Here is a 57550-nt window from a genome sequence, read left to right as displayed (position 1 = left end):
TATGCGCGGGCACGGGCAGCGGCTGCGCCGCGCCGGTCTCGTTTGCGCAGCAGCTCGGCGCAACCTCCCTTGAGAGAAACGATGGAAGCGCCGTCATTCCGCAGGGAGACTACAACCTTTCGCTTGCGGCTATGGCGTCCGGTACAGACACGCTTCTCTTCGCCGGCACGGTAGACCTCTACCGATGCTCGCTGGCCTCCGGCTGCGCCACGATGCGCAACACCACCAACGTGCTGAACGGCTGCGGCGCTCCGGCCAGGGTGGCTCCGGCGCAGCACGCTCTGGCGGCGCAGGCCACCTCCGGGTCTCCCTTTCTATTGGTCGGCAACGATGGCGGCCTGTGGCGCTCGATAGACGGCGTGAACCAGCAGGCGCAGCCGTGCTCCCCGGACGACGCCGTTCACTTTGAGAATCTCAACGGCGGCCTGGGCTCACTGGCTGAGGTGGAGAGCCTGGCCCAGCATCCCACCGACCCGGCAACACTGCTCGCCGGTTTGGGAGCCAATGGCACGGCCTCCACGACCGCGGCTTCGACCGCCGGAACCGGCGTATGGGCGCAGCTTGCCGCCAGCGAAGGAGGCACCGTTGCGATCGATCCGGAGAATCCGGATCTCTGGTACATCTCCACCGCCGCCGGCGTCAGCATCGGCCGCTGCGACAAAGGTGGCGGTTGCGCTGCCCCGGACTTTACCGGCCAGCCCACGATCGGGCCTTCGCAGACGGCCAGCGACAGCTCGCTGATCAACACGCCGTGGCTGCTTGACCCCGCGCTCTCCTCCAACCTGATCGTTGGAACCTGCCGCGTCTGGCGCGGTCCGGCAGCGGATGCTTCGGTCTGGCCTGGCGACAATGCGATCAGCAGGCTGCTGGCGGGTCCGCAAAGCCCCACCTGCGCGTCGGCGAATGCCATGGTGCGCTCGCTCGCGGCGGGAGGACCGGCCTTCAGCGCGGCCGAGGCGCAAAGCTCCGGGTCGCAGGTGATCTATGCCGGAATTGCCGGAAGCGCCGACGGCGGAGCAACCGCGGGCGGGCACCTCTTTGTCACCCAGGCGGCGCAGACCGGGACAAACGCCAGTGCGTGGAGCGATGTCAGCGTGTCGCCGGTGACGAACGGGGCGATTACGACCTTCAACCCGAACCACTTTGACATCTCTTCGATCGCGGTCGATCCGCACGATGCCACGGGCCGGACCGTCTATGCGACCGTGCAGGGATTTCATGTGGCCCATGTCTATCGCTCGACCGATGCAGGAGCGCACTGGACCAACATCTCCCGCAACCTGCCCGATGTTCCAGCCAACAGCGTTCTGGTCGACCCGGACGACGCCAACACGATCTATGTCGCGATGGACAGCGGGGTGTTTGCGACGACGCAGGTGACGACGTGCACGACGAGCAATTGCTGGAGCGTCTTGGGCGCGGGATTGCCGAACGCTCCGGCTATGCAGCTGAGGGCTGCTCCCGCGATGAGCACCGGAGACGGCCATACCGGCGAGCTTCGCGTTGCGACCTACGGGCGCGGTATCTGGCAGATTCCACTGCTGACCGCCGCTCTTCCCGCCCAGCCAGCGATCACACTCGATCCGTCTTCCCTCAACTTTGCGGACCAGGCCATCGGCACACCCAGCGCGGCACAGAGCGTCACGGTGACCAATACCGGCAATGCGCCGCTGACTATCAGCCGTGTGGACATCTCGCTGGCGCAGCTTCCTCTCGGTCCGCAGGCGGAGTTCTTCGAGACGGACGACTGCGTGGGCGGTTCTGTCGCTGCCGGTCAGAGCTGCACGCTTCACGTGAGCTTCGCTCCGGCAGCAACCGGAAACCGCAGCGCGACCATGACAATCTTCGGCAATGTCTCCGGCGGACAGGCGACGGTGGCGCTGAGTGGCAGGGGAACTCCGGGAGGCTCAGTCGTTCTTACACCGTTGTTCGTCAGCTTTGGCGCGGTCGACGTGAACGCGCCGAGCCAGGCGCAAAACATCACGGTCTCGAACACGTCCGGTGCCCAGGCTGCGCTGGGCACTGCTGCTGTCAGCGGCGACTTCCGCATCTCCGCGAACACCTGCGGAAGCAGCCTGAAGGCCAGCACCGGGTGCACGATCGGGGTCGTGTTTACGCCGACGATCTCGGGAGCGCGCGCGGGCAGCTTGACCATCTCCGCCGACGGAAACGCTCTGACGGCCTCGCTGAATGGAACCGGTGTTCTGCCCGCGACCGATTCCCTGGCTCCAGCGGCGCTCTCCTTTGCCGCGCAGCCGCTGGGCTCATCGAGCGCGCTCGAGCGTGTGATCCTGACGAACGCGGGCGACAAGGCACTGACGCTGATTGCGGCCAAAACGACCGGCGATTTCATCGCAGTGAACTCTTGCGGCAACTCGCTGACGGGGCACTCGACGTGCACGGTCGGCGTGATCTTTCAGCCGACGGCGCTGGGCGCAGCGACGGGAACCCTTACGGTCTCCGACCAGTACCGGTCGCAGAATGTGACGCTGAGTGGAACCGGCGTAGCTCCGCCGGGCGTTTCGCTGTCGCCGCTGTTCGGGATGAGCTTCCCGCTGACCGGCGTTGGCCTGAGCTCGGCGCCGCAGAGCGTAACTCTCACGAACAACGGCGGTCTCCCGCTTTCTATCGGGACGATTGCGGTGAATGGAGACTTCGCCATCGCGCCCGGCACAAACACCTGCACGGATCCGCTGGCCGTGGGCTCGGCCTGCACGATGCAACTGGTCTTCCAACCCACGGCGGGAGGAACGCGCAAGGGTACGCTGACAATCAGCGACAGCGCAGACAACTCACCGCAGACACTTCCGCTGACAGGTTCGGCGGTCGAGTTTGCGCTGGCGGCGAACGGGCCGCAGTCGGTGACGACCTCGAGTGGGCAGAATGCGGTGTTTCCGTTGCTCTTTACCTCGGGACCGGCGGTACAGGGCGCGACGGTAAGCCTTGCCTGCTCGGGGGCTCCGGCGAACTCTACCTGCACGATTACACCCTCGACGGTGCCGCTGGACGGCAGAGCGACGACGGTCTCGGTGACGATTCTTACGGGTGTTCCGAGTCTCTCGAGGCTGCGCCTGGAGCACCTGGAGGACCGATTCCTCTGGGCGGCGCTTCTGCTTCCTGCGGGATTCTTCACGATACGGCGGAGGCGTCTCGCCTCGACCGCCCTGCTGTGCGTGCTGCTGGTTGCGGCCGGCTGCGGCGGGGGGCGCCTGATTCCTTCCAACGGCGGGCCGGGCTCAGGCGGCGGAAGCACCAACGGGGTGACGGCTCCGGGAACCTACAACATTGTGGTGACGGGCTCGAGCGCGGGGCTTAGCCACACCGTAAGCCTTACGCTGGTGGTCCAGTAGGCATCCCCCTTACTCTTTTTAGATAAGTCTTCTATTTTGTGCTAGTTGCGCAATTTGCACAGCGCAAAATATTCATAATGCATGGGTTAACCCAAAAAATATTGATCCCTAAGGACTTATCTGAACCCTAACTTACCGAGCCGATCGAACGGGAACGAATCCAGTGGGAGGTTGTTTCTTCTCCAAAGATTGGAGAATCGGCCCATTTCGGAGTGATCTTCTTCCACTGCTTCTATTGTAGGGAAGCGAGGATATCTAATCGGCACTTTTATGAGTCTTGTTTTCTGTGATTTGGATCGATTTCGGGTTGACAGGAATTATGCGGCGCGTCCGGCGCTGGCGCCGGAGGCCCAAGCCCACTGGAAGTTGTAGCCGCCGAGCCAGCCGGTGACATCGACGACTTCTCCGATGAAATACAGGCCGGGAACCTTTCGGCTCTCCATGGTGCGGGCGTCGAGCTCGGCGGTGTCGACGCCTCCGGCGGTGACCTCGGCCTTGTCGTAGCCTTCGGAGCCGGCGGGTGTGATGCGCCAGGCGTGCAGATCGCGCTCGAACGCTTCGAGCGTGGCGTTGGTCCACCCCGAGGGTGGATAGACCGCGAGCCAGCGTTCGGCGAGGCGCGCAGGCCAGAGGGTGCGAAGGGCGGCGACGGCCGAGGCGGTGTCGCGGCGTGCGTTGCGGGCGAAGAGCGGAGAGAGGAGCTGGGCTTCGGGGGCGAGGTCGAGCTCGACGGGCTGGCCGGGTTGCCAGTACGAGGAGGCCTGCAGGATGGACGGGCCGCTGAGACCGCGATGGGTGATGAGCATCTTTTCGCGGAAGCGTACGGGGCGCTTTGTGGTGGCCACCGCGACGACCTCGGTGGAGAGGCCGGAGAGATCGCACCAGCGGTCGCGATCTTCGGGGTTGAAGACGAGGGGAACGAGCGCGGGACGGCAGGGGACGAGGGCGAGGCCGAATTGCTGGGCGAGCTGGTAGCCGAGGCTGGTGGCTCCCATTTTAGGGATGGAGAGGCCGCCGGTGGCGACGACGACGGAGCTGGCGCGAAAGGCGCCGGAGGAGGTTTCGACGGTGAAGCGCGGGCTGGCCGGTGCCGAGGGATTCGCGGACTGTGTGAGGCACTCGATCCTGGTTGCGGTGAGGATGCGGACGTTGGCGTCTTTGCACTCGCGCTCGAGCAGGGTGACGATGTCGTGCGCGGAGCGGTCGCAGAAGAGCTGGCCGAGGGTCTTCTCGTGATAGCGGATGCCGTGCTTTTCGACGAGCGCGAGGATGTCGGCGGGGGTGAAGCGGGCGAGCGCGGATTTGGCGAAGTGGGGGTTGGAGGAGAGGAAGCTCTCGGGCCGGCAGTGGAGGTTGGTGAAGTTGCAGCGGCCTCCGCCGGAGATGAGGATCTTCTTGCCGATGCGCTCGGCGTGATCGAGGACGAAGACGCTGCGTCCGCGGCGGCCTGCTTCGATGGCGCACATCAGGCCGGCCGCGCCTGCTCCTAAAACAACGACATCTACGGTTTGCACAGAGTCCTCAGGATTAAGGATATCAATGCGGGTTTGGATGAAGGGTGGAGGCGGGTGTTCTTATAAGTGGGCACTTCGACGAGTGCATTGGCGATTTGTCGTCAACTGACGCAGCGTAAAGACACCGCTATTGTTGCAGAGGTGGGTCTACCTTAGGACTTGGATGTCCCCCAGGTTTACAGCAGCCTTGAGAACGGCGAAGTGTCGTCAGGGAGTGTTGTCTGTCGTGCCACGGGTTGGCGAAGACTCGGGTGCAAGGCGCAGCTTTCTGTTAATGCTCGGCCAGTACTGGCGTAGCAGATTCCCGCCAAATCTCCATCCCAGGTCGGAAGCATAGCGGGTGAAGGTGCTGCCGACAGTGCGGTTTTCGTCGGGGTAGTAGGCATTGGCGAGCCCTTCGCCCATCAACGGGCCTATCAGGCCCGAATAATTGACTACCCTCTCTCCGGAGTCACTTCGCGTGATGAACACCCTGACAGCGGCATACTCCAAAGATTGCTTAAACGACAGATTTTTTTTCACATAAAACCGCGGGTCCTGATGCAAAGCAGACGCCAATAGAAAGGTCCCGAACATGTTGTCTGATGCGGCACGGGCCATTTCTGCCCCGAAGCGCTTCCCGTACCCTTCCGCGCCCTGGTGATACCCCGAGGGACTATCGATCGCCTGGCCGTACGCTGCGCCGATCGCCGCTGCCCCGATCGTTGACATCGCCACGCTGTTGTTTGCCGCCAGCTTGAACTTTTGCCTGTTGCTCAACGCCCCCCCGGTGGTGGCGAGGTCGGGAAATACAAGGGATTTCTCCTGCAGCAGCTTAAAAATCTCTACGCCGCCCTGTATTGGATTGGCCGTCTGTGGTGTTGTCGGTGGTTTTTGGGTTTGAGACGGCGCATCCGGCAGGGATTCAGATCGCAACTGTTGCGCGATCCCGCCAGTGCACATCAGGAAACATGGGGCGGCCGCAAGGATCAAGCGAAGCAGGATGTGTCTCCGCGTAAGCATCAGGTTCTCAGGACCGAAGATACGGAGGAGCAAGCTATTGCGGGCAGAAACGGGACGACGATATCAATTCCAATTGCTGTCCACCTGGTTGGCATGATGGCACTATATTAGATGAGCGATATTTATGGTAGGTCGTTCCGACACGACCTGACGGTTACAACGCACCTGCTCCAGCCGGATCGACCCACAACCCCCTTTGATGTTTCAGGATGTTCGCACCGGTTGCGGGTAAAGAGCACGTTCGGTTGGGGTCGATCGACTTTTCCACGTACTGAGATCGAAAAGATGCGAGATAGTACCGGACCTGCGTCGACTGCAAATCTGGTCAGTATCGTTTTTCAAGACTTTCGAAACGTGCATTGGCGATGATGCGCTCACCGAGAACCGGAGAAGGCTGGGTTATGCGAAGCTCGTCACGAATCTGTCCGTCGTGTCTCTGCCTGCTGCGCAAATCGAAGGAGTTGATATCGCGCAAGGCTGGAATCGGAAATTGTGTTGCTTTTCTCTCTTGACGAAACCATAACCATACGGTTATGGTTTCGTGTGTGAAGCCGGCCAATGCCAATCACGTGTTCCGTGCTCTTGCCGATCCGACGCGCAGGGCCATCTTCGAGGAGCTGACCCGGCAGGGCGAACAGACCGTCCACGCATTGACTCGCTATGCGGGCGTGTCCCAGCCTGCTGTCTCCAAGCACCTGACGGTGCTGAAGAGGGCAAAGCTGGTACGGCATCGCCGCGAGGGACGCGAGACTCACTATCGCGCACAGCCCGATGCGCTGGCGCCGATGGTGGCCTGGCTGCGTGACTACGGTGCATTCTGGCGCGACCGGTTTGACCAGCTTGAAGCACTTCTGGAAAGGATGGAGCCATGAGCACCATGAGCAATGCAGCAGAGAAGAGCAATCCAGCAGAGGGTACCCGTACCGTTGTTATCGAGAGGGTATTCCCGCACCCGCCAGAAAAGCTGTGGCGCGCGCTCACCGAGAGCCCGCTCGTCGCGCAGTGGCTGCTGAAAAACGACTTCGAACCCGTGGTTGGGCGGAGGTTCCAGTTCCGGTCCGAACCCATGCCGCAATGGGATGGAGTGATCGACTGCGAGGTGCTCGTCGTCGATCCCTTAAAACAGCTCTCCTATAGCTGGAGTTCTTTGGGGCTTGACTCCGTTGTGCTCTTCACGTTGACTCCAGCGGACGGCGGCACCCACGTTCGCATGGAGCAGTCCGGCTTCCGTCCCGATCAGCAGCAAGCTTATGGGGGCGCAAAATACGGCTGGCAGAAGTTCTTCGACGGTCTGGAGCGAGTGCTCGGCGGAGGTGCGGCATGAACGCCTCCACAAGCACGATGACGTCCAACAAGACAAAGGCCTCCAAGGGACTGGTCGCCGGCTTCTGGATCTCGACGGCGCTCCTGGCGCTGCAGATGGGCTTCACCGCCTACGCCCAGCTGCGGCTCCCGCAGGTGGCCGGGACCTTCGCCCACCTCGGCTTCCCCGCCTATTTCCGCATCGAGCTCTCGTGGGCCAAGCTGGCGGGCGTGGCGGCACTGCTCGTCCCCATGGTTCCGGCCCGGGGCGATTTTCTTTACCTGCTCAAGGAGTGGGCCTACGCCGGCTTCGCCATCACGCTCGTCTCGGCGCTGATCGCGCACCTCGCTGTCGGCGATGGGGTCGAGGCGTGGAGCTGGTCGGTGGGGACCGGGGTTCTCTGGGGCGTGTCATACTTCTTCTGGCGCCGAGTGCAGGCCGGCTGTTCCTGAAGTTTGGCCTTGTTGGTACTGAGAAATGGGATGAGCAGGTCTTTCGGAACGGAGAGAGACTATTCCCATGAAAAGCCCGTCGGCCACCGGAGCCGACGCTTTAGTCCACGCTGCACTTCTAAGGAATGTTCCCCACAGCTGAAGCCTCCAGGTATGCCCGGACCATCACGGTCAGCTCTTTCTCCATTGTCGCCATGGTGCCTCGCGTCACTCCCATTTCCAGCATCGCTCGGCTCACCCCTGCCATCGCGCTCAACAGAGTTGCTGCCACTATGTCAGGCTTCGTAATTGTTTTCTCACGCGCTGTCTGAAACACGGCCGTCATTGCCTTCGTCGCACGCGCATGCATTCCACGCGCAATGCGCGTGCCTTCGACGTCGTCGCTTACCGCATAGAGCGCAACACTGGCGTCGATGTTGCGAAACTTAGCCCGCACAAAGGCGGAAGTGATCGCCTCGGCCATCCTCGCAAGAGACGCTCCCTGTACGGCTTCGCACGTGATTTCCAGTTCGAGAGCTACGTGGTCCAGATGTTCCTTCAAGAGCGCCTGCAGCAGGGAACGCTTGTTCGGAAAGTACTGATACAGTGTTCCAACAGAAACACCCGCGCGCTCGGCTATACGTGTTGTTGTCAACTTCGCTTTGCCGTCTTTCAGCAAAACCTGAATAGTTGCCTGCATGATGGCTTCGACGCTCGCTGACGAACGCGCCTGAACTGGCGTCTTTCTTGGCTCGAACCGTACGGCGGCGGCTTTGCTCAAATGCGAACTCCAAACCTGAAGCTTCCTTCATCTAATCACTACGAAGTGTATAGGAGAGATGGATATGAACACGCAGAACAACCTCGGTGGCGCATTCACGTTTCCCGGAACCTCAATCACAGTTAAGCGGATGGGTTATGGGGCGATGCAAGTTGCTGGACCTCATGTTTTCGGCCCCCCGAAAGATGTCAACGCTGCTCTGGCGGTCCTTCGGGAGGCCGTCGAGAGCGGCGTAAATCACATCGACACAAGCGATTTCTATGGACCACACATAACGAACCAGATCATCAAACAAGCTCTGCACCCGTATGGAAAGGACTTGACGATCGTCACAAAGGTAGGCGCTCGCCGCGGAGACGATAGTTCGTGGATCATGGACACCTCTCCCGAGTTCCTGAGACAGTCCGTAGAGGACAATCTGCGCAATCTCAGCCTCGACGTGTTGCCGATTGTCAATCTGCGAGTCGGTGGCGTCTCTGCGCCAAGCGAAGCATCGATCACGGAGCCCCTCACGGTGCTGGCTGAGTTGCAACAGCAAGGGCTGATTCAGCACATCGGCCTCAGCAACGTGTCACAGAAGCAGTTCGATGAAGCTCGCCCAATAACGAAGATCGTGTGCGTGCAGAATTACTACAATGTCGCGCATCGAGAAGACGACGGCTTCCTGGATCGCCTCAACGCCGAGGGCGTGGCGTACGTTCCTTTCTTCCCGCTTGGTGGCTTTACGCCGCTACAGTCGTCGACCCTGGACGATGCGGCCTCTGCATTGCGCACGACACCGATGGTCGTGGCTCTGGCGTGGCTCCTGCAACGCTCATCCAACATGCTGCTGATTCCTGGCACATCCTCTGTGGCTCACCTGCGCGAGAACATCTCGGCTGCGTCGCTGCAGCTGTCCCAGGATATTTCGGACAAGCTGAACGAGATGGGCCATGTTTCCGTGATTTGAAGTGCGTGGATAAAGGGCGGTAGTCAATGACTGCCGCCCGATGTGGCTACAATCACCCCTGGAGCACGTTCGCATTTGGGGCAGGAACTGGAGCACGAGGTGATCGTGGCTAACGTGCGTGAGCTGCGAGCTATATCCCATAGCGATCACCAGAGCGATCAGGTAGATGCGGAGAAGCTGGCCCGCTACGCACATTCCCTGCCATTTCCGCATCGAGCTCTCGAGGGCCAAGCTGGCGGGCGTGGCCGCACTGCTCGTCCCCATGGTCCCCGCGCGGCTGAAGGAGTGGGCCTACGCGGGCTTCGCCATCACGCTCGTCTCGGCGCTGATAGCCACCTCGCCGTTGGCGATGGGGTCGAGGCGTCGGAGCTGGTCGGTGAGGGACCGGGGTTCTGTAGGGCGTGTCGTACCTCTTCTGGCGCCGCCTGCAGGCCACGCTGACGAGCGCCCGACCGCAGATCGTAGGAGTGCGAGGCGGCGACGACGTTGGGTAGTGGGTCATATTGAACTCCGGGACGACCAAAGTTACCTATAACCCTCTTTTGCGGGACGTTGGCCCGTAAGCCACGCATGATTCGAGGGCTCAAGCCTGAAGGTCGTTTACCCTTAACGCGACAATGATGTTGTCAACGTTCGTGTCGCCGCAGAAGCGCAAACTGATATACCGCTGGAGGGAAGTGGCAGATCATGAAGATAATCCGTCGCACCGATGGTTTGCTGATTCTTGGAGTGTTGGCAGCTCTGATTATTGGATGCGAATACTTCCCGGAGTCATCATTCACACTAGCTAGTGAATCCAGACTGCCAAGATGGAATACACCCCCGCCAGGACTAACACGCGGAGACGTTTCGCTTACGATGAGCTATTTCAGTATGCCTTGGGGCGGCAGTGCACGATTCAGATTGCAAGACAAAAATAAGGAAATAATAGAAAAGAAAAATGGCAGGGTGAGATGTGGAGGTGCTTTCCAACTAAAAAATCCCCCACAAGGATTTCCCCCTGGTTATCCGGCCTACGAAGCGATCACTGTCGATGGCATAACTGAAATCATCGAGCATAGGAAGATGGAGCCGATATTTTTATAACGGATGACCCAGCTGTTCGGAAACAGTACGCGGAGATTGGCTGCGGTTAGCACAGGTGAGGCGCGTAAGTAGCGCACGGTAGGCGACTCCTGAAAAGTCTCGTTTGAGCAAGTTCGCAACCGTGCAGCCGAGCCTGAATCGAAGTTGCCGATAACCCCGTTTTCCGCGAACTGGCCATCCGCACGGTTGCCGATCACTTCCGCTAAGCTGACTTTGCGGTATTGAACTGACTTGATCCTGCTATCTTGCTGGCTCTACGATGACACGCATGCGCTTCAATCTTCTAATTTGTTACATAGTTTGGGCCCTGACTTATGGCGCCGTGCTCCCGGCGCAGGCACCGAACAAAGAGGTTAGCAGCCCCACCATCCCAAAGAACACGAGCGCGAACCCGGAACTATTACGGTTAGTCATCGCTGATCAGTGGGATCGTGGTAACGACATGTTCGGCAAAGGGCAGGTAAGGGCCTCGTCCGATTTGGATTGGAAGGCGACAACAAAGCACGACGTTGAGCGTCACGAAGCCGTTCGCTCACTCCTGGCAGATGGGAAATTGAAAACCAAGGAAGATTTCAGCTACGCTTCGATCATTTTCCAGCATTCATCTGATCCTGCCGATCTGATGCTGGCGCATGTCCTGAGTTCGACCGCATATGGGATGGGCGGGGCTGACCGGTGGATGATGGCCGCTACGATGGACCGATACCTCCAGTCCATCAAACAGCCTCAGATCTTCGGGACTCAGTTCCGAACAAACGACGGTGGTCATACCTGGACCATGGAACCCTACAACAGGAATACTGTGACGGACGCGGAACGTGCCCTGTGGTGTGTTATCCCTCTCGAGCAGCAGGAAAAGGTCCTTCAGCAATATCAGAAAGGGAATCCTAGAAGCTCTACGGAAATCGAGGGTTGTAAGTGATTCATGGAGGCTCGTCTCAGTAACGAGAAACGCTCCTCTGTTTACTGATCTCTTTTTGCGCTGGCTCCCGGGAACCAAGTCCGGTTTTCGGCAACTTCAGTTATTCACTCCGAGCTGACCCACTACTCGACGTTGGCGGAAGTGCAGATTACGTTGAGCGCAGCTAAATTAGGTGCGAGAGTTGGGGTTGTAATGAAAAGGACCGTCCCGGTGGAATCTGCATCTGCATTCATCGACGCGAAGATCAACGAACTTGGGGACTGGCGGGGGAAGATGCTCGCGAAGGTGCGCGCAATCATCCACGAAGCTGACCCTGAGATCGTCGAAGAGTGGAAGTGGATGGGGACTCCCGTCTTCTCCCACGGCGGCATCGTCTGCACGGGAGAGTCGTACAAGAACGTCGTCAAGATGACCTTTGCCAAGGGAGCTGCGTTGGAGGACCCTTCCGGTTTGTTCAACTCCAGCCTCGACGGGAATGTCCGCCGCGCCATCGACATCCACGAAGGCGACAAGGTCGATGAGGCGGCCTTGAAGGGGCTCATCCGCGCTGCCGTGGCGCTCAATCTCGATCTCAAAGCCAAGAGCAAGCCGAAGCCTCCACGGGCGAGCAGCAAGCGGGCCGACTAGCTTCATCGCAGGTCTCGGCTATACCTCCTCCCAGAGGGAAGAGCGTTAGCCGCGATCAAGCCGCGCGAAGATGGGGCACCCGTGCTCGAAAGAGCCCACTCATGCGATAAGACCGCATGAATGGGGCACCCGTTTGTGGTGGTCTTATCGGTGTGTTCCGTTGTGGTGGGTCTCGATTCCGTCGGGAGCTGCGCGTGGGGAGTGCGGGCCGAGGCTAAACGGTGTCGCCGGGTTTGGGTTTCGGTATGGCCGGATCGGGGCGGATGGGATAGGGTGGCCCCTTTTGCAGCACCTGCTGCATCTTGTCGTCGTAGCCGTAGATGTCGTCGAAGAAGTGGACGTGACCGTCTTCCTCGACCTCGGCGGTGACGTAGAAGAGGACGATGGGGACGGGTGTCTTGAGGTTGACCTGATGGTTGTCGGGTCCGGAGTTCAGAGCCTCGCGGACCTTGTCGAGGTTCCAGTCCTGTCCGTCTTTGTCCTTCTGGCCTTCGAGAAGCCAGGCGGCCAGCTCGTCGGGCTTCTGCACGCGGACACAGCCGTGGCTGAAGTCGCGGCGGGTGCGGTTGAAGAGCTCCGTCGCAGGCGTGGAGTGCAGGTAGATGTCGTACTGGTTGGGGAACATGAACTTGATGAGGCCGAGCGAGTTCTTCGGGCCGGGCTTCTCGCGCACCATTAGGCCTCCCTGAGCCACCTGCTTCACGGTGTAGGCGGGAATGACCTGGCCCTTGGTATTGATGACTTCGAAGTTGTGGCTATCAAGATAGCTGCGGTTCGCGGACATCTTCGGAACGAGCTCTTTGCGGGCGATGTCGGTGGGGACGTTCCAGTAGGGCCGGAAGACCAGGTAGCGCATCATGTGGGCGAAGACAGGGGTCTGGTGCTCGTCGACAACCTTTCCAACGACGACCTTCATGGTGAAGTCGAGCTTGTGGTCGGGGCTGTAGCCGCGGAGAACGAACTCGGGCAGATTCACCATGAGGCGCGGATTGAGATAGGGCTCGGGCAGCCAGCGCCAGCGCTCGAGCGCGTCCTGGAGTTGCTGGACGCGCCGGGACATAGGTACGTTGAGGCTCTTTACCGTCTCGGGCGTAAGGCGTCCGTCGACGGTGAGGCCGTGGCGCTCCTGGTAGGCCTTGAGGCCCTCGGTGGCGGCTTTGGTGACGATCTGTTTGGGGTCTTCGTTCTGGTCGGCGGCGGTGACGTGACCATCCTCTTCGAAGACGAGCCGCTGCTCGAGCTCGTTGCCGGCAGGATAGGGGTCGCCTGTTTTGAGGGGCTTGGTCACCATGGGGAGCGGGTTGGCGGCGGCGCTGGTGGGCTGGAGCCGTGCAAGCTCGATGTAGTGAGCCAAGGCCTGCTCGGTGCGCCGGTAGAGGTCGGAGTCGGGCTCGACGGTTGAGAGCAGCTGCGGCACGTCGGTGACATCGACGGCGTGGTCGGAGACGAACTCGGCGAGGTTGTACTTCTTGTTGGCCACGTCGATGCCGAAGTTGAAGTGCTGGGGGTTGATGCGCCCGATACGGAGATCGGAGATGAAACGCATGACGGAGACGGTCATGGCGACATCGAACTGGGTGATGCTGTCTTCCTTGCTGGAAGACAGGGCCTGGATGCGCGAGGACCAGCGGGAGCTATCGTAATCTTCGGGGCTGAGGCCTTTGCTGGCCGCGTCGGCGAAGGCCTGGATGAAGCCACGGGCCGCGGGAGTCGGTTTGCCGTCGCGGGTCCAGGCGATCTCGTTGTTGCGATCGTCGTAGAAGGATTTGATCAGGGGCTGGTAGTCGGAGACGTTGGGCCAGCGAAGGAAGGAGAGCTTGCGGGAGGCGACCAGCGTCTCGATGTTGTCGGAGTAGTCCGTGCTGTTGGGCGCAGAGGTGGTCTTGCGGTGACGGTGGCAACCGGAGAGGCAGAGCAAGAGGGTAAGTGCACACACGGTGCCTGCAGAACGAAGCGTGACCTTCATCAAGACTGGACCATCCTGAAAGATTGAGACTATTTTCAGACCTGTAGGCGCCCGGCTGGTGCGAACTCTCGTTAGAGGTTGGAGACGCGTGGCAGACGGGTCAGGACTGGTGAGCAATCGTCGTTAAGAGTGTGATGCACAGACCGGCCTGGGTGACGAGGATGAGGCCGGTGAGCACAAGAAAAAGCTTGCGGTAGCGTGTTTCCAGAATATCCGCGAAGACTCCGCCGAGAAAGGTAAAGAGGAACGGGAGAGCCCAGAGCCAGGGCCGGGAGACGGCCTGCGTCGTCACCAGCGGAAAGAGGACAAGCGCCAGGATGAGCGGTATGGTGTTTCCGAAGTAGCGGCAGCGGCGGATTCCGAGCCAGAGGATGGCCGCGACCGCCGTGGCGACGGAGATGGCCGCATTGGCAGGAGAGGCGAAGAAGCCTCGCGCGGCGTCGAGGGAGAACCAGAATCGCGCACTGCCGCCGGTGAAGACGTAGGTAAAGGCAGGCAGGCGAAAGGTATAGGACGCGAATAAGACGGCCATGGCGCCGAGGGCCGAGAAGATGAGGATCTGCATGACGTGGCTGCGGCGGCGCTCCGCCAGATACATCATGAGAATCGCCGCGGCGAGGAGGCCGATCATGGCGGCAAGAAGGTGGGCCGCGGCGGTGAGGCCGAGCGCTACGATCAGAAGGGCGATGCGGGGACGCCACTTGCGCCGTGGCCCCTGCATGGCGTGGGCGACGCCGATGGCGGTGTAGACGAGCCCGTAGAGTCCCCACATGGCGAGGACGTCGTTGTTGGGAACTACGGAATAACGAACGATGTCGGGGCAAAAACAGTAGAGGCCGAGCGCGAAGAAGCCGCCCTCGTTTCCGAAGAGCCGGCGGGCTACCCACCATAGCCCGGCGCCAAGCCAGACGGCGAAGAAGACGAACGGAAGATGAAGGAGATATTTGACGCTCGAGAGCTCGTGGCGCGCCTCCCAAGTGGAACCGCTCAGGGCGCTGGAGGCATAGAGGCGGTTTTCCGGGCTGCGCATCTTGTCGATGGCAAGGAGAGCGAGCCGCTGGGCGGAGAGGGGGAGACCGGCGACGCGGTATCCGAAGGTTCCGTCGCCGTTGAGGTTGCCGCAGGAGGTGAAGTATCCGGCCAGGGGCGAGGGGCGCTCCCACATCTCGCGGCCGCAGCGGGCGAAGCGGTAATCGTCGGTAGAGAGCTGCTGGCGGGAGATGACCCAGAGACACTGCGACAGAAAAAGCACGAGCAGTAACGCGGCCAGCCGCTGGGGCCAGCCAATTTTAAATGCAGGAAGGTTCAAACGGCGTCCGCCTTCTTCATCGTCGAGCCATTGCCATGGGGCATCGCTTCTATCGTATCGTGAGAGGTATGCAGTCGCTTACTTTTACCCCCGGACTCGCCTTTCTCTCCTCCGACTCTCCGACGGCGCCACCATGGACGGTGGTCTTTGAGGACGAGGGAATTGCAGGCTACTTCTACGCCTGCGACCGGTCGCAGACGACCCACGAGGAGAGCATTCTGGACGCGATGCTGATCTACAACGTGGACGCGCTGGCGAAGAGCGACGCCCAGCTCGAGCGGCCCGAGGCGGAACGGATTGCGGCGGTGGAGTGGTCGCGCGACGGATTGCGGGCGGTGCTGTACCTGGATGGAACTCCGCAGGGGCTGTACGACTTCAGGGAACGAGCGGGCTACTGCCGCATGAACTTTCCCAACTTCCTCGAGGAGAAGGGCGATACCTGGAGGAAATCGTCGCATGCGTGGTCGGAGGCGGCGATCCAGCGATTTGAGAGCGAGCTTTACGGTATGGCCGGATCGTCTGACGCGAACGGATAAGGTTTCCGCGCAGGGATTCAACCGTTTTCTTATGCAAGTCCTGCAATTTCTGGAGGATTGGTTCGGGAAGCGTGGGTCCGTTTCGCAGTCCTGTCACAGCGGCTGGGGTAAGATGATTCTACGGTTGCACGAACAGTGTTTGCGAGCTTCTCCCCTCCGCAATGTGAACCTTTCCGGCATGGCGGTTTTAGCAGCGTCATCATCGCGATGATGGAAGAGACCGAAATCTACTTACCCCTCTCCGATCAGTGGCAGGTCGCCAGCATGAGCCATTGCGGATTGCCCGGAGCGCAAATTTGAAGGCCCAAACTCCCCACAAACATTACAACGCTCTGGATGGTCTTCGCGGTTTGGCGATTCTGCTGGTGTTTGCCCGCCATGCACTTCTGACCACTCATCTCCATTCGCTTGCCGCGCAGGTGACCGGATGGCTGGGCAGCGGCGGGTGGCTCGGAGTCGATCTGTTCTTCGTGCTCTCCGGCTTCCTGATTACTGGAATTCTTATCGACGCCCTCGATACGAACCGGTACTTCAAGAATTTTTATATTCGAAGATCGCTGAGGATCTTTCCGCTCTTTTACGGTGTGCTGCTGGTTTGCTTCCTGCTTACCCCGGTGCTTCATCTCCAGTGGCGGCTGGGACATCTTTCGTTTCTGCTTTACTGCCAGAACATTGCGATGAATCTCAATCCATCGTTGAAAGGCGTGCTCCCGGCTCTGAATCTCGAGCACTTCTGGTCGCTGGCGGTGGAAGAACAGTTCTACATGCTCTGGCCGCTCACGATCTTCCTGTTGCGGGAGCCGAAGAAGATCATGCGGTTTTCTCTGTCGATGATCGGGGCCGCACTTGTTTTGCGATGCGTCCTGCTCTGGGTGTTTCCTTCCGAAACCACGATGGAGTGGATCTATTATGAGCTGCCGACCCATGCTGACGGCCTCTTTATGGGAGCGTTCCTGGCGGCGGGTCTCCGTACGTGGAAGATCGAGGGGCTCTCCTCGCGGCTTCGCTGGCCTGTCTATGTCTCCGGGGTGGGAGCGATTGCCGTGGTCGCGATCTCGCGCAGGCTGGATTTCCACACCTTCCTCATGTCCTCGGTGGGATATACGATCTCGGCGGTTCTGTTCTCGGGACTGCTGGTGAAGTGCCTTCTACCAACCAGTCTGGCCTTCCGCGTGTTCAGCTCGCGAACGCTCAGGTTCTTCGGCAAGTACAGCTACGGCATCTACGTGTACCACCTGCTCTTTGCCCCGATCATGACGGGGGTCTTGTATTGGCTGCAGGCTCGTACGCATTCACGGATGACGGGCGCGATGCTTTACCTGGTGTTCTGGTTTGTGGCGTCCATCGTCGTTGCGATGTTGAGCTACAAGTACTTCGAGTCCCCCCTGCTGAGGTTGAAGGATCGATTCGCTCCGCCTGAAGCGAAAGGCTCCACTTCGGCTGCAGCAGCGGGAACGAATCTCATCCCCGAGTCGGCGGTGCAGTAGAGCCCACGGCAGCTTCAAGTTCAAGCGCGTGGGCTCCTGCCTGTCGTTGGGGTCTTTGCGTACCCGCGCGCACGCGCTAGAAGCGCAGCTCCATGAAGACGTCGGCGCGCGCGTAGGGCGAGTGCTTGGGCGGAAGGTGTCGGAAGCCGAGCGATTCATACAGGTGAATGGCGTTGGCGAGCCTTCTGTTGGTCTCGAGGTAGAGAGAATCGGCGCCGAGGGAACGCCCCTGTTCGATGGTGTAGGCCAGGACGCGTCGACCGATTCCGCGGCCCTGCCATGACTCGGCGACTGCCATCTTGGCCACCTCGTAGATGCCGGGGGCAACAGGAACGAGGGCGCAGCATCCGATCGGGATTCCGTCCGCAACGGCGAAGAAGATATGTCCTCCTTTGGCGAGGACGTATCCTTCGGGATCGCCAAGTATCTTGTTGTCCTGTTCCTCGAGCCCGAAGAACTTTTCGATCCATGCCTCGTTGAGGCAGCGGAAGGCCTCGGCGTCACCGGGCTGAAAGGGTCGCAATTGAACGGAGGCTGTGGACATCGAATTCTCATTCGAGGGTATATCGGCGAGACAGAGGGTCGAAGACATGACGAACTCCTTATGAATGTCAGGCTAGAAGCGGCCATGCCATACGTCCAATATATTGTTCGTTCGGATTAGGATGTTTCAGATATGAATGATCGTGATCTGGAACTGCGCCATCTTCGCTATTTCGTGGCCGTCGCGGAGGAGCTTCACTTCGGCCGGGCCGCTGAGCGGCTGCACCTGGCACAGCCGCCTCTCTCGCAACAGATACGCAGGCTCGAGGAGATCCTTGGCTATCCGCTGTTCCTGCGTACCTCGAGAGCGGTCCGGTTGACGGTCGCGGGCGAGGTCTTTCTGGATCGCGCGCGGCGCACACTGCGCAATGTTCGCGAGGATATGGAGGAGGCCCGCAGCATCGGTCGCGGCGACGAAGGTTTTTTGAGGGTAGGCTTCATCGGCTCGGGCATGCTGACGCCCTTGCCTGCGATGCTGGGGCGCTATCGGAGCCTGTATCCGCGGGTGCAGCTGCAACTGTCGGAGTCGTACACGTCGGGAGTCGCGCAGTCGCTAAACCGGGGCATGCTGGATGCAGGGTTTCTGCGCGACGCCGGACCGACGGAGGGCCTGCATGTGGAGGCTCTTTTCTCAGAGCCATATGTTGCCGTGCTGCCCGCGACGCATCGGCTTGCAGGACGCAGCGTCATCTCGGCCGGCGACCTGCGCGAGGAGCCGTTCGTCTTCTTTGCGCCGATGGCGGGCGCACGTGCCTATGAGAAACCGATCTCGCTGTGCGAAGCGCATGGATTCCGACCGCGCGTGGTGCAGGAGGCGCCGCAGTGGCTGACGATTCTTCGCCTGATCGGCGCCGGGCTGGGAGTGTCGATCGGACCGGCCTGCGTTCGGCAGATATCGGGACCTCACGTCTCCTGCCCGGCGCTGCGCGGCGCGAGGGTGATGAGCGATATTGAGCTGGCCTATCGTGCGGGTGAGGATCGAGCGGTGGTAAGCGCGTTTGCCAGCGTGGCCCGGGAGAGCTTCCGGAATCCGTCCCGCAGGCGCATCGATGCGGCGGCTTCCGCTACCCCAGAAAAAGCTTCTCGACGTCGAGCCAGTCGTTGACGCGGCGAAATCCCTTAACCGCGATGTTGTGCGGCGAGGTGAAGAGAATGCCTTCGCCTTTGAATCGCCGCAGCTGGCGCGGGTTGTCGTCGATAAGGAAGTCCGCGTTGAGAATTCCTTTGTCGCCGCAGTAGACGATGTGCGAAGGGGAGATGAAGGGGAAGTGGCGCTCGAGCCACCGGAACTTCTGGTGAAAGGAGGTGGGAACCTCCATGGCGGCGGTCGCGATGAAGACCTCGTACTTCTGCTGCAGAAGGCGCATGACGCGCTGCGATTCGGGCATGACGGCAAGGCCCTCGAAGAAGTCTTCGGAGCGGAGATAGCTTTCGAGGGCGTTATGACGGTCGATGGAGACGACCTCCCAGAGCGCCTTGCCGTGCAGATCGTCGAGGGTGAGCTCTTCGTCGTGATCGCGGTTATAGCGCAGCAGATGCTCCCCCAGAGCGTCTGCCATCACCTCATCCATGTCGACACAGATTCTCTTCACAGAGCTCTCACGATCGACGCAGCGATGCTTTCGTTCTTTACCGGCTTCTTCTGCGGAGCGTCGCGAGCGGGGTCCCAGTAGAGCAGCCGTCCACAGGTCTCGCAGGTGAACATGGCTTCGTCGTTGCTGCGCTCACGCAGATCGTTCCAGCGCTGCGGCCGCACCATCATCTGGCAGGCGGAGCACTTCTGATCGACCCCCTCGGCCAGGGCGGTGCCGCGAGATTTTGCCACGCGATCGTACGTGGAGAGGGAGCTCTCGCCGATCTGGGGACGAAGCTCGTTGCGTTTTGCGTGGACCTCGGCAAGCAGCGCGCGGTCGCGCTCGAGAGCCTCGGCGGCGCGGGCGCTTTCGGCGGCATGCTCCTGGGCGAGGTTGGCGACGGTCTCTTCGGCCGTGAGCTTTGCGGCCTCAAGCTGCTCGGTACGCTCCATGCTTTCGAGCTCTGCATCCTCCAGCCGGGTGATCTCGCCTTCGGCGAAGGTGATCTCGTGTTCGAGAGCGGAGGCCTGCGCGGTGGTGGTTACGACATCCATCTGCTTGCGGAGACGAGCTGCCTTCTGCTGGTGGTCCTTGATGTCCAGCTCCTGCCGCCGGCGAAGGACCTCCTCTTTCGCAAGATCTTCCGTGACGGATCGAAGCTGACGCTTCGCCTCCTCGTGCTGGGCGGCGAGACGGGCCATCCGCTTGGGCAGCTCAGCCATCTCCTCGGTCAGGCGACGGACCTCGAGGTCGAAGCCCTGGAGCACAATCATCATTTCCAGATCCGGATGCATGGGTACCTTCCCCTTTTCCGGATCGCAACTGGGAACCTTTTTTGCAATAGCCGGAAAAATCGCAGTCTAGCATGGCCCGCCGGCGCGAACCAATTGAGGCACATGCAAAGCTCTGCGGCGTTGAGAAGGCCTGGACATTGGGGGATAATGGGAGCACTACGAACCGTCGCCCTCCCGTGTGTAAGTTCCGGCAAAGCGGCGGACGATGTTTTATTTGCCCCGTGGGCACTCTTCCTGCACACATCCCCTCAGGACTGGTCTGTATATGCAACTCTGGAATGAATACGAAGGTCAAACGATCGCTGAAGCCTATCCGTTGAAAAAGCTGATCCGCCCAGAGGGGCGAAGCGCCTTCTTCCTGACCACCAACGGCACGGGAACCCCCGCGTTGGTGCGCCTGATCGAGGCACACTTCGACGAACCCGAGATTCTGGAGCGGTGGCGCATGGTCTCGGAGATCAAGCAGGAAAACCTGGTGGCGATGCGGAAGTACGGGGAAGCCATGCTGGACGGAACTCCCTTGGTATATGCCGTGATGGAACCCACCGAGATGAGCCTGGCGGAGCTGCTACAGAACCGCACACTGACGGTGGACGAGACCAGGCAACTGGCGGCGAGCCTTCTGGGAGCGCTTGGCGCGCTGCACGCACGCGACCTGGTGCATGAGCACATCGAACCTTCGAATGTTCTCGCAGCGGGCGAGACGGTGAAGCTGCGCAGCGACTGCGTGAGAGAGGCAGCGTCGCCGGACGGGGACGAGAGCGAGGTTGCTCGAAAAAAAGCGGCAGACGTGCATGACCTGGCCATCGTCCTGCTGCAGGCGATGACGGGAAGACGGACCCTGCAGGGTTCGGCTACGTTGCTGCCTTCGCCCTTCGACGGCATTATTCGCAATGGCCTCAGTGGAAAGTGGGGTCTGGGCGAGATGGCGGCCGCACTAGGTCCGGTTTCGCCGGTACAGGTGGCAGCTGCGGCTCAGCGCCCTGCCGCACAGGCCGCGCAAGGTGCGCAGAAGGAACCGGCGGGGGAGAGGGCCGCGAAGCCACCAGTCACCGCCGGGCCAATCACCATGGAGCCGGGCCAATCTAGCACGAAGGCCTCAGCCAACTTATTCGATGGCATAGAAGAGGCGAAGACTGCGGAGAAGGCGAAGCAGGCCCAGACGAGACCTGGGATACCGCTCAGGCCTGAGAGGCCGGTGCGACCGGCGATTCCGTCGCAGACTCCTGATGTAAGACACCGCATCGTAAAGCCGGTGCAAGATGACCCCCGGCGTATGCGGCTGTGGATCGTGGCGGCGGTGGCGATTGTGCTGATCCTGTTCTTCGTCTGGCGGCTGACAAGGAGCGGAGCCACAGCCGGGGCCAGCGCGGATGCGCGGCCGACGACAGCGCAGCCAGCCGAGGCAGCTTCGCCTTCTTCGGTACCGCACCCCACGCCGGTAACCCCGCCGCCCGCCGCGACAGATACAGCCGCGGCTTCGACGCCGTCCACAGCGTCCACGGCACGGACGCAATGGCACGTTGTGGCCTACACCTACAACCACGAGGCGCAGGCACAACAGAAGGCCGAGGAATTAAAAAAACAACATTCGTCGCTAAATCCAGAGGTCTTTTCTCCCAACGGGCGGGCACCCTATCTGGTGACCGTGGGGGGTGCGATGACCCGCGAAGAGGCAGCCGCATTTAAGCGAAAGGCTCGCGGCGCCGGTCTTCCGCGCGACCTGTACACCCAGAACTACGCTCGCTGAGGAGCGGATGCGGAAGGGGATTGCCCCATCAGCGGGGCAATCTTAAAAATTCGGGCGATAATTGAATCTCTCCCGCCTGCCGGGAATCGAAAACTCACCCATGGCATCGAGCACAATAGAGCTACCCGGCTCCCCGCTATCGGAGCGCACCCAGGAACAAACGGTTGGTCATGCTCCTGCCAACGTCTGGCGGCCAAGGATCAATCCGTGGATCGTCGCCATGACGGTAACACTGGCGACGTTCATGGAGGTGCTGGACAGTTCGATCGCGAACGTCGCGCTGCCGCATATTGCCGGTGGGCTGGGCGCAAGCCAGGACGAGGCGACATGGGTGCTGACGGCATACCTGGTCGCGAACGCCGTGATTCTACCGGCGGGCGCGTACATGACGACCTTTATCGGACGTAAGAAGTTCTACATGATCTGCGTGGTGCTGTTCGGCATCAGCTCGGCGCTGTGCGGGTTGGCACCCTCGCTTCCGCTGCTGGTTTTCTTTCGCATCCTGCAGGGTATCGGCGGTGGCGGACTGGCTCCTTCCGAGCAGGCGATTCTGGCCGACACCTTTCCACCGGAGAAGCGCGGACAGGCCTTCGCGATGTACGGTCTCGCCGTTGTGGTCGCGCCGGCGATCGGTCCTACGCTGGGCGGATGGATTACGGACAACTACGACTGGCGCTGGATCTTCTTCCTGAACGTTCCGATTTGTCTATTGTCTCTGTTTCTGACGTCGCGGATTGTCGAGGATCCACCGTGGGTGGAGGAGCAGGTGAAGCAGTCAAAGAAGGGCGGCATTAAGCTCGACTTTCTCGGTTTTGCGCTGCTGGGGTTGACCTTCGGCTCGCTGGAATTTGTGTTGGACAAGGGCCAGGAGGACGACTGGTTCGCCTCGAAGCTGATCACGTTGTTCGTCATCACGATGATTGTTGCGTTCGTCACGATGATCTGGTGGGAGCTGCGTCAACTGCGTATAGGGAATCGCCCCATCGTGAACCTGACGCTGTTCAGGCGGCGCAATTTCTCAATCGGCTTCATCCTGATGTTCGTGCTTGGCTTCTCGCTGTATGGCACGACCGTCCTGATTCCGCAGTTTGTGCAGACGCTGCTGGGGTACACGGCTGAGCTTGCGGGCCTGGTGCTTTCGCCTGCGGGCCTGATGATGATGGCGATGATGCCGGTGGTGGGCTTTCTCTCAAGCAAGGTCGATCCGCGAAAGCTGATGGGCTACGGCTTCCTCATGCTAACGGTGTCGCTGATCACGATGCACACGATGGACCTGGGGATCAGCTACGGTCGGCTGGTCTTCCTGCGTATCTTCCAGGCTTCGGGACTCGCCTTCCTCTTTATTCCGATCAACATGATCGCGTACATCGGCGTGAAGCAGTCGGAGAGCAATGACGTCTCTGGCCTGACGAACCTTGCGCGTAACATCGGCGGATCGTGCGGAACCGCGTTTGTGGCCACGATGCTTACGCGACTGACGGCGGCGCATGAGACCCAGATGGTCCGCAACCTCACTCCGGGGAACCCGGGCTTCGTCGACCAGGTGAAGAAGCTGAAGGGAATGTTCGGCGGACACGCAGGGGGCGACCCGATGGTCGGGCAGGGAGCCCACACCGCGCAGGCTTATATCTACAACCAACTGCATCGTCAGGCAGGAATGCTCGCCTACCTGGACATCATCCAGTACCTCAGCATCTTCTGCGCGTGCATGCTTCCGCTGCTGTTCTTCATCCCGCGGCCACCGAAGAACGCCAGCCCGTCGGCAGGCCACTAAAGCCCGGCCCAAGGTCTGCGTTGATCTGGTCCGATCGTTCTGGAGATTTCCGGCGCGTCATGAGTGTTTGTGTTAGTGTTGTGCGTGTCACGGGCCCCGTGAGGTGCGCAAATGGCGATCACACCGCCTCGGGCACTGCATGTCCCCTGTTCAAATTGTTTCAATCGACTGCCCCCTCTTGGCTTGACGGGTACTCCGACTGCCGACAATACCTCCCTGACCTGCACGGCCTTTGAGGGACAGGTAGTCACTTTCACCGGGAATTTCATCAACGCCACCTTCACCGGGACATACAGCATCCACGGTGGATGCGCCGCTGGTGATCAGGGAAGCGTCTCGGACATCAACATTCCTTATATCGCTAACCTTTTGAACGGAACCTTCCATTCCACACAAGGGAACTTCAACGTGGGCAGGTGGCATCGGTCAGAGCGGCAGCGCCAGCTCTGAGGGTAGCTTTGAAATCACCGGAACTGCCACTTTCGATACGCACTGCTTCAGTGCGGAGATGATTTAGGCCGGGATCATTTCCTTCCGGCAGTTTCATTGTTGGCATGTCGGTAGCTCTCGAATTTGAGACTAGCAACGGGCGTCGTCACTTTTGTCGGGACCCTGAACCAGCATAGAAGTGAAATTAGCGGGAACTACACCGTCTCTGGTGGCAGCTGTACTGATAACAGTACGCAGTCCTGCGTGTTTCGAGCCCATGGGATTATTGAGGCGCCCGGACACGCGCTTCGGTACGGGCACCATGCCCTCTACCGCAAGAATGCAGGTCACACTGCCCGAAGGCAGTGAGAATTGGGAGGAAGCACAATGAAGAGGATGCAAGGTGGCGCAACGAAGAGGACTTTTGGCCTATGCCTATTGATGGCGACTCTACTGGTCGGGCCTGCTGTCGCAAAGACAGATGCCGTCCTGGACTGGAACGTAATTGCGATCAACATCACGAGCGGCCAGAACCCGTTCGTCCAGGCGCGATATGCAGCGATTGTGCAACTCGCTGTCTTTGAAGCCGTCAACTCCATCACTGGCGACTATCGACCGTATCTTGGGAACATCGTCGCGCCCCATGGCGCCTCGGCCGACGCAGCAGCCATCCAGGCTGCCTATCGAGTGCTCAGTACCTATTTCCCGGCCAGCTTGACGGTGCTTGATGCTGCTCGTGCGAATTCGCTGGGTTTGATACCGGACGGTCCAGCCAAGAGTAAAGGCATAGCGACGGGCGACGCCGCAGCGTATGCGATGATCGCTCTTCGAGCCAACGACGGCTCGTCGCCGCCGCAATTCAAGATACCCGCCCCGCCTGTTCCAGGTGAATGGCAGGCCACACCGAGTTGTCCAATCGTGAATGGAACCGCGGTCGGAGTCTTCTTTCAATGGCAGAACGTAAAGCCGTTCGGCATCCCGAGTGCGAGTGAGTTTCTCCTCAATCCGCCGCCAGCGCTCAAGAGTCGCGAATACGCGAAAGCGTACAACGAGGTGATGTCGGTAGGGAGCCTCAACAGCACAGAGCGGCCACAAGATCGGGCTGATGTCGTGGTCTTCTACGCGGCCTCCTCGCCAACCCTGATATTCAATCAGGCCGCAAGGCAGGTCGCGCAACAACAGTGGCGTTCGCTGTCCGAGAACGCCCGAGCCCTGGCCCTCATCAACATGGCGATCAACGACGGCGCGATCGCTTCATTCTTCAACAAGTACCACTACAACTTCTGGCGTCCCGAAACCGCGATCCGTGCAGGTGACACGGACGGCAACCGGAAGACCGACCCCGATCCGAACTACCTGCCATTCATCCTGACCCCATGTTTCCCGGGCTATCCCTCAAACCACGGCAGCTTATCCAATGCGGGAGCCGAGGTCCTGAGACGCCTTTACGGCGAAGCTGGACATTCGATTACATTGTCAAACCCGGCAGTACCCGACATCGTGTTGCAATACGGATCATTCATGCAGATTACAGACGACATCTCCGACGCTCGCGTTTACGGCGGGATACATTTTCGATTCGACCAGACGGCAGGAGCTCGCCTGGGCCGGGCTGTCGGCAGAGCAGTCTACAAGAAGAACTTGCGTGCCATGTACGGTTACGACCGGGATGATGACTAAATGGTGAGCAGAAGGTCGATGGTGTCCTAACCGCACCGACAGTTGCTGTTCACGGGTGGCCTGCGTCTGTGCCCAGCGCAGGCTTGTCCAGGCCGCGTACCGCGCGCCCCATCTTTCCTTCGAGGTCAAACACGATCACCTCATTTTCTCCCTTCTGCAGCCACGGCGCCGGCGTATAGAGGGTCTTCTGTGGGCCTGCGTTCCAGACTCTTCCGAGAGCATGGTCGTTGAGCCATAGCTGACCCTTGGTGAAGTCCGTGGTGTCGAGGAACGTGTCCGCTGTTTGCGTGAGACTGAAAGTGCCGCGATAGAAACATGGACCCTCACAGACCTTCTTCGCAAAGGGAAGTTTCTCGGTGTGGGTCATGGTCAGGGGATAGATCTCCCAGCCGAGAAGCGGCTTCCCTGCAAGCGTAACCTCTCGCGTGATTCCAGCGCGCTCGCTGTTGATGGTTTTGCCGAAGTTCACACGTCCGGTATTTTCGACCAGGATATCGAGCTGAGCACCCACGGTTGCGTACAGCGTGATGCGATCCTGTCTCAAGCGGCGGTCGATCGTTCCCGCCAGCTTTTTATTTACGTAGACCTTCGCATAGCTATGGAGCGCATCGAGCACCAGCTCGCCTGCGACATCAGCCTTGAGGTGCGTTCGATAGAGGATGTACCCGTAGGCCTGGCCGATCTGCTCCATACTTTCAACGGTGTCGGAGCGGATCGCGATGGGAAGGTTATCCCAGAGCGAGGCTGTCTCGAGCAGCGCGACGGCGGGCACGGTCATGGGAGCGGCGACCTTTGGGACGGGTGTCGGTGTAATCCCGGTGGCTTTGGCGATGGTGTCGCGCATGGCGAAGTACTTCGGCGTGGGTCGTCCGCTCTCATCGAGTGCCGAGTCGTAGTCGTAGCTGGTTACGTCGGGTTCGTAACTTCCCTTGCCGTCGGTGTTGGCTCCGTTCATCCAGCCGAAGCTGGTGCCTCCGTGGAACATGTAGATGCTGACGGAGTAACCCTGCTCGAGCATCCACTTGAAGTTGGCCACCTGTGCGTCGGCATTGGTGTGCGCGTGCTTTCCTCCCCAGTGATCGAACCAGCCTGCCCAGTACTCGCTGTTGATGAAGGGGCCGTTGGGACGGACCTTCTTGAGCGTGGCGAAGGCCTTCTCGGCATCTCCAACTTTTTCGCCGCCGAAGTTGATGCCGACGGGCAGGTCGGGCAGCGAGCCGTCGGGAACCTGCTCGGGGCCGTCGGCAGTGTAGAGCTGTGACTTCGTGAAGCCGGCGTCGACGAGGAGCTTGTGGATCTGCTGCATGTAGGCGTGATCGTTGCCGAAGGAGCCGTACTCGTTCTCGACCTGTGTGAGGATGATGGGGCCGCCGTTGCCGATCTGCAAGGGCGCGAGCTCCTGGCCGAGGCGCTTGATCCATCGTGCGGCGGGCTGCATGAACTTCGGGTCGGTGGTGCGCACGACGATGCCCTTGTCCTTGAGCAGCCATGCGGGATAGCCGCCCCACTCCCACTCGGCGCAGACATAGGGGCCGGGCCGAAGGATGACGTAGAGGCCCTCCTGCTGGGCCTCGCGGATGAACTCGGCGATGTCGTTGTTGCCGGTGAAGTCGTAGACGCCGGGCTGCGGCTCGTGGACGTTCCAGAAGACGTAGGTGGTGATGGTGTTCAGGCCCATCGCCTTTGCCATACGGAAGCGCTCGCGCCAGTAGGCACGCGGGATGCGCGGGTAGTGCATCTCGCCGGAGATGACGCGGAAGGGTTTGCCGTCGAGGGTAAACTGCCCGTCGGCTACGGCAAAGGTATGTGCCTTCAGGAAAGAAGAAGCTGCAAGACAAAGCCCCAGGAACGATGTCAAAACGATGTAATTTCTTCGCACTTCACTCCTCAAAACGGTCGAGCGTCGCAGGGACGGATCGCTGTAAATTACAGCACACTATGCGTTTCCACGCTGCGGCCGTCGCGCACGGCGGCGAAGAATCCTTTGCGGGAGGCGCTCATCCAAATGACGACGGGTCGTGAACGGTCACGATCAGGAAACTGATGACAGAAGTCCATTCCATTCAACAGAATTCCGCCTTGTCTTCAGGCAAAGTACTGGGACCCTATGTGCAGATTGCGGAGATCGAGGTGCCACCAGGGGTGTGGGAGATTCCTGCATCCTCCGAGGTCAGTCTCGGTTTGGCGCTTAGCGACCTCTCGGCGACCTGGTTCGAATCGGCGACGTTGCGAAACGGCACAGTCGCAGCGGGAAACACCAGCATCTGCCGCGTGGAAGAGTTTCGCAAATTCGAGATGAAGTCTGATGCGAAGTTTGCACTCTTCTCCCTTCAGCCGGAGGCATTTACACAAGGCGAAGGCAACAGCAGCCTAGGTATTCAGCCGTCCGATCTTCTCGAAGACAGTTCGCTTCGCGCACTGCTCAGCGTGCTGCTCTCCGAGCAACAAAGCCGTTTTGAGAGCGGTCTGCTGTTTCTCGATAGTATGACAATCACGCTGGCCGAGTATCTGAAGAGCAGATATTCCAGCATGGCGTTGCAGGCAAGGTCTCACAAAGGCGGCCTGGCACGATCCGCTCTTCGCCGCTGCATCGATTACGTCGATGCTCATATCGACCATGATCTCCGGTTGGAAGATCTTGTTCGAGAGAGCGGTGTTAGCGCGTCGCACCTCATCCGCAGCTTTCGCACGAGCACGGGCAAGACACCGTATCAATTTGTTCTCGAACGACGCGTCGACCGGGCGAAGGGATTGATGCGCGATTCCCGGCTTGGCTTGACTGAGATAGCGCTTGCTACCGGCTTTGCCAATCAACATCATCTCTCTCGCGTCTTCCGCAAGACGGCTGGCATTACGCCAAGTCAATTTCGCCTTGCACTGGGCTAAAGCTAGTCTCAAAAGAATCGCGCCTCGACCACAACGTATTTCGAAGGTCGAGGCGCAACAGGTTAGATTCCTATCACCGTCGTACGATCCTTTAGCTCTTGCAGGACCTCGCGGCCATTGCTCAAGCTCGCCTGCGGGAAGTACATATCCTGCTTCAGCGCCTCCTGCATCAAGTGGATGTATTCCTGCGGATCGGCGCCGGTGGTGACGGTCTGCGGCGAATCCACGTCGACCTCCTGTGCCAGCCGGTCGAAGAGGACCTGGTGATAGTAGACCGAAAAGCTGAGAAAGCGGCTCGGCTTTTCGGTACGATTGTGAAATGCATGCAGGCGATTGATCGGGACGATCACTGTCTCTCCCGCTGCGCACCGCACCCACTCCTCCTCTCCCTGGTCGTTAACTGTGACAAAGTCCGTCCGTCCTTGCAGGACGTAGAACACCTCGGAATACGGATGGCTATGCAGCGGGATGCCATTCTCCGGAAGCAGATCCATCTCATAGAGGCTCGTCGTGTATCCGGTATCTTCTCCGGTGGCCTTCCATGTAAGGCGAGCATTGCCGATCTGAACCGTCTTTCCTTCTCTGTGTCCAAGCTTGCGTACAGGTTTGCTGGGAGCAATTGATTGCATCTTCATCTGTTTTTCCTCACATTCCAGGCCCATGATTGTGCCTGTTGTGAGTACACCAGCGATGGTCCTGCGCGTTGTATCTGTTGTTCTCGAACCGTATCCGGAATTGCCGCGAAGCTGGGGACACGCGCCCCAAATAGAAAAGCAGCCATCCCAGGCGAGAGGATGGCTGCTGAAACGTTCAAAAAAATCCGGGTTACCTTTGCCTCCGTTGTTTTGGAACTTAATGCCGTTAGAACTTGTAGATCATGTCGACACCGAAGAAGAACTGGTTCCTCGCCGTGCCGTTGTTGTAGCCCGGACGGTCCCAGGAGTGATCGAAGCGGATCTCAGGCCGTACCAGGATCGTAGACCCGAAGTACTTCGTCGCATACAGCGTGTTCTCCGTGTACTTGCCGGGGATACCCGTGCGCTGGCCCTTCTTGTCGTTGAGCAGGTCCGAGCGGAAGCCGACGAAGAGATGCGGGTTGAACTCGCGGTTCACGTAGTTGACGACCGCATACTCTGGCGCCGTGCAGGTGAGCTGGCCGGGGGCGCAGTACGCTCCGTTTGCTCCGATCTCTGTGGGAACCGGGTTCTCGACATTGCCGGCGACGTTCGGAACCTCGCGCTGGTACATGTACCAGGCCTCGGTCGCCATGTGCCATTTCGCATTGAACTTGTGGTACCAGGTGGCGTCGTAGTGCTGCAGGTTGTTGTACGCATACTTGCCGTCGTTGATGCCGTTCGCGCAGGCGTAGAAGTTATCGTGATTCGTCTTCGTCGAGTAGTTCAGACAGGCGATGGCCGAAGGCTTGGCATCGTCGGACCATGGTGCTACATCGTGTCCCGCCGAGATGCCGAGCTGCACCATCCACTGCTTCGTCAGCTTCAGGGTCGCAATCGCACCGGTGTCGGTAAAGGGGTCGATCGTGTAGAGCAGCGAGTGCGACATGTTGTAGTTGTTCGGTGCAAGCTGCGCCTCGATGCCGGGCACGGAGAGGAAGCGGCCGATGCGAATGTTGAGACCTTCCTTCACGGGGAAGTAGAGGTCGAGGTACTCGAGCACCGGATCGAATCCGTAGCGGCGATTCTTCTGCAGCAGCTGCTGGCTGAAGTAGTCCTTGGCCGTCGTGAAACGATAATCGTTGCCGAAGAACGCCGTCAGGTGATAGCCCCAGTCGAAGTGCTCCTTCTGCACGGTATTGGGCAGGCGCTCGAGGTAGATCACCGCCTGGTTCAGTACCACGGAGTTGGGATAGACGTCGTAGGAGAGGGGGTAGTTGCTCTTCGACGATGTACTCCCATTGACGCTTGCGGCGATCCATCCATAGATCTTCGTCCGGCTGTTCTGTTTGCCCAGTGCCGTCATCAGCGGATAGACATTTCCATCCGGCACGCCGATGGCTGGCGAGCCGCCGTATCCCCAGTCGGAGCTGGGAAACGGAGGCGAATCGAGCGGAGCATCGAGCATCCGGCGCGGGGATGAAGAGGACGGAAGTTTTCCTGTCCAGTCGGCCTTGTAGTAGCCGCCAAGCCGCTGAAAGAAATTTCCTGAGGGGGTTGTGTGATTTGCGGCGTCGCTTTGTGCATCGCCAGCGAGAGAATCTGACATTCCGGGTACTTTGTACAGGATCCCTGCCGAACGGTTTTCGGTCGAAGCAATCTGAATGGCCTCAGAAGAACCACTTTGCGCGAGCGCAGCAGTCGCGCTGCACGCAAGAAAAAAGCTCAGGCACGCAGTTCGCGTCGAGCCAGATTTATTACTAGTCTTCATTACCTCTCCTGCCGGTGGCTTGTTTACGATGAACTCGTCGTGGAGATCTCATCGCCAGCCACTAGACGGCATGACTGAGCATACGCAGCGCGGCGTAAAAAAGCCGTAGGAAGTCAGTTAAGGATTTGTAAGTGACCTTTGAAATGAAGGCTTTGAGACAAGTAAGGTCTTGAGAAAAAGGGCCACGGACGATCGCCGCGGCCCTTTTCTCTTTGTGCATTTTTTCTCTCTGCTCGTAGGTTTTACACCGGCAGAGGATTGCGCTCTCCGAACTGCGCCTGATGCCAGTAGGGATAAGCGCGCTCGACCTCACTGGCCTCGTGAAGCTTCTTGACGTGCTCGGGGTCGAGCTTCCAGCCCACCGAGGCGAGGTTTGCCTTCAACTGTTCTTCGTTGCGAGCACCGATAATCAACGTAGAGACCGTGGGCCTTCCCAGCAGCCAGTTGAGCGCAATCTGCGGAATCGTCTTTCCGGTCGCCTTCGCAACTTCATCCAACGCGTCGACTACTTTGTAGACCAGCTCGTCATCGGGTCGAGGGCCGTTGTCGACGACAACCTTTGTCTGCAGGCGGCTGTCCTTGGGCAGCGGCTGGCCGCGGCGGATCTTGCCGGTGAGGCGTCCCCAGCCGAGCGGCGACCACACGAGCGCGCCGACACCCTGGTCGAGCGCGAGCGGCATCAACTCCCATTCGTAGTCGCGGCCGACGAGCGAGTAGTAGACCTGGTGGCCGACATAGCGCGCCCAGCCGTAGCGCTCACTGACGCTCAACGACTTCATCAGGTGCCAGCCGGAGAAGTTCGAGCAGGCAATGTAGCGCACCTTGCCGTCGCGGATGAACTGATCGAGCGTGTTCATTACCTCGTCGATTGGAGTCAACGCGTCGAAGCCGTGCATGTGATAGACATCGACGTAGTCGGTGCCGAGGCGCTTCAGGCTTCCGTTCAACTGCTGAATCATGTGATAGCGGCTCGAGCCTGTGTTGTTGGGACCCTCGCCGAAGCGGAAGGTTGTCTTCGTCGAGATCAGGACGTCCTCGCGCTTGTAGGCCTTGAGCGACTTGCCGAGGGCCTCTTCGCTCGAGCCGTTGGAGTAGACGTCGGCGGTGTCGAAGAAGTTCAGCCCCGCGTCCATACAAATGCCGACGATGCGGTCGGCCTCCTGCTGCGTCGTCTCCGACCACGCCTTGAAGAACTCGTTGTTCGCACCAAACGTGCCTGCACCGAAGCAGAGCTCCGGCACCTTCAATCCCGATCGTCCAAGCTGTCTGTATTCCATAAGCTATGGATGCTCCTCACCTTGATTTTGTTTCGAGGATAGCCCCATGAGTGAGAAAAAACTGTGAACGAGTGCATGCGCTGCACCTCGGACTGGGCTTATCCGCTCGCGGCCTCGCATGCCGGGTTCCTGACCCAGAGGATCGGTCTGTTGTGTCAGGCAGCGGCGGAGTACGCTCCAACACCCGCAAGGCATGCGCATCTTTTCGGAAGCTTTGGTCTAATCCTCGCTGGCTGTCTCGACCTCGACTGGCTTGTCGACCTGTGATTGATAGATCTCTTCCACGCGCTCGACCGTGTCGATCTCGGTGACGGGCTTGTCATCACGGATCCGCACGATGCGCGGAAAGCGCAGGGCGAATCCGCTGGCATGCCGGTCGCTGCGCATGATGTTGTTGAAGGCGACCTCCAGAACCCTGAGCGGCTCGACCGTGCGGAAGAAGCCGCGATCCTCGAGGGTGTGGTCCATCATCCATGCGCTCAGCTCCGCGATCTCGGCATCGGTGAGGCCGGAGTACGCCTTGCCCACATTCAGCAACTCGCCGGTCGTCTCATAGTCGGGGCCGCGCACGGCGAAGGTGTAATCGCTGAGGATTCCGGCTCGCTTGCCGTGACCGAACTCGGCTCCCGTGACCACGACATCGAGCGTTGCCAGCTCGCGCTTGAGCTTCAGCCATGCCAGTCCACGACGGCCGGGCTGATATACCGATTCTGCTGCCTTCAGCATGACACCTTCGTTGGCGCGTGCGCGTGCATCGGCGTAGGCGCGTTCGATGTCTTCGACGGACTCCACCAGCCGCGATGGCGCCAGCATCAACCGCTCGATGGAATCCCCGTCGGGCTCCGCGAACATGACACCCTGCGGCAGCTTGCGGCGTTCATCCACGGCGAGAGGAGAGCGTGCGGTCTCGACGAGACGCTCGACCACTGCTTCCAGCCGATTGCGTCTCTCGCGCAGGGGAAGGTTCAGCAGAAGCTCTCCGTCGGCGAAGATCAGGTCGAACACCATAAAGACGACGGGAACCTGCTCGCGCCACGCATTCGAGACGCGCTTGCGGCCGATGCGCTGGCCCAGCACGGCGAAGGGCAGGGCACGGCCTTCCTTGAGATCCCAGCCCAGGATCTCGCCGTCGAAGATGAGTGGCCCCGTGGCCGCGCTGCTGGCCGTCGCAAATGCCTCCTCGAGCTCGGGATAGCTTTCGGTCACATCTTCTTTATTGCGGGAGTAGATAGCGACGCGGTCCGGCTGGCTCGGATCGCCGCAATGCAACTGTGCCCGCATGCCGTCGTACTTGTCTTCGAGGAAAGCGGCGATGATGCGTTGCCCGGGCGCGATAGGAGACTCGGAGAGAGTGGCTTCGGGAGAAGCAGCGTCTGTCTCCTTATCTGTGTCGTCCCCCCTGGTCTTTTTCTTTTTCGCCTTCTTCGCAACAGCCGCAATCTCCGGCTTCTGCTCGAAACGCTCCACTGCTTCTTCCGGAGTTTCGACGGGCGAGGCGAGCATGAAGCCGAGCGGATGAAAGAGCCGCATGCGCGCTTCGCTTAAGGTTCGTTCGAAGGCACGCCGAACGGCAAAGCCGAGATCGGCCTCGAGCATAACGGCGTGGCGCACCTCGGCAACCGAGCTCGACGAAGCTGCCGCGATGGCCTCTTCCACCAGGCTCTGCTTCACGCCGATGCGCATGTCTCCGATCATCAGCTTCAACAGATACTTTGCTTCAATGGGTGTGGCCCGGCGCAGCAAGCCCTCAACCAGGCCGGCGCGCACCGCCGTCGTTCGCGCCACGGCCATGGCAGCGAATGCCTCGGCCACTTCGGCGAGGGATAATCGGCTGTCCCCGGCATCCTTCGTGCTGAGCAGATCGAACCCCGCGGCCCCAAGATCGCCGTGCTTTCGATAGGCAGCGGTCAACGCGACCTGCGTCGCCCCGCTTACCTCCAGAAGAGCCTTCGACAACAGCGCCCCTCCCGCGTTCAGCTTGCGCGGATCTGCCTCGGCGAAGGGGGTTCCGGCGATGGAAAGCGCGAATCTTCCCGCGTCTTCGCTCTCGGGAGCAGCTTCATGCACCGTGCGAATCGCCTCCGCAATGGCAGCCCGCTTCTTCAGCCGGCTTGCCTCGCCGGCCAGCATCTCCGCAAGATTTGCCACATCCCGAAACAGAGCCATCCAGAAATGACCTCATATTTACATCTTGAATGGATGCCGAAACCGGCTGCTCCATCTAGAATTTCCATCAGACATCCGTGGGCCACGTACGGCAAATCTGAGTGCCAGGAGCAACAAGTGGGAAAACGATACGCCAACATCCTTGAAACCGTCGGCAATACGCCTGTCGTAAAGATCAATCGGCTGGCTCCCCCGGATGTAAACCTGTTTGTTAAGGTGGAAGCCTTCAATCCGCTGGGTTCGGTCAAAGACCGGCTTGCCCTTGGCGTGATCGAGGATGCCGAGCGCACCGGAACACTGAAGCCGGGGCAGACGGTTGTAGAAGCGACGAGTGGCAATACCGGCATCGGCCTCGCCATGGTCTGCGCCCAGAAGGGATACCCGCTCGTGCTTTGCATGGCCGAGACCTTCTCGGTCGAACGCCGCAAGCTGATGCGGTTCCTAGGGGCCAAGGTGATCCTTACCCCCGGGCCCGCCCGCGGTACCGGCATGGCGGCCAAGGCGAAGGAGCTCGCCGACGCCCACGGATGGTTCCTTGCGCGCCAGTTCTCCAACGAGGCCAACGCCGACTTTCATTCCAAGACGACCGCTGTCGAGATTCTCGAAGACTTCCGTGGCCAGAAGCTCGATTACTGGGTGACCGGCTTCGGCACGGGCGGAACGCTGAAGGGCGTCGCGCGTGTTCTGGCGAAAGAGAGTCCCGACACGAAGGTTGTTCTCTGCGAGCCCTCGGATGCTCCGATGGTCGCGAGCGGCATTCCTCAGCCGCGCAATCCCGACGGCGAGCCCTCCGGTAGCCACCCCTCCTGGAAGCCGCATCCGCAGCAGGGCTGGAGCCCGGACTTTATCGCCAAGCTTGCCGAGGACGCGGTCAATGCCTACAAGATCGATCAGGTGCTCGCCATCGAGAACGCCGAGGCTATGAAGTGGAGCAGGGAACTCGCACGCAAGGAGGGCATCTTCGTGGGGATCACCTCAGGAGCCACCTTCGCCGGAGCGATCCGCATCGCCGAAAGCGCTCCCAAGGGCTCCACCATTCTCTGCATGCTGCCCGATACCGGCGAGCGCTACCTTTCGACGCCTCTCTTCGGCGACATTGGCGTCGATATGAGCGAGGAAGAGATCGCGATCATGCAGTCGACCCCGAGTGCCTGGCTGCAGCCGACACCCGCGTAGCGATGAAACTGATCTTTCTGCACGGACCGGCGGCGTCAGGAAAGCTCACCGTGGGCAAAGCTTTGCATGAGCTGACTGGCTTTCGCCTGTTTCACAACCACCTTGTCGTGGACGCCCTGCTGTCCGTCTTTCCATTCGGAACGCCATCGTTCGTTCGGCTGCGCGAACAGATATGGCTCTCTGTCTTTGAGGCAGCCGCGAAGGACGATGTCTCCACTATCTTCACCTTCGCACCCGAATCCACCGTCAATCCCGGCTTCATCGAGGCCGCTGTTGCCGCTGTGCAGCGAGGCGCCGGCGAGATCTGCTTCGTCGAGCTGACCTGCCCGGTCGATGTGCTCGAGCAGCGGATGGAGAACCCCTCGCGAGCCCAGTTCCTCAAGCTGCGGTCCGTGGAGGTCTTCCGCGAGCTCCGCCAGAAGGGAGGCGACCGCTTCCCGGAGCTTCCTTCGTCAGGGTTATCGATCGACACCAGCACTGTGGAACCCGCTGACGCGGCCCGCAGAATCTGCGAGTACTTTCAGCTCCGCATCCTGTCAGCCACTCCTGTCATCCAGAATCCCGGGACGTGAGGGGAGCCAAAAACTCTTAGCTTGAGTGTATTTCGTCTCATGAACCCACTCCTACGGGAGTAACATCTAATAAGAGATGCGAATTGCAGCCGAAATCCCGGTGTTTCTTCCCGGCGTGGCCCCCAGCCGCCACGATTTCGCCTAGCTGCGCCCAACTCGCTCTTTCCCGCTTCAATCCCCTTTGTACATAAAGATTTAGGAGTTCCTATGTTCGACCGCCTTGACCAGATGGAAGCGCGCTACGAAGAGTTGGGCCAGCAGCTTGCCGACCCCGCGCTCGTCACCGACCAGAAGAAGTTCTCCGCCACCGCCAAGGCGCACCGCGACCTCGAGCCCATCGTTGAGAAGTTCCGCGGGTACCGCAGTGTGAAGCAGGGCGTCGCCGACGCGAAGACCATGCTTGCCGAGGACGACGCCGACATCAAGGAGATGGCCGAGGCCGAGCTTCTCACGCTGGAGCCGCGCCTCGCCGAGATGGAAGAAGAGCTGAAGGTCATGCTGCTTCCCAAGGACCCCAACGACGACAAGAACATCATCATCGAGCTGCGCGCCGGAACCGGCGGCGACGAGGCCGCCATCTTTGTCTCCGAGATGTTCCGCACCTACCTGCGCTTCGCCGAGCAGCATAAGTGGAAGGTGCAGGTGCTCTCGACGTCGGAGACGGGCATCGGCGGCGGCATGAAGGAAGTTACCGCGATCTTTGAAGGCGACAAGGTCTACTCGCAGATGAAGTACGAGTCCGGCGTGCACCGCGTGCAGCGCGTTCCCGCCACCGAGACCCAGGGGCGCGTGCACACGTCTGCAATCACGGTGGCGGTCCTGCCCGAGGCCGAAGAGGTCGATATCAAGATCGAAGCCAAAGACCTCCGCGTCGATACCTTCTGCTCCTCAGGCCCCGGAGGACAGTCGGTCAACACCACATACTCCGCCATCCGCATCACTCACATTCCGACGAACACCGTCGTCAGCTGCCAGGACGAGAAGTCGCAGATCAAGAACCGCGAAAAGGCCATGCGTGTTCTACGCGCCCGCCTCTACGAGGTCGAGGAAGAGCGCATCCACCAGCTGCAGGCGAAGGACCGCAAGCAGCAGGTCGGCACCGGCGACCGCTCGGAGAAGATTCGTACCTACAACTTCCCGCAGAACCGCCTGACCGACCACCGCATCGGCCTCACCACGCACCAGCTCAACATGGTGATGGAAGGCATGCTGCAGCCCACCATCGATGCACTCATCGCGCACGACATCGCCGAGAAGATGAAGGCCGAGACCACAGCGGCGTAAGGCTGCTGCTGCCGTTATAGCGCGTCGTCTTTCGCCAGCCGGATATCCATCTGGTAGAACCGGAAGGTCTTCTCGTCGCCGGCGACTACGCTGTAGCGGTCGAGCACGTCGCGGATGAATTCCGGCTTCGCCTCCTCGGGAAGCCGGCGCGTCCACTCGATGAAGGTCACGGAGCCGAACGCGAAGAAGCCTGCGCGCGATCCGAAGTTCCACGACTTGTCCTTCACGTCCATGCTCACTACGTGCAGGCCATTCCCCTCGGCAAGCTCCGCGTACTCTGCCGCGGTCAGCTGCAAATAGGGGTCTTGATAGCCGTCGTAGTAGCTGGCCCATCTCTGGGACTTCCGTGTCTCTTCCAGCACATCTTCAAGGCTCTTGCGCTCACCCTTCGGCACCAGACGAAGCTGCGCCGACGCTCCGGTCTTCATGGCACCGCGAATCGCACGCAACGCTTTGGCCTGTTCCGGAATCCAGTGCAGTGCGTTGAACGAGACAATGAGGTCAAACTCGTCTTCGTAGCCGATCCTGCGTATGTCCGAGACGGCAAAGCGGAGGTTGGGGTGAGTGGCTGGGCCGAAGTGGTCTGTCGCAAAGGCGATCATGTCGGCGGAGGCGTCCACACCGACGATCCGGCCCTCGGGGAGGCGCGCGGCGATCTCTGCCGTTACCTTGCCGTTGCCGCAGCCAAGGTCCAGGACGCTCTTCGCATCTCCCAGGTCGAGCAGGGACAACACCTCCGCCGCCATCGCCTGTTGCAACGCCGAGATCCTCGCATACTCAGGCGCATTCCACTCCGTCATCGCGGATTCCCCGTCTTCGGTCCGATCCTACCGCAAGCCCTTGGCATAACCCCGCTTCTTCGGCGACAATTCTGCGCACAGTAACTCTGGAGTCTCCGTTGCGTTTTTGTTTGCCTGCAGGCCACGTTCTCCGGGTCGTCCTTCTGACCAGCTTCCTTCCGCCCATGGCGGCCGCGCAGTCACTCGTCGCGCCTGACACGCCTGCTCCCCAGCCCTCGCTGCCGGATATTCTCTTGCGTCTGCAGGAGAATATGTGGGATTACCTGTCCAGCGTTCCCAACTTCTTCTGCGACGAGCGTGTGGTCTCTACCATGAAGCAACCCGACACACGCGAAACGAAAACGACCAGCGAATCTGTCTTTCGTCTCGTGCGATCGAAGACGATTGGAGAGGCGCCATCCTTCTCCGAGACTCGCGAGGTCAGGACCGTCAACAGGCACGCCGCAAAGGGCGACGAGATTCATGGCCCGGCTATCTTCAGCGGAGCGTTCAGCACCGCCTCCGGCGTCGTCTCGCTCGAAATGGCGCGTTGCTTCAATTACATCCTTGAGCCGATGGGGCAACTCAACAAAGCCCCCGCTATTGTGATCGACTACACCATCAATCCTGACGTGCTCCATGACAACTCTTGCCCCGGCCCGGAGAAACAGTCCGGACGTGCCTGGATCGATCCCACCAGCTTTCGCCCGCTGCGTGTCGAGATGGTCATTCCCAATCACATCGACAATAACGGCAGGCCCACCCTGTGGACGTGGGCCGTAGACTACGCGCCGGTTGTCTTCGACTCAAAACAGTTCTGGATGCCTAGGACCATCACCTCGAACGCGGTGAGCAACGACGCCTTCGCCGAGTGGTCGTTTACGGCAAGCTACAGCAACTACCACAAGCTCACCGTAAGCTCGCACATCATCACCGATATTGATGACAAGAAATAGGTAGGAATGACAAAAATCTCACCGCTGACCAAATCAGAAAAACTCTTCGAATTATTTCTGCACGCTAATGATCTTCGGTTCATACGGATAGTTGTCGAAAGCGATCCGCGACCAGACTATCAAGTCTCATTCGATGGCTTCGATCTGATTTTTGAGATAACCCAGATTGACAAAGACAAAAACTTTGGCAAGATCTCGTCTCGAACTCCGGGTAGCCATATACGTTCCAAAATATCGCAGAAGAGAAAACAGATTAAATGGGGAACTGACCAAGGAATACCATCAATTCTTTTGGTCAATAATCAACTCGACTTAGTCTTCCAAATGTTTGGGACGGAGGAAGGGGATTTCATAGCTGCCATGTACGGTGAGTACACATTGGCAGTCAACAAGGTTTCGGGCCAAATTACGGACGCCTACCACGGTAAAAACCAGTCGTTAAGAGAGGACACTAATACCTCGTTTAGTGCAGTTGGCCATCTTTACACCCGAGAGAATTTACCGAAGATATTGATATTCGAGAATGTTTTTACGAAATCAAAAATCCCGTATGACAAGCTACCTTCTTGTTTTGAGGTCAGGAGATTTGCAATCACAACATGATTGCTTAACTGATATGAAATAAATCTGTTCAATGAACCCGGCGTTTGACAAGCGTCCCACTAATCCGTCTCATGGAGTCCTCTCGAAATTAACTGGAGGATCATCACCGAATGCGTCGTTGCCTTTTCCTTGTCGCTCTCATCTTTGCTTCCCTGCCTCTCACCGCGCAGAAGCTCGCCGCCACTCCGCCCATGGGCTGGAACAGCTGGAACTGGTTCGCCGGCAAGGTCACGGATGCCGACATCCGCAAGGCCGCGGACCTTATGGTTTCAAGCGGCATGCGCGACGCCGGCTATGTCTACGTCAACATCGACGACACCTGGGAGGGCAAGCGTGACGCGAACGGCGTCCTCCACACCAACGAGAAGTTTCCCGACATGAAGGCGCTCGCCGATTACGTGCACTCCAAGGGCCTCAAGATCGGCATCTACTCCTCGCCCGGCCCCCAGACCTGCGCCCGCTACGAAGGCTCCTTCGGGCATGAGGAGCAGGACGCAAAGACCTACGCCGAGTGGGGCATCGACTATCTCAAATACGACCTCTGCAGCTTCCGCGACAACATGAAGCAGGCCTACCCCAACGATCCCGACGCGCAGGACAAGATGATGCGCGACGCCTACATGAAGATGCACAACGCGATCGTCAAGACCGGCCGGCCCATGGTCTACAGCCTCTGCCAGTACGGCTTCGATCAGGTCTGGCAGTGGGGTCCGGAGGTCGGCGCCAACCTCTGGCGCACCACCAATGACATCAGCGCCAACTACAACAGCATGATGCTCATCGCTCTGGCGCAGGCCGGCCTCGGCAGGTACGCCGCTCCGGGGCACTGGAACGATCCCGACATGCTCGAGGTGGGCAACGGCAAGATGAGCCACGACGAGAACATCTCCCACATGACCATGTGGTCCATGCTCGCCGCTCCTCTCATCGCGGGGAACAATCTTACCCAGATGAACGACGACGTTCGCTCCATCCTCACCAACCGCGACGCCATCGCCATCGACCAGGACAAGCTCGGCAAGCAGGCCGAACGTGTCTTCTCCGGGGACGAGATCGAGATCTGGTCGCGCCCTCTTTCCGACGGCTCCGTGGCGCTGGCCATCTTCAACCTATCTCACGACCGCAACGTCATGCGCGGACTCAAGCTGCCGCTGAAGCAGGTCGGCTTCGCCAACGGTGCCCACGCGCGCGATCTCTGGGCCGCCAAAGACCTCGGCATGATTAAGGACACCAATGCCTTCACGCTCCCCACTCACGGCGCGGTTTTGCTCAGGCTGACAAAGTAAGCGGTCTAACTAGAGCCTGCGGAGGAGAGCATGTGTCAGTTCGAGTCCGCAGGTTTCTTAAACCTGCCAAAGAGGTAATAAGTCGTGGCGAAGAAGAGAATGAAGTTCAATATAACCGCGAGGCATAAGTACAAGTAGGCATGGTCTGAATGAATTCCTTGCGGGAATATGAGTGCCGCTGCAAGCATTCCTGGAATAGGGATAAACTCGGATGCCAGTCCGACAGCTGAAGAGATAACCAGTCTAGTAGTTTTTCTCATCTGCCAATACTCGCCACTTCAGTCGATGAACTGCAAGACCTAATCTGCGAAAATTACTTTCAGATAAGCCCGAGGACTCGACGCCCATGCTTCAACGCCGCAAGCCTGCCTCTCTGCGCCGCATCGCCGCTCTCGCGATCGCATTTCTCGCCTCTCCGCTCCTTCACGCGCAGCAGCAGCACACGCCGCCCCTGGCGGGAGTCGCCCATATCGCGATCCGCGTGCGTTCTCTCGAGGCCTCCCGCGAGTTCTACGAGAAGCTCGGCTTTGAGGAGGCATTCGACCTCAAAGATAAAGACGGCAAGCCCCGCGAAAGCTTCATCAAGATCAACGATCATCAGTTCCTTGAGCTCTATCCGGCGAACCCCGAGATTCCGAAGGAAGCCTCCATCGGCTTTCTGCACGTCTGCTTCGAGGGCGACGACCTCCAGGCGATTCACGACGATTACGTGGCGCACGGGCTGACACCCACGCCGGTTCGCAAGGCCGGAGCCGGCAATCTGCTCTTCACCGTTGCCGGCCCAATCGACGCCAATGGCACTGCTCAGAACCTGGAATACACTCAGTATCAGCCCGGCTCGCTTCACTCCAACGACCAGGGCAAGCATGTCGGCCAGGATCGCATCGCCGACTCCATCGGCTCCGTTGCGATCGCGATGAAGGACCCAACAGCCGCCCGCGACTTCTACCTCAACCAGCTCTCCTTCAAGTCCATCGCAGGCGATCCCATGTTTCTGCACATGCCCGGCAACTCCGGCCAGGAGATCGAGATCGCCAACATAGCACTCGGCTCCAAGGCACGCTTCATCCTTCGCTCGGAGAACCTCTCGAAGGCCGCACGCATTCTCCACAAGCAGAACATCTCCGTCCTCAAATCGAAGGACACCCTGACGGTCTCCGATCCCGACGGCAATATCATCATGATCCGCAGTCTGTAGATGGAGCCATCACGTTGACTCTTCAGCAGGCGCTTCTCTCCGCGGCCCGGCAGCTGGCCGAAGACCCTCAGCTCAGCGACACCGCACGCCGCGACGCCGAGTCGCTGATGCTGCACACCACCGGCATCTCGCGTGCGGCCCTGCTGGCCGATCCCGCTCGGCTGCTTACCCCCGAACAGCTTCGCAGCTACGAAGCTTCGATCGCCCGCAGGCTGCGCCACGAGCCGCTCCAGTACATCACCGGTGCGCAGGAGTTCTATGGCCTTCCCTTCCGCGTCACACCCGCTGTCCTCATTCCACGGCCCGAGACCGAACATCTTGTCGAGGCCGTGCTGGAGCGCCTGCCACACGACCGTTCCCTCGCAATCGCGGACATAGGCACGGGCTCCGGAGCGATCGTCTGCGCGCTGGCGACTCATCTTCCCCAGGCAAATCTGCTGGCCCTCGACCTTTCGCCACCCGCACTCGAGATCGCCCAGGCAAACGCTGTCGCGCTGAACGTGTCGGAGCGCATCCTCTTCGTCCTCTCCGATCTTCTGGACGCACTTCCCCGGCAGCAGAGGCAGGGGGCCTTCGATGCGATCGTCAGCAACCCTCCCTACGTCCCAGAGGAAGATGCCGCGGAGCTTCACCCGCAGGTGCGCGACTACGAACCTGCCTCAGCGCTGTTTTCCGGCGCCGGCGGTCTTGAAATTTACAAGCGGCTCATTCCGCAGGCCCACGAAGCGCTGAAGCCGGAGGGACTGCTTGCGCTCGAGATCGGCCACGGCCAGCGCGACGCCGTCGCAGGCCTTCTCTCAGGCTGGCGTGATGTGGACTTCGTCCACGACCTTCAGTCGATTCCGCGGGTGGCCCTTGCCCGTAAGTAGTGTCCGGTAGACGAACTTCAGCGTTTTGCGGTCGTATTGGTCTGACCAAGTGCTCTGATTGCCACCGGCTCGACTCCAAAAGGTGAACTAATTCTATTGACAGTGAAGAAAGCCCATCCATATAGTCCTGTGGCGCGAATGAAGAGCTGTTTCTAAGCCGTGAAAGAAAGCCGTTACGCGCGGAATCGACTTACTTCCGAGGCCCATCGTATGCGACGAAATCTAATAATTGGACCATCCAATCTGCTTCTGTTGCTTGCACTTCTCCCACTGATGCTGCTCCCGAAGGCGTGGGCGCAGGCAGCGGGCACGGCCAGCGTTCAGGGAACCGTCACCGACCCCACCGGCGCAGCAGTCCCCAACGCCAAGGTCACCCTCACCAAGACCGACACCGGAACCAGCCGCATCACCGTCTCCGACGGCAGCGGCCTCTATGCGCTTCCCAACGTTCCCGTCGGCCCCTACTCGCTCACCGTCGAGGCGACCGGCTTCAGCGGCTACACACAGAAGGGAACCCTCGAGGTCGGCAACAACATTCAGATCAATCCGGAGCTTACCGTCGGCTCCGCCACCGAGCACGTCGAGGTGCAGGCGTCCGGGGCCACGCTTGAGACCGAGACCAGTACCTTCAAACAGGTCATCGATCAGGCACGCATCACCGAGCTTCCTCTAAACGGACGTCAGGCGACGCAGCTCGTCCTTATCTCGGGTGGCGCTGTCACCGCTCCCTCGGGCGACATGGTCGGCAGCAAGAACTACGCCAGCTCCGTCGTCATCGCTGTAGCCGGAAGCCAGGGCAACTACAACAACTACGTCCTCGACGGCGGCTACCACACCGACAACTTCACCAACGTTAACCTGCCGTTCCCCTTCCCCGATGCGCTGCACGAGTTCTCCGTTGAATCCAACTCACTTCCCGCGCGCAGCGGCCTTCACCCGGGCTCGCTGGTCAATGTCGTCACCAACTCCGGCAGCAACCAGTGGCACGGCACCGCATTCGAGTTTCTGCGCAACAACATCATCAACGCGACCAACTTCTTCTCTACCGCCAAAGACACCGTCAAGCGCAGCCAGTTCGGCGGAACCCTCGGCGGGAAGATCATCTCCGACAAGCTGTTCTTCTTCGGCGGCTATCAGGGCACGCGCGAGAAGAAGGTCGGCAACTCGACCGGCTACTGCCTGCCCACGCCCGCCATGCTGAATGGTGACTTCAGCCAGATGCCCACCAGCGGCAACTGCGCCCGCGCCACCGCTGCGTTCCGTGACCCTACTACCGGAGTCCTTACACCAAGTCGCCAGATCAACCCGGCGACCTTCAGCCCCGCCGCCAGGGCCCTGCTGAGCTATCTGCCGCTCTCGCAGGCGGACTCCGTCGGCCGCGTCAACGTCGCGCTTCCTGGCAACAACACCGAAGACCAGTACATCGGCCGCGTCGACTTCACCTGGAGCCCACGCCACTCCCTCTTCGGCCGCTACTACCTCACCAACTACAACGCCCCCAGCTACTACTCTCCAACCAACATTCTGCTCACGACAGTCCCCGGTAACGACCAGCGCGTACAGAGCTTCACCCTCGGCGACACCTTCCTCATTACACCGAAGATGGTCAACACCTTCCACGGGACGTACTCCCGCCGCCGCAACAATCGCGGACCGACGGCCGGCGGCATCAACGCCAACACCGTTGGCATCAACATCTTCACCTACGTCCCAGTGGACCTCCGTATCCAGATGACCGGGGGCTTCCAAACGGGTTGCGGAACGTGCTCGCCCGGCTATTTCAACGTCAACACCGAGGACTTCTCCGACGATGTCGACTGGCTGGTCGGGAAACATCAACTCGCCTTCGGCGGCGAAATCCTCCGCACCGGCGATAACACCCGCGCCGGATACCTCTTCAACGGCAGCTTTACTTTTGCCGGTCTCGCGTCGGGCGAAACATTGGCGGATTTTCTGACCGGTCAACTGACTGGCGCTCCGGTTGCGTTCGGCCAAAGCCGCAGCCAGGACACCACCTATCGCCAGACCGTCTTCGGCCTCTACGCTCAGGACACCTGGCACCCCCGCCCGAACCTCACCATCAACTACGGTGTCCGTTGGGAGCCCAACCTCTATCAGGTTGATAAATTTGGCCGCGGCAGCACCTTCGACCGCGCCGCCTTCGACGCCAACCAGCACTCCACAGTATTCCCCAATTCTCCGGCGGGCTCCTTCTACTACGGCGATCCGGGGGTATCTAAGTCATTCACCAGCAACCAGTTGGCCAACGTCTCCCCTCGCGTGGGTGTCACGCTCGATCCCTTCGGTACCGGGAAGACCGTCTTCCGTATGGGTGGCGCCATGATGTACGACACCCCGTCGCTCTACATGTCGCAGCGCCTAGCGTCCAACCCTCCCTTCGTCAATGAGATCGGTCTGAACGGCCAGGTTCCCTTCGACGACCCATGGCGTGGATATCCCAATGGAAATCCCTTTCCCGGCGTCTTCCCACCCGATGCAAGCGCAACCTTCCCCACCAACACGCAGTGGGTGCTGCTGCAGCGGACCATGAAAACTCCCGTTATCTACCAGTGGAATGCCAGTGTCCAGCAGGACTTCGGCAACGGATGGATGTTCTCCCTCAACTACCTGGGTAACCAGCAAGCGCACCAGTGGCTGGGAAATGGAATCAACCCAGGAGTTTATATTCCGGGGAACTGGACCGGACCTGGATCGTGCAACGGTATATCGCAGATTCCGGTGAGCAGCGGAGTGAATACCGTTCTCTATCCGCAAGTCGGGCAGCCTTGCTCAGCGACTTCGAATACCAACGCCCGTACCCAGCTGTCGCTGGTCAACAGCACGCAGGGACAGGGTTACGGCCCAACCATGACGCTCATTACCGATGGCGGTACCACCAGCTACAACGGTGTCATCGCCGCCATCCAGCACCGCATGTCGGACAACTTCAGCTTCCTGGCCAACTACACCTGGTCAAAGTGCCTTGCAGTTGCCGACAACCCGGGTGACGTTGCCGGACCCGCGTTCGAGCACACCGACAACCCGCGGCTGGATCGCGGTCCCTGCGGCTTCGACGTTCGCCACATCTTCAACACCACCCTGGTTGCTCGCAGCCACTTCGCCGGCCTGCAAGGCTGGAAGGGCGCGCTGGCCAACGGGTGGCAGGTCGCGCCTCTCATTCGCATTCTCTCCGGCTCGCCGTTCAACGTTACCTCCGGGATAGACAACTCCCGGACCGGAATAGGCCTCGATCGGCCGAACCTTATCCCCGGCGTTCCTCTCTACACCGGCAACAAGATTCAGCGGACGGGCGCCAACCTTGCTTACCTCAACCGGGCGGCATTTACGCAGAATGCTGTGGGAACCTACGGCAATCTCAGCCGCAACGCCTTCCGTACTCCCAGCTTCTATAACGTCGACCTCGCCGTCAGCCGTATCTTCCCCATCCACGAGAGACTTGCCTTCCAGCTCCGCATGGAAGCTTTCAATGTCATGAACCATCCCAACTTCACCGTCACAAGCGCGAGTGGGGCCTCCGCTTTCACGACTGCGCTAAACTCCGGAACCTTCGGCAATGTCACCGGGGCCGCCGACCCTCGTATCTTCCAGCTCGCAGGCAAGTTCACCTTCTAACTTCACCGGCGTCAAAACCGACGAGCCGTTCCAATACGGGACGGCTCGTCTTTTTGCTACTCTTATGAAACTTCTGCACGGGGAGAGGACGTCAAAATAATCGTCATGACAGCTGCTCAGTTACAGGAACACCTTCACTCTCTCGAGGAACGCTTGCTTCACCCGGATCGCGAAAAGGATCGGAAGGAACTTACCTCTCTTCTCGCTTCCGACTTCAAGGAGTTCTGCACCTCCGGCCGCATCTTCAATATCAATCAGTTATCCCACGCGCTTCAGACCAGCTCGGCCCGGCCCGCTACCATGAGCCACTTCTACGTCACCGCACTCGGCGAAGGCGCCGCGCTGGCCACCTACCACATCACTACCGCCAACTCCACGTCGCATCACTCTTCGATCTGGGTGCAGCGCAACAACCGCTGGCAGATGCTGTTTCATCAAGGAACCATCGCCGCCTGAGCTTTACGAGGGCTCCCTCCCCCGGTCCTCCCATTCCCGTTCGCGATAGGGACGGTCGCCCCGGCCCGTCCGCTTGTCCTCTTCCTCCCACGTCCTCCGCTGCTCCTGCTCTTCGCGCTCCTCGCGTCCGTCGCTCATTGGCTCTTCCCCCTTTTCCTTAAAGTATTCCTCAGCGCAGAGTGATTCTGACGCGAGTACCATCGCGCTCCTTGAAGCTCACCTCGCGATCGCTCATCTCCGTGTCCGGCGAGGCCCCTACGGCTTCGAGCGGTGCCTGCCTGGCCCGATCGGCATCCGTCCAGCAGAGCATTCCGCGCAGGCAGGTCAGCGCCTGGGGAAGACCGGGAATCCTGTTCCATCCCTGAACCACGTAAGTGCGCTGCCGATCCGTCTCCTCCACCAAAACATCGTTGGAGTAGTTGATATACACCCGCACACCCGGTAGCTGCGCATCATTGCGATAGGCCTTGCCCAACGGATCCCGCAGAAACACCCTCTGCCGATTCATTGCAAGCAACACGACAAGAGCGACTACGAACAGCACGATAACTCTCTTCACTCGAACCTACCTGGACTTTCAACCCTACTCTACCGGCGCTAAGGCTTCGCCAGGACAAAGTGAAAAAGACGGCTCGGGCCATCTTCGGGAACGAGGTAAAGGTCGCTTCCCTTGAGCGCCATCGCCTCGGCCGTGTACAGCCTTCCTCGATCCGTAACTCCCGAGCGGACGCTGCGCACCATCTTCATGGAGGGCCAATCGTACCAGTCGATGGCACCGGTCGTACGTGTCAGATTTCCCGAGGCAACCAGCCTGCCATCGCCAAACTTGATGTCCTGATACTGATTGGGCGAAGCATTGTCGATCACGCGAAGCTCTTTCCCCTGGCGATCGAAGACGTAAAACTGCCGGCTTCCCCAGTTCCCCGCGATAAGACCATCGGGAGTCACAGCGACACATCCAACGTGATCCGCCACGGCGATCTTCTGTTTGATCGCGAGAGTGTATTTGTCCAGCTCCAGGAGAACCGCGGAGCTATGCGGTTTATACTCCGCAACCGGAACCCAGATGGAGTCGCCCTCGACCGAAAGTCCTCCAGGATGAAAACGAAGCCCATCGCTCAGCTCCACCTGGCGCTCAAACTTCGCGGTGGCCCGGCTGAACTGATGCAGATATCCCTTGCGATTCGCAGTATCGACCGATGTAATCCATATGTGGTCACGATCGAGGTCGACGCCCTGAACATGATAGAGAGTTCCATCCAGGCTGCGAACGTCGGCCAGCCGCGCCTGTTCGATGCCAGTCACCACCGTCGCAACCGGGATGTTCGCCTGCTGCGATAGCAGGAACGGCGAACAGCAAAGGCCGCAGACCAAAAGAGCCAGCGTTCGAACTCTCATCTCTCGCTCCGCCCATCTCATTTTATTTCTTCTCTTCGTGATACTCCTGCTCCGTGTTGATATCCCACAGCGCAGCTTTGTCGACTCTTCCCGCAACCAGTCCATCCACTACGGCCATCGCCGTCAGCATGCTGTGGTCCTGGTTGTTGTACTTGTGCATCCCGTTTCTGCCCACTAGAAAAAGATTCTCGAACGAGTCCGTAAACTCGCGCAACTCGTCGAAGCGATCATACGTTCCGAAGTATGCCGGGTAGGTCTTCGGAACGCGAACGACGTGTCCATCGCTCACATCTTCTGCGCGAAGGATTCCGATCTTCGCGACCTCCGCGATGGCAAACTGCTTCAACTCTTCATCCGCCATCTTCCACAGCGGATCGGTGTCGTAGCAGAAGTATTCAAGGCCGATCCAAACCTTCGACGCGTCTGCGACCAGATGCGGGCTCCAGTTATTGAAGATCTGTAACCGTCCCAGGAGCACATCCGGCTCCTGCACGTAGATCCACGTATCTTTCAACAGACCGCCATCCGACTCCTTCACCCTCAGCCGGTCGGCAAGCAGGCCCACCGTAATAAAGTCCCGATACTGCAGTCCTTCGCTGACTTCGCGTACCGCCGTGGGAACCGGAGCATCGAGGGAGCGAATCAGCTCGCGCATCGGCATGGTCGAGAAGAAATACTCCCCCGCGAACGTCCGTCTTTCACCCGCACCGTTCACCGCCTCCACCGAGACGACCTTCTCGCCTTCACAATGGATGCGATTGACCTTCCAGCCCATGTGAATCTCGCCGCCGCCTTCGCGCACAAGGTCCGCGACGTGCTCCCACAGCTGTCCAGGCCCGAACTTCGGATACATGAACCGCTCGATCAGGCTGGTATCGGTCTTCTTCTGCCCAAGGTCCTTCGATTGCCGTGTGAATGTCTTCTTCACGAAGTGCTTCACCGCGGTCGTAAGGCTCAGGCCCTTGATGCGCTGTGCACCCCACTCGGCAGAGATCTGGTCGCACGGCGTCCCCCACACTTTCTCTGTGTAGCTCTTGAAGAAGGTCAGGTAGAGCACGCGTCCGAAGCGGTTGATCAAAAAATCTTCAAGACTCTTCTCGGGTCGAATCTGCGAAACGCGCGACTTCAGATAGCTGAGACCTACCTTCACCGTCCGCACGGCTCCGAGATTGCCGAGCGTCGTCGCCGTCAGCGTGATGGGATAGTCGAAGAACTTGCGCAGATAGTAGATGCGGCTCTTGCGCGGCCGGATCAGCATCACAAGATCGGGATCGGCAGGCGCATGTGTCACGACTGCCTCGACATGGCCAACAGCCTCCGACTCCTCCGCTCCCTCAAGCTCTCTTGTATAGTGCTCGCTCTCAAGCGGACCCATACCGCGCAGCGGCGGATGTTGCGGCTGATCGACCGGAATCTCGACCACCCGCTGCCTGCCTTGATAGCTGATGAGCGCGTCCGACTCGGCCTCCGGCGGCATCAGGTCGATCCACCACTGCATGACGCGGTCGCTCTTCGAAAAAAAGCGATGGCCGCCGATATCCATGCGGTTGCCCTTATATCGTATGGTCCGGGAGATGCCGCCGATCTCGTGGCTGCTCTCCAAAAGGATGGGCTTGATTCCGGTGCGGCGAAGAAGCTCGAGCGCGGCGGTAAGGCCTGCAGGCCCCGCTCCGATGATGACTGCCTGTTGCATGAAGATTCTATTGGGAGTGGCCAAACTAATCCGATCAGTATACTCAATCGATTTCGAACAAAGGTACAGGAGTGACTTCAGTGCAGGAAACAACCTGCGAATCTTCCCGCCTCTAACTAAGACGGTCCTGCGAACATTCCGTTGCGGCCTTAAGATAGATAAGGGACAGGAAGCTGGTGTCCTGCCGCCACGCGGTCCATCTCGGTTTACGGAACTGCCATGTCTCATTATCTCGTCACCGGAGCCTCGGGCTTCTTCGGCGGAGTCCTCAAGCGTCGTCTCCTGCGCGAAGGCCACACCGCCGTCAACATCGACCTCGAGCGCGACGAGGATACCCTTCCCGGCCTTATCAGCATCCAGGGCGACCTGCGAGACGCCTCCCTGATGAAGCGCGTCTTCAACGAGCATCGCTTCGACGCCGTCTTTCACGTAGCCGCGCAACTGGCTCATGGCATGAGGATGGACGAGCATCTGCTGTGGACCTCGAACGTCGATGCCACGCGGCTGCTGGCTGAAACTGCGCGCGATGCCGGAGTCCGCCCCTTCGTCTTCGTCTCCACAAACTGCCTCTGGGCCTCGAACCTCGGCCATCCCGTCCACGAAGACCGCGACACGCCGGCCCCTGTCGAGCTCTACGGAAGATCGAAGCTCGCTGCCGAAAAATTACTCGAGGAGTTCACCGGCGATCTCGAGATCGTCACCCTCCGATGTCCCACCATCATGGACGCCGGCCGCCTCGGCCTGCTGGCGATCCTCTATGAGTTCATCGACGACCACAAAACTGTCTGGGTCGTTGGTGACGGAGACAACCGTTACCAGTTCATCTACGCCGAAGATCTCGCCACCGCCTGCATCCTCGGAGCGAAGTACGGCAAGTCCGATCTCTTCCACATCGGCTCCGACAATGTACAGTCCATGCGGCGGGTCTACGAGACCGTCATCGCCTCTTCCGGAAGCAGGTCGAAGGTTCGCTCCCTTCCCAAAGCACCAACCATCGCAGCCATGATGGCCGCGCACAAGCTTCGTATCTCGCCGCTGGGCCCGTATCACTACAAGATGATCGCCGAAAGCTTCGTCTTCGATACCTCGCGCATCAAGCAGCGGCTCGGCTGGAAGCCCACCCTCACGAACGAAGAGATGCTGCTTAAATCTTACGAATACTATGCGAAGAATCGTGACGAGATCAGCGGACGCACCAATGTCTCGACCCATCGCAAACCCGCATCCATGGGTGTCATTCGCCTGCTGAAGTGGATCTCCTGAAGAAAATTGCAACTTTTTTTCGACCTGTCGGCGTCGGCTTTCTCCGCCATAAAAAATGCCGGGCGCTATTCACGCCCGGCATCGCATTTTCGCTCCCTGCCAAGGATTACGCCGCTACTCTCTCCTTCACTGAGAACGTGAGACCATCCTTGCCAGCATCCACAACAACGTGGTCGCCGTGCAGCACGGTACCGTCAAGGATCTTGACCGCCAGCTTGTCCTGCACCATGCGCTGAATCGCCCTCTTCAGCGGACGCGCACCGTACGCACGATCGTAGCCCGCCTTGAAGATTGCCTTGCGCGCGGCGTCCGTCAGCTCCAGCGTGATCCTGCGATCCGCCAGCAGCTTCTCGAGATCCTTCAGCCGCAGATCGACGATGTGTGTCAGCTCCTTATCGTCCAGCGGATGGAAGACAACGATATCGTCGACGCGGTTGAGGAACTCGGGGCGAAATACTTGTTTCAGTGCATCGATCACGCGCGCCTTCGCCTCTTCAAACCCATCCTCACCCTGCGCCCACGCGCTCGTAAGTTTGTCGGCACCCGTGTTCGAGGTCATGATCAGCACCGTATTCTTGAAGTCCACCGTGCGACCCTTCGAATCCGTCAGGCGTCCGTCATCGAGCACCTGCAGCAGCACGTTGAAGACATCCGGGTGAGCCTTTTCAATCTCATCGAACAGGATCACCGAGTACGGTCTGCGCCGCACCGCCTCGGTCAACTGTCCGCCCTCATCGTAGCCAACATACCCAGGAGGCGCGCCAATCAATCGAGCCACGGCATGCTTCTCCATGTACTCGCTCATGTCGAGTCGCACCATTGCCTTCTCATCATCGAACAGGAACTCCGCCAGCGCGCGTGCCGTCTCCGTCTTTCCCACGCCCGTAGGCCCAAGGAAGATGAACGACCCTATCGGACGTTTTGGGTCCGATAGGCCAGCTCTAGACCGCCGAATCGCATTCGCAACCGCGCTCAGAGCCTCATCCTGGCCCACCACACGCTCGCGCAGACGGTCCTCCATCTGGACCAGCTTCTGCGTCTCGCCCTCCAGCATCTTCGATACAGGAATCCCCGTCCACTTCGAGACGATCGCCGCGATGTCCTCCTCGTCAACCTCCTCCTTCAGCATTCGCGAGGGCCTCGTCGCCGCTCCAGTCGCAGCCTCGGCAGCATCTTCCGCCACCGCCGCATCCTGCAGCGCCGTCAGCTCGCGCAGCTCGGCCTCGAGCTTCGGAATCTCGCCATACTGCAGCTCAGCCGCACGTTGCAGGTTGCCCTTGCGAGTCTCCTCCTGCATCTGGAAGCGCAGCCCTTCAAGCTGCTCCTTCAGCTCTGCAATGCGGCCAATCGCTCCGCGCTCCTTCTGCCAGCGTGCACGCAGAGCAGACGCCTGCTCCTTGATCTCCGCAAGCTCGCGCTCCACAACCTCAAGCCGCTCCTGCGAGTTCGGATCCTTCTCCCGCTGCAGCGCCGCACGCTCGATCTCGAGCGAGGTCGCCCTGCGCTCCAGGTCGTCGATCTCCACCGGCACCGACCCGATCTGAATCGCCAGCGCCGCCGCTGCCTCGTCCACAAGGTCGATTGCCTTGTCCGGAAGAAAACGATCAGAGATATACCGATGCGACAGCGTAGCCGCCGCCACAATCGCCGCATCCTTGATCCGAACCTTGTGGTGCGCCTCGTACTTCTCCTTCAGCCCGCGAAGAATCGCAATCGTGTCCTCCACGTTCGGTTCGCCGACATACACCACCTGGAAGCGCCGCTCCAGCGCCGCGTCCTTCTCGATGTACTTGCGATATTCGTTCAGCGTTGTCGCACCAATCGCACGCAGGCCGCCGCGAGCCAGCGCCGGCTTCAGCATGTTGCTCGCGTCCATCGCTCCCTCGGCCGCACCTGCGCCAACGAGAGTATGCAGCTCATCGATGAACAAGATAATCTCGCCGTTCGAGTCCTCGATCTCCTTCAGCACCGCCTTCAAACGTTCTTCAAATTCACCTCGAAATTTTGCCCCGGCCACCATCGATGCAAGATCGAGCGCACACACGCGCTTGTTCTTCAGAATCTCCGGAACGTCGCCCTGAACGATCCTCCGCGCCAGCCCCTCCACAATCGCCGTCTTACCCACACCCGGCTCGCCGATCAGCACCGGATTATTCTTCGTCCTGCGCGCCAGCACCTGGATCACGCGGCGAATCTCCTCGTCACGCCCGATCACCGGATCCAGCCTGCCCTTCCGCGCTAATTCGGTCAGATCCTTGGCATACTTCTCCAAAGCCTGGAACTTGCCCTCAGGAGTCTGATCCGTCACGCGCTGCGATCCGCGCACTTCGGCCAGCGCCTTCAGAATCGCGTCATACGTCGCGCCAAACGAGGCCAGCGCGCTCGCCACCGCATCGCCCTTCTGCTTCGACAAAGCCAGCAGCAGGTGCTCGGTCGAGACGTATTCATCCTTGAAGTTGTCCGCCTCTTTAAACGCCTGCTCCAGAATCTTCTGGGTCGCCTGCGCCAGTCCCGGCTGCCCTCCACCCTGCACCTTCGGCAGCTTTTGAACTGCGGAGTTTACCCCGCTCAGCAACTGCTCCACCGGCACGCCCACCTTGTCGAGCACCGGGATCACCACACCCTCGCGATCCTCCAGCAGCGCCGCCATCAGGTGAAGCGGCAACACCTCAGGATTGCCGTTCTCCGCGGCATGCTGCACCGCGCCCTGCACGGCCTCCTGCGACTTCACCGTCAGCTTTTCCCACTTGATCGCCATTCAAACTCTCCTCAACTCTTGCGTGGAGAACGCGTCTCCCAAATCCTATCCTCAAACCGCCACCATGCCGCATGCCGTTCGTGGCCCCACACCTACGCAAACACAAAGAGCGGGAGACAGGTTCATCTCCCGCCCGTGCACCTCCAGCGGAACAAAGCCTTACGCAGCCGATGCTTCAACCTCTTTGGGCTTCTGCACCGGGGCCGCCGCCGTCGCGGAACCCACCCCGATCTTCACCTGCTTCGGCTTCGCCTCGGCCTTCTTGGCCAGCGTTACCGTCAGCACACCCGCATCATAGTTCGCCGTTATCGAATCCGTATCGACGGTTTGCGAAATCGTGAAACTGCGGCTGAAGCTGCCGTAGCGACGCTCGATGCGTTGGAAGTTTTCCTCTTTTTCCTCAGCTTCGAACTTCCTCTCGCCCGTTACTGTCAGGGTGTTGTTTTCCACCCGGACGTCGAGATCCTCCCGGTTGATGCCCGGAACCTCCAGCTTCACCACCACCTTCTGGGTGTCCTCATAGACATCCACCGCGGGCACGAAACCTCCCCCCGCCAAAGACTCGGTTTCATTTGCCGGCACGGCAAAGTCATGGAAGATCGAGTTCAACCGATTCTGCAACAGAGCCACATCGCTGAGCGGACTGCGGAATGGGGAAAAACGTGTGATGGTCATTTCAATTCCTCCAAACGGAATCAGATATTGGTCGCCAGCCACCGGGCTGGGCTATTTGATAAGACGCATTATCTCAGTAAAAAGATTCACATCATCTGATATAAACACACTCATATTTGTTAACCCAACCATCCCCCCCAATACAACAAGATATTGCCTCCCGTCCTCCCCTTGGAAGAGCCTGTGCTAGCCTGTGGCCCATGCGCGATGTCACGGTATTCGTTGGTGGTTCTACCGGCTCCGAACCCTACTCCCCTCGAACCTGGTCCGGCATCTCGCCCTTTCTGCTCAAGGCGATGGAACAGAATGGTTTACTCCACGCAGCCGTCGGAATACGGGTGCCGAAGCTCCCCAACGCCCTGTTGCTTGCCAAAAACTTCTCCCGGAACCGGGCCGTCTGGCGCAAACACTTCTACTTCGACCCGATGTACCGAAGGGCCCTCACCCGAGCTGCGGCCTCGGTTCGAGTCGAAACTCCCGTCCTCATGCAGATCGGCCACATGTTCTCCCTCCCGCAGGTCTTTCCCGCTCACAAGTGCGTCTCCTACCACGACGGCAACCTCCCTGAGCTTCTGGCCAGCGGTTACGGGGTCGAGGGCGTATCCCGCCGCCGCATCGATCAGGCCCTCCGGTTTGAGGAGCAGGCAGCCCGGCAGATGACGGCCATCTTCACCTTCAGCGAGTATCTGCGGCAGTCCTTCATCAAAAACTACGGGGTGCCGGCCGAGAAGGTCTTCGCGGTCGGAGGCGCCATCAATCTCGAAACCGTCCCCGACCCGGACCCGAACAAGGACTATCGAGCCTCCCGAATCCTCTTCATCGGAACCGAGTTCGCTCGCAAGGGAGGCCCACAGCTGCTCCAGGCCTTTCGCGTGGTGCGCGAATCCATTCCCTCGGCCGAGCTCCACATCGTGGGACCCACGCAGATCAGCAACCTGCCTGCCGGAGCCGTTCTCCACGGTCATCTCTCCAAGGCCGATCCCGAGCAGCGGACGAAGCTCGAGTCGCTCTTTCGCGAGGCAACTCTCTTCGCCCTGCCCTCCCTCTATGAACCCTTCGGGATCGCTCCCCTCGAAGCGATGTTGTATCAGGTCCCCGCAGTCGTCACCAACGCCTGGGCGCTGCGGGAGTTTGTCACCCCTGGGTTTAACGGAGCCCTTGTGGAGAAGGGTTCGGTCGAAGACCTCGCGACCAAACTCACCCAGATGCTCTCCAATCCCGACCGCCTCGCCGCGATGGGCCGCCAGGGACGCGAGATGGTGCTGGCCCGCTACACCTGGGCCTCCGTCGTCGACCGCATGGCCGTCGTGGTTCGATCTCTCTGACTAGAGCCCGATCTCCTCTAAACAAAAAAGAAGAGGGACCCGAAGGGTCCCTCGCTTCAGCAGATTGGATAACCTAGGCTTCCTGTCGGACTGCCAATCCGCGCCGCCTGCTGTAGACCACGCGCCCAAGCCCGCCAAGCCCGCTCGCGAGCAGAATCCATGTGCTCGGTTCGGGTATTGGGCTCGACGCCGGCTGCGCGTTGATCTGGAAGTCGATCTCGGCGAGAAGATCCTGATCGTCTGGAGTCAGGCCGCCGAAGATGAAATACGACCCGTTATAAAGGCCGGGCGTCATTCCCAACGGCAGATCCACGGTAAACAGCGTGCCCGTGGCGCTTCCGTCCGCGGGGATGCTGGGAGGAAAGTTCACGAACAGCAGATCGTTCAGCACGAGCGGGCTATCGATGTTGAAGCTGCTTCCATTCAGGAACAGCTCCGGATTCCCCGAGTTGTCCAGCTCGAACGGAGGGTCGGGAACCAGGGTAGTTCCAATGGTGCCCGTGAAGACGATGGGCGCAAAAGCGCTCACGCCCCCAAGCTGGACGACGATAGGATCGGCCGATGCCGGTGAGGTGAACCCCAGCAGAACTGCCAATACGAAGATGGAAAGCGAAAGGTACGTCTTTTTGATCATTGTCTTCTCCACTGTTGGATTTATGAACATGGCCCGGATCTATTGATTTACGGGCAGTGTGGCGCGAATATTGGCGCCAAAGCTGCCGCCGTTATAAGTGCCACTGTAACGTTCCACCAGCACCGGCCGCGGTGCACCAGCGGGTGGGGGAAATTGAATCGTGATGACGGCTGACGTTCCCGGCTGAAGATCGCCGAGGACAGCCGGAATCGGCGACCCGATGGCATTCTCGAGCGCCGCTCCCGTCAACCTGACGTCTTGTGCAGTTCCGGTTCCATTGTTCGCAACCGTGACCAATGCCTGATAGCCGCTATCCGTCGCCGAGAGCACCGCCGAAATCGTCAGCTTCACCGTTCCCTGGACCGCCGGAACCGTGAAGTACGCCACCGCCGGATCATGGTCGCTGATGCGTGTGGGGCTGGTTGCATCGTTCAGGTTCACCAGAGGGAAGTCCGAGTCGATATGCGCATA

General features: G+C 59.8%; 51 protein-coding genes (2 of these 51 cut by a window edge). 29 read left to right on the top strand and 22 right to left on the bottom strand.

Going from position 1 to position 57550, the window contains the following annotated elements; translation table 11 throughout:
• A protein-coding gene (locus BDD14_RS15205; protein ID WP_130419546.1) for a choice-of-anchor D domain-containing protein crosses the window boundary here: on the top strand, positions 1 to 3350 show its 3' portion. The gene continues 1093 nt to the left of window position 1, outside the view; 3350 of the gene's 4443 nt are visible here — the last part of the coding sequence; its start codon lies beyond the left edge, outside the window; the stop codon is at positions 3348 to 3350.
• Between the two features lie 317 nt (positions 3351 to 3667).
• Here the strand turns inward: BDD14_RS15205 and BDD14_RS15200 are convergent, their stop codons facing one another.
• From BDD14_RS15200 to BDD14_RS31860, 3 genes are all read right to left on the bottom strand, one after another.
• Positions 3668 to 4864, bottom strand: coding sequence for a BaiN/RdsA family NAD(P)/FAD-dependent oxidoreductase (locus tag BDD14_RS15200; RefSeq protein WP_130419545.1), 1197 nt, complete (start codon positions 4862 to 4864; stop codon positions 3668 to 3670).
• A gap of 207 nt (positions 4865 to 5071) precedes the next feature.
• Positions 5072 to 5866 carry a hypothetical protein gene (locus BDD14_RS15195; protein ID WP_130419544.1) on the bottom strand — a complete coding sequence of 265 codons (795 nt, stop codon included), beginning with the start codon at positions 5864 to 5866 and terminating at the stop codon, positions 5072 to 5074.
• 325 nt (positions 5867 to 6191) lie between these two features.
• Positions 6192 to 6431 carry a hypothetical protein gene (locus BDD14_RS31860; protein ID WP_165419822.1) on the bottom strand — a complete coding sequence of 80 codons (240 nt, stop codon included), beginning with the start codon at positions 6429 to 6431 and terminating at the stop codon, positions 6192 to 6194.
• 4 nt (positions 6432 to 6435) lie between these two features.
• On the opposite strand from BDD14_RS31860, the gene BDD14_RS15190 reads away from it, so the two are divergent.
• The 3 genes from BDD14_RS15190 to BDD14_RS15180 are packed head-to-tail and all read left to right on the top strand — an operon-like array spanning position 6436 to position 7621.
• The gene (locus tag BDD14_RS15190; RefSeq protein ID WP_207231750.1) at positions 6436 to 6738 is read left to right on the top strand and encodes an ArsR/SmtB family transcription factor; all 303 of its coding nucleotides are present in this window, start codon (positions 6436 to 6438) and stop codon (positions 6736 to 6738) included.
• Entirely contained in the window at positions 6735 to 7190 is a 456-nt protein-coding gene (locus tag BDD14_RS15185) for an SRPBCC family protein (protein WP_130419542.1), read from the top strand. The genes BDD14_RS15190 and BDD14_RS15185 overlap by 4 nt, the downstream gene beginning before the upstream one ends.
• Positions 7187 to 7621: a DoxX family protein gene (locus tag BDD14_RS15180; protein WP_130419541.1), complete on the top strand. Its 435-nt coding sequence runs from the start codon at positions 7187 to 7189 to the stop codon at positions 7619 to 7621. Before BDD14_RS15185 ends, BDD14_RS15180 begins: the two co-directional genes overlap by 4 nt.
• A 118-nt stretch (positions 7622 to 7739) precedes the next feature.
• On the opposite strand, the gene BDD14_RS15175 is transcribed toward BDD14_RS15180, so the two are convergent.
• Entirely contained in the window at positions 7740 to 8381 is a 642-nt protein-coding gene (locus BDD14_RS15175) for a TetR/AcrR family transcriptional regulator (protein WP_242617966.1), read from the bottom strand.
• Between the two features lie 64 nt (positions 8382 to 8445).
• On the opposite strand from BDD14_RS15175, the gene BDD14_RS15170 reads away from it, so the two are divergent.
• From BDD14_RS15170 to BDD14_RS15150, 5 genes are all read left to right on the top strand, one after another.
• Positions 8446 to 9330, top strand: a complete 885-nt coding sequence (locus tag BDD14_RS15170) for an oxidoreductase (protein WP_130419540.1) — start codon at positions 8446 to 8448, stop codon at positions 9328 to 9330.
• Positions 9331 to 9496: 166 nt separating this feature from the next.
• Positions 9497 to 9865, top strand: a complete 369-nt coding sequence (locus tag BDD14_RS31855) for a DoxX family protein (protein WP_165420094.1) — start codon at positions 9497 to 9499, stop codon at positions 9863 to 9865.
• Between the two features lie 152 nt (positions 9866 to 10017).
• A complete protein-coding gene (locus tag BDD14_RS15160; RefSeq protein WP_130419539.1) occupies positions 10018 to 10416 on the top strand; it encodes a hypothetical protein in 399 nt (132 codons plus the stop codon).
• Between the two features lie 268 nt (positions 10417 to 10684).
• A complete protein-coding gene (locus tag BDD14_RS15155; RefSeq protein ID WP_165420093.1) occupies positions 10685 to 11338 on the top strand; it encodes a hypothetical protein in 654 nt (217 codons plus the stop codon).
• Positions 11339 to 11530: 192 nt separating this feature from the next.
• Entirely contained in the window at positions 11531 to 11965 is a 435-nt protein-coding gene (locus BDD14_RS15150; protein ID WP_130419537.1) for a DUF1801 domain-containing protein, read from the top strand.
• A 214-nt stretch (positions 11966 to 12179) separates the two neighbouring features.
• On the opposite strand, the gene BDD14_RS15145 is transcribed toward BDD14_RS15150, so the two are convergent.
• Positions 12180 to 13931 (bottom strand): L,D-transpeptidase family protein, encoded by a 1752-nt coding sequence (locus BDD14_RS15145; RefSeq protein WP_130419536.1) that lies wholly within the window; start codon positions 13929 to 13931, stop codon positions 12180 to 12182.
• Between the two features lie 100 nt (positions 13932 to 14031).
• Entirely contained in the window at positions 14032 to 15240 is a 1209-nt protein-coding gene (locus BDD14_RS15140) for a hypothetical protein (RefSeq protein WP_130419535.1), read from the bottom strand.
• Positions 15241 to 15308: 68 nt separating this feature from the next.
• On the opposite strand from BDD14_RS15140, the gene BDD14_RS15135 reads away from it, so the two are divergent.
• On the top strand, positions 15309 to 15776 hold the full coding sequence (locus BDD14_RS15135) for a DUF2251 domain-containing protein (protein WP_130423172.1): 468 nt from the start codon (positions 15309 to 15311) through the stop codon (positions 15774 to 15776).
• A 296-nt stretch (positions 15777 to 16072) separates the two neighbouring features.
• The gene (locus BDD14_RS15130; RefSeq protein ID WP_165420092.1) at positions 16073 to 17263 is read left to right on the top strand and encodes an acyltransferase family protein; all 1191 of its coding nucleotides are present in this window, start codon (positions 16073 to 16075) and stop codon (positions 17261 to 17263) included.
• A 76-nt stretch (positions 17264 to 17339) separates the two neighbouring features.
• On the opposite strand, the gene BDD14_RS15125 is transcribed toward BDD14_RS15130, so the two are convergent.
• Positions 17340 to 17807 carry a GNAT family N-acetyltransferase gene (locus tag BDD14_RS15125; RefSeq protein WP_130423170.1) on the bottom strand — a complete coding sequence of 156 codons (468 nt, stop codon included), beginning with the start codon at positions 17805 to 17807 and terminating at the stop codon, positions 17340 to 17342.
• A 132-nt stretch (positions 17808 to 17939) separates the two neighbouring features.
• Here BDD14_RS15125 and BDD14_RS15120 point away from each other — a divergent pair, with 132 nt between their 5' ends.
• On the top strand, positions 17940 to 18911 hold the full coding sequence (locus tag BDD14_RS15120; protein WP_130419533.1) for a LysR substrate-binding domain-containing protein: 972 nt from the start codon (positions 17940 to 17942) through the stop codon (positions 18909 to 18911).
• Here the strand turns inward: BDD14_RS15120 and BDD14_RS15115 are convergent.
• Together BDD14_RS15115 and BDD14_RS15110 are read right to left on the bottom strand one after the other, a co-directional pair.
• Entirely contained in the window at positions 18871 to 19398 is a 528-nt protein-coding gene (locus BDD14_RS15115) for a 5' nucleotidase, NT5C type (RefSeq protein ID WP_341273309.1), read from the bottom strand. The two genes, BDD14_RS15120 and BDD14_RS15115, sit on opposite strands and share 41 nt — an antisense overlap.
• A complete protein-coding gene (locus tag BDD14_RS15110; RefSeq protein WP_130419532.1) occupies positions 19395 to 20174 on the bottom strand; it encodes a zinc ribbon domain-containing protein in 780 nt (259 codons plus the stop codon). Before BDD14_RS15110 ends, BDD14_RS15115 begins: the two co-directional genes overlap by 4 nt.
• Positions 20175 to 20439: 265 nt before the next feature.
• Here BDD14_RS15110 and BDD14_RS15105 point away from each other — a divergent pair, with 265 nt between their 5' ends.
• From BDD14_RS15105 to BDD14_RS15090, 4 genes are all read left to right on the top strand, one after another.
• The gene (locus tag BDD14_RS15105; RefSeq protein ID WP_165420091.1) at positions 20440 to 21924 is read left to right on the top strand and encodes an SPOR domain-containing protein; all 1485 of its coding nucleotides are present in this window, start codon (positions 20440 to 20442) and stop codon (positions 21922 to 21924) included.
• A 100-nt stretch (positions 21925 to 22024) separates the two neighbouring features.
• Positions 22025 to 23698, top strand: a complete 1674-nt coding sequence (locus tag BDD14_RS15100) for a DHA2 family efflux MFS transporter permease subunit (RefSeq protein WP_130419530.1) — start codon at positions 22025 to 22027, stop codon at positions 23696 to 23698.
• Between the two features lie 111 nt (positions 23699 to 23809).
• Positions 23810 to 24148 (top strand): hypothetical protein, encoded by a 339-nt coding sequence (locus tag BDD14_RS15095; RefSeq protein ID WP_130419529.1) that lies wholly within the window; start codon positions 23810 to 23812, stop codon positions 24146 to 24148.
• 366 nt (positions 24149 to 24514) lie between these two features.
• The gene (locus BDD14_RS15090) at positions 24515 to 25807 is read left to right on the top strand and encodes a vanadium-dependent haloperoxidase (protein ID WP_130419528.1); all 1293 of its coding nucleotides are present in this window, start codon (positions 24515 to 24517) and stop codon (positions 25805 to 25807) included.
• Positions 25808 to 25856: 49 nt separating this feature from the next.
• Here BDD14_RS15090 and BDD14_RS15085 read toward each other — a convergent pair whose 3' ends face one another.
• Positions 25857 to 27686: a glycoside hydrolase family 35 protein gene (locus BDD14_RS15085; RefSeq protein WP_207231749.1), complete on the bottom strand. Its 1830-nt coding sequence runs from the start codon at positions 27684 to 27686 to the stop codon at positions 25857 to 25859.
• A gap of 164 nt (positions 27687 to 27850) precedes the next feature.
• Here BDD14_RS15085 and BDD14_RS15080 point away from each other — a divergent pair, with 164 nt between their 5' ends.
• Positions 27851 to 28693, top strand: coding sequence for a helix-turn-helix domain-containing protein (locus tag BDD14_RS15080; RefSeq protein WP_130419527.1), 843 nt, complete (start codon positions 27851 to 27853; stop codon positions 28691 to 28693).
• Positions 28694 to 28755: 62 nt separating this feature from the next.
• On the opposite strand, the gene BDD14_RS15075 is transcribed toward BDD14_RS15080, so the two are convergent.
• The 4 genes from BDD14_RS15075 to BDD14_RS15060 form a co-directional block, all read right to left on the bottom strand.
• Positions 28756 to 29328 carry a cupin domain-containing protein gene (locus BDD14_RS15075; RefSeq protein WP_165420090.1) on the bottom strand — a complete coding sequence of 191 codons (573 nt, stop codon included), beginning with the start codon at positions 29326 to 29328 and terminating at the stop codon, positions 28756 to 28758.
• 226 nt (positions 29329 to 29554) lie between these two features.
• Positions 29555 to 31078 (bottom strand): outer membrane beta-barrel protein, encoded by a 1524-nt coding sequence (locus BDD14_RS15070; protein WP_242617965.1) that lies wholly within the window; start codon positions 31076 to 31078, stop codon positions 29555 to 29557.
• Between the two features lie 242 nt (positions 31079 to 31320).
• Complete coding sequence (locus BDD14_RS15065; RefSeq protein WP_130419525.1) at positions 31321 to 32355, bottom strand: aldo/keto reductase; 1035 nt, start codon at positions 32353 to 32355, stop codon at positions 31321 to 31323.
• Positions 32356 to 32574: 219 nt separating this feature from the next.
• Positions 32575 to 34521, bottom strand: a complete 1947-nt coding sequence (locus tag BDD14_RS15060; RefSeq protein WP_130419524.1) for an ATP-dependent DNA ligase — start codon at positions 34519 to 34521, stop codon at positions 32575 to 32577.
• Between the two features lie 117 nt (positions 34522 to 34638).
• On the opposite strand from BDD14_RS15060, the gene cysK reads away from it, so the two are divergent.
• The 3 genes from cysK to prfA all read left to right on the top strand — a co-directional run bounded on the left by cysK (position 34639) and on the right by prfA (position 37553).
• Positions 34639 to 35697 (top strand): cysteine synthase A, encoded by a 1059-nt coding sequence (gene cysK, locus BDD14_RS15055; RefSeq protein ID WP_130419523.1) that lies wholly within the window; start codon positions 34639 to 34641, stop codon positions 35695 to 35697.
• Between the two features lie 2 nt (positions 35698 to 35699).
• Entirely contained in the window at positions 35700 to 36269 is a 570-nt protein-coding gene (locus BDD14_RS15050; RefSeq protein ID WP_130419522.1) for a P-loop NTPase family protein, read from the top strand.
• A 207-nt stretch (positions 36270 to 36476) separates the two neighbouring features.
• Positions 36477 to 37553 carry a peptide chain release factor 1 gene (prfA, locus tag BDD14_RS15045; protein WP_130419521.1) on the top strand — a complete coding sequence of 359 codons (1077 nt, stop codon included), beginning with the start codon at positions 36477 to 36479 and terminating at the stop codon, positions 37551 to 37553.
• A 14-nt stretch (positions 37554 to 37567) separates the two neighbouring features.
• Here prfA and BDD14_RS15040 read toward each other — a convergent pair whose 3' ends face one another.
• Positions 37568 to 38353, bottom strand: coding sequence for a class I SAM-dependent methyltransferase (locus BDD14_RS15040; RefSeq protein ID WP_130419520.1), 786 nt, complete (start codon positions 38351 to 38353; stop codon positions 37568 to 37570).
• A gap of 98 nt (positions 38354 to 38451) precedes the next feature.
• Here BDD14_RS15040 and BDD14_RS15035 point away from each other — a divergent pair, with 98 nt between their 5' ends.
• From BDD14_RS15035 to BDD14_RS15005, 7 genes are all read left to right on the top strand, one after another.
• Positions 38452 to 39288 (top strand): hypothetical protein, encoded by an 837-nt coding sequence (locus BDD14_RS15035; RefSeq protein ID WP_130419519.1) that lies wholly within the window; start codon positions 38452 to 38454, stop codon positions 39286 to 39288.
• A 6-nt stretch (positions 39289 to 39294) separates the two neighbouring features.
• A complete protein-coding gene (locus BDD14_RS15030) occupies positions 39295 to 39891 on the top strand; it encodes a hypothetical protein (RefSeq protein WP_130419518.1) in 597 nt (198 codons plus the stop codon).
• Between the two features lie 110 nt (positions 39892 to 40001).
• Complete coding sequence (locus tag BDD14_RS15025) at positions 40002 to 41177, top strand: glycoside hydrolase family 27 protein (protein WP_130419517.1); 1176 nt, start codon at positions 40002 to 40004, stop codon at positions 41175 to 41177.
• 346 nt (positions 41178 to 41523) lie between these two features.
• Positions 41524 to 42375, top strand: a complete 852-nt coding sequence (locus tag BDD14_RS15020; protein ID WP_130419516.1) for a VOC family protein — start codon at positions 41524 to 41526, stop codon at positions 42373 to 42375.
• 14 nt (positions 42376 to 42389) lie between these two features.
• On the top strand, positions 42390 to 43244 hold the full coding sequence (gene prmC, locus BDD14_RS15015) for a peptide chain release factor N(5)-glutamine methyltransferase (RefSeq protein ID WP_130419515.1): 855 nt from the start codon (positions 42390 to 42392) through the stop codon (positions 43242 to 43244).
• Positions 43245 to 43454: 210 nt separating this feature from the next.
• The gene (locus BDD14_RS15010) at positions 43455 to 46877 is read left to right on the top strand and encodes a TonB-dependent receptor (RefSeq protein ID WP_130419514.1); all 3423 of its coding nucleotides are present in this window, start codon (positions 43455 to 43457) and stop codon (positions 46875 to 46877) included.
• 105 nt (positions 46878 to 46982) lie between these two features.
• Positions 46983 to 47333 carry a nuclear transport factor 2 family protein gene (locus BDD14_RS15005; RefSeq protein ID WP_130419513.1) on the top strand — a complete coding sequence of 117 codons (351 nt, stop codon included), beginning with the start codon at positions 46983 to 46985 and terminating at the stop codon, positions 47331 to 47333.
• A 169-nt stretch (positions 47334 to 47502) separates the two neighbouring features.
• Here the strand turns inward: BDD14_RS15005 and BDD14_RS15000 are convergent, their stop codons facing one another.
• Genes BDD14_RS15000 through BDD14_RS14990 form a run of 3 tightly spaced genes read right to left on the bottom strand, consistent with a single transcriptional unit; the run spans position 47503 to position 50424 of the window.
• Positions 47503 to 47877: a hypothetical protein gene (locus tag BDD14_RS15000; RefSeq protein WP_207231748.1), complete on the bottom strand. Its 375-nt coding sequence runs from the start codon at positions 47875 to 47877 to the stop codon at positions 47503 to 47505.
• Between the two features lie 53 nt (positions 47878 to 47930).
• Entirely contained in the window at positions 47931 to 48731 is an 801-nt protein-coding gene (locus tag BDD14_RS14995; RefSeq protein ID WP_130419511.1) for a DUF6454 family protein, read from the bottom strand.
• Between the two features lie 22 nt (positions 48732 to 48753).
• A complete protein-coding gene (locus BDD14_RS14990) occupies positions 48754 to 50424 on the bottom strand; it encodes an NAD(P)/FAD-dependent oxidoreductase (RefSeq protein ID WP_130419510.1) in 1671 nt (556 codons plus the stop codon).
• Between the two features lie 219 nt (positions 50425 to 50643).
• On the opposite strand from BDD14_RS14990, the gene BDD14_RS14985 reads away from it, so the two are divergent.
• Positions 50644 to 51687, top strand: a complete 1044-nt coding sequence (locus BDD14_RS14985) for an NAD-dependent epimerase/dehydratase family protein (protein ID WP_130419509.1) — start codon at positions 50644 to 50646, stop codon at positions 51685 to 51687.
• A 106-nt stretch (positions 51688 to 51793) separates the two neighbouring features.
• Here BDD14_RS14985 and clpB read toward each other — a convergent pair whose 3' ends face one another.
• Both clpB and BDD14_RS14975 read right to left on the bottom strand, forming a co-directional pair.
• Positions 51794 to 54445 (bottom strand): ATP-dependent chaperone ClpB, encoded by a 2652-nt coding sequence (gene clpB / locus BDD14_RS14980; protein ID WP_130419508.1) that lies wholly within the window; start codon positions 54443 to 54445, stop codon positions 51794 to 51796.
• Between the two features lie 159 nt (positions 54446 to 54604).
• Positions 54605 to 55120, bottom strand: a complete 516-nt coding sequence (locus BDD14_RS14975; protein WP_130419507.1) for an Hsp20/alpha crystallin family protein — start codon at positions 55118 to 55120, stop codon at positions 54605 to 54607.
• Between the two features lie 200 nt (positions 55121 to 55320).
• Here BDD14_RS14975 and BDD14_RS14970 point away from each other — a divergent pair, with 200 nt between their 5' ends.
• On the top strand, positions 55321 to 56445 hold the full coding sequence (locus BDD14_RS14970) for a glycosyltransferase family 4 protein (RefSeq protein ID WP_130419506.1): 1125 nt from the start codon (positions 55321 to 55323) through the stop codon (positions 56443 to 56445).
• A 73-nt stretch (positions 56446 to 56518) separates the two neighbouring features.
• On the opposite strand, the gene BDD14_RS14965 is transcribed toward BDD14_RS14970, so the two are convergent.
• Positions 56519 to 57079, bottom strand: a complete 561-nt coding sequence (locus BDD14_RS14965) for a PEP-CTERM sorting domain-containing protein (RefSeq protein ID WP_207231747.1) — start codon at positions 57077 to 57079, stop codon at positions 56519 to 56521.
• Between the two features lie 39 nt (positions 57080 to 57118).
• Positions 57119 to 57550 carry the 3' end of a lamin tail domain-containing protein gene (locus BDD14_RS14960; protein WP_130419504.1) on the bottom strand. 2643 nt of this gene lie beyond the right edge of the window, so the window shows 432 of its 3075 coding nt (coding positions 2644-3075); the start codon falls outside the window, past its right edge — the gene reads right to left on this strand; its stop codon occupies positions 57119 to 57121.

This window comes from Edaphobacter modestus, assembly GCF_004217555.1.
Classification (GTDB): domain Bacteria; phylum Acidobacteriota; class Terriglobia; order Terriglobales; family Acidobacteriaceae; genus Edaphobacter; species Edaphobacter modestus.
The sequence above is the reverse complement of the archived record's forward strand: the minus strand, read 5'-3'. Positions and strand labels throughout refer to the sequence as shown.

Coding starts and splice junctions, on each gene's coding strand:
- BDD14_RS15155 (WP_165420093.1), top strand. CDS start 10,685: ATGCGCTTCAATCTTCTAATTTGTTACATAGTTTGGGCCCTGACTTAT.
- BDD14_RS15125 (WP_130423170.1), bottom strand. CDS start 17,807: ATGTCCACAGCCTCCGTTCAATTGCGACCCTTTCAGCCCGGTGACGCC.
- BDD14_RS15120 (WP_130419533.1), top strand. CDS start 17,940: ATGAATGATCGTGATCTGGAACTGCGCCATCTTCGCTATTTCGTGGCC.
- BDD14_RS15040 (WP_130419520.1), bottom strand. CDS start 38,353: ATGACGGAGTGGAATGCGCCTGAGTATGCGAGGATCTCGGCGTTGCAA.
- BDD14_RS15060 (WP_130419524.1), bottom strand. CDS start 34,521: ATGGCTCTGTTTCGGGATGTGGCAAATCTTGCGGAGATGCTGGCCGGC.
- clpB (WP_130419508.1), bottom strand. CDS start 54,445: ATGGCGATCAAGTGGGAAAAGCTGACGGTGAAGTCGCAGGAGGCCGTG.
- BDD14_RS15110 (WP_130419532.1), bottom strand. CDS start 20,174: ATGCATCCGGATCTGGAAATGATGATTGTGCTCCAGGGCTTCGACCTC.
- BDD14_RS31855 (WP_165420094.1), top strand. CDS start 9,497: ATGCGGAGAAGCTGGCCCGCTACGCACATTCCCTGCCATTTCCGCATC.
- BDD14_RS15075 (WP_165420090.1), bottom strand. CDS start 29,328: ATGAAGATGCAATCAATTGCTCCCAGCAAACCTGTACGCAAGCTTGGA.
- BDD14_RS14965 (WP_207231747.1), bottom strand. CDS start 57,079: ATGATCAAAAAGACGTACCTTTCGCTTTCCATCTTCGTATTGGCAGTT.
- BDD14_RS15010 (WP_130419514.1), top strand. CDS start 43,455: ATGCGACGAAATCTAATAATTGGACCATCCAATCTGCTTCTGTTGCTT.
- BDD14_RS15080 (WP_130419527.1), top strand. CDS start 27,851: ATGACAGAAGTCCATTCCATTCAACAGAATTCCGCCTTGTCTTCAGGC.
- BDD14_RS15195 (WP_130419544.1), bottom strand. CDS start 5,866: ATGCTTACGCGGAGACACATCCTGCTTCGCTTGATCCTTGCGGCCGCC.
- BDD14_RS15070 (WP_242617965.1), bottom strand. CDS start 31,078: ATGAAGACTAGTAATAAATCTGGCTCGACGCGAACTGCGTGCCTGAGC.
- BDD14_RS15005 (WP_130419513.1), top strand. CDS start 46,983: ATGACAGCTGCTCAGTTACAGGAACACCTTCACTCTCTCGAGGAACGC.
- BDD14_RS15185 (WP_130419542.1), top strand. CDS start 6,735: ATGAGCACCATGAGCAATGCAGCAGAGAAGAGCAATCCAGCAGAGGGT.
- BDD14_RS15150 (WP_130419537.1), top strand. CDS start 11,531: ATGAAAAGGACCGTCCCGGTGGAATCTGCATCTGCATTCATCGACGCG.
- BDD14_RS15025 (WP_130419517.1), top strand. CDS start 40,002: ATGCGTCGTTGCCTTTTCCTTGTCGCTCTCATCTTTGCTTCCCTGCCT.
- BDD14_RS15180 (WP_130419541.1), top strand. CDS start 7,187: ATGAACGCCTCCACAAGCACGATGACGTCCAACAAGACAAAGGCCTCC.
- BDD14_RS15095 (WP_130419529.1), top strand. CDS start 23,810: ATGGCGATCACACCGCCTCGGGCACTGCATGTCCCCTGTTCAAATTGT.
- BDD14_RS15050 (WP_130419522.1), top strand. CDS start 35,700: ATGAAACTGATCTTTCTGCACGGACCGGCGGCGTCAGGAAAGCTCACC.
- BDD14_RS15100 (WP_130419530.1), top strand. CDS start 22,025: ATGGCATCGAGCACAATAGAGCTACCCGGCTCCCCGCTATCGGAGCGC.
- BDD14_RS14995 (WP_130419511.1), bottom strand. CDS start 48,731: ATGAGAGTTCGAACGCTGGCTCTTTTGGTCTGCGGCCTTTGCTGTTCG.
- BDD14_RS14990 (WP_130419510.1), bottom strand. CDS start 50,424: ATGCAACAGGCAGTCATCATCGGAGCGGGGCCTGCAGGCCTTACCGCC.
- BDD14_RS14985 (WP_130419509.1), top strand. CDS start 50,644: ATGTCTCATTATCTCGTCACCGGAGCCTCGGGCTTCTTCGGCGGAGTC.
- prfA (WP_130419521.1), top strand. CDS start 36,477: ATGTTCGACCGCCTTGACCAGATGGAAGCGCGCTACGAAGAGTTGGGC.
- BDD14_RS15105 (WP_165420091.1), top strand. CDS start 20,440: ATGCAACTCTGGAATGAATACGAAGGTCAAACGATCGCTGAAGCCTAT.
- BDD14_RS14970 (WP_130419506.1), top strand. CDS start 55,321: ATGCGCGATGTCACGGTATTCGTTGGTGGTTCTACCGGCTCCGAACCC.
- BDD14_RS15090 (WP_130419528.1), top strand. CDS start 24,515: ATGAAGAGGATGCAAGGTGGCGCAACGAAGAGGACTTTTGGCCTATGC.
- BDD14_RS15065 (WP_130419525.1), bottom strand. CDS start 32,355: ATGGAATACAGACAGCTTGGACGATCGGGATTGAAGGTGCCGGAGCTC.
- BDD14_RS14975 (WP_130419507.1), bottom strand. CDS start 55,120: ATGACCATCACACGTTTTTCCCCATTCCGCAGTCCGCTCAGCGATGTG.
- BDD14_RS15145 (WP_130419536.1), bottom strand. CDS start 13,931: ATGAAGGTCACGCTTCGTTCTGCAGGCACCGTGTGTGCACTTACCCTC.
- BDD14_RS15170 (WP_130419540.1), top strand. CDS start 8,446: ATGAACACGCAGAACAACCTCGGTGGCGCATTCACGTTTCCCGGAACC.
- BDD14_RS15020 (WP_130419516.1), top strand. CDS start 41,524: ATGCTTCAACGCCGCAAGCCTGCCTCTCTGCGCCGCATCGCCGCTCTC.
- BDD14_RS15135 (WP_130423172.1), top strand. CDS start 15,309: ATGCAGTCGCTTACTTTTACCCCCGGACTCGCCTTTCTCTCCTCCGAC.
- BDD14_RS15030 (WP_130419518.1), top strand. CDS start 39,295: ATGACAAAAATCTCACCGCTGACCAAATCAGAAAAACTCTTCGAATTA.
- BDD14_RS15160 (WP_130419539.1), top strand. CDS start 10,018: ATGAAGATAATCCGTCGCACCGATGGTTTGCTGATTCTTGGAGTGTTG.